The 57,671-nt window shown below is 69.4% G+C and carries 40 protein-coding genes and 1 tRNA gene (1 of these 41 only partly in view); 21 read left to right on the top strand and 20 right to left on the bottom strand.

Annotated elements, in window-relative coordinates:
* Window positions 1-160 precede the first annotated feature (160 nt).
* Window positions 161-1,612 carry an MFS transporter gene (locus tag ACIGXO_RS04580; RefSeq protein WP_399780153.1) on the bottom strand — a complete coding sequence of 484 codons (1,452 nt, stop codon included), beginning with the start codon at window positions 1,610-1,612 and terminating at the stop codon, window positions 161-163.
* A 203-nt stretch (window positions 1,613-1,815) separates the two neighbouring features.
* Between ACIGXO_RS04580 and ACIGXO_RS04585 the strand changes: the two genes are divergently transcribed.
* The gene (locus ACIGXO_RS04585) at window positions 1,816-2,475 is read left to right on the top strand and encodes an SCO family protein (protein ID WP_399780156.1); all 660 of its coding nucleotides are present in this window, start codon (window positions 1,816-1,818) and stop codon (window positions 2,473-2,475) included.
* Window positions 2,476-2,516: 41 nt separating this feature from the next.
* Here ACIGXO_RS04585 and ACIGXO_RS04590 read toward each other — a convergent pair whose 3' ends face one another.
* Window positions 2,517-2,942 carry a BlaI/MecI/CopY family transcriptional regulator gene (locus tag ACIGXO_RS04590; RefSeq protein ID WP_399780159.1) on the bottom strand — a complete coding sequence of 142 codons (426 nt, stop codon included), beginning with the start codon at window positions 2,940-2,942 and terminating at the stop codon, window positions 2,517-2,519.
* 933 nt (window positions 2,943-3,875) lie between these two features.
* On the opposite strand from ACIGXO_RS04590, the gene ACIGXO_RS04595 reads away from it, so the two are divergent.
* A complete protein-coding gene (locus tag ACIGXO_RS04595) occupies window positions 3,876-6,326 on the top strand; it encodes a Pls/PosA family non-ribosomal peptide synthetase (RefSeq protein ID WP_399780162.1) in 2,451 nt (816 codons plus the stop codon).
* Between the two features lie 93 nt (window positions 6,327-6,419).
* Here ACIGXO_RS04595 and ACIGXO_RS04600 read toward each other — a convergent pair whose 3' ends face one another.
* Complete coding sequence (locus tag ACIGXO_RS04600) at window positions 6,420-7,385, bottom strand: M56 family metallopeptidase (protein ID WP_399780165.1); 966 nt, start codon at window positions 7,383-7,385, stop codon at window positions 6,420-6,422.
* Between the two features lie 10 nt (window positions 7,386-7,395).
* On the bottom strand, window positions 7,396-7,773 hold the full coding sequence (locus ACIGXO_RS04605; RefSeq protein ID WP_399780168.1) for a BlaI/MecI/CopY family transcriptional regulator: 378 nt from the start codon (window positions 7,771-7,773) through the stop codon (window positions 7,396-7,398).
* 618 nt (window positions 7,774-8,391) lie between these two features.
* On the opposite strand from ACIGXO_RS04605, the gene ACIGXO_RS04610 reads away from it, so the two are divergent.
* The 4 genes from ACIGXO_RS04610 to ACIGXO_RS04625 all read left to right on the top strand — a co-directional run bounded on the left by ACIGXO_RS04610 (window position 8,392) and on the right by ACIGXO_RS04625 (window position 16,070).
* Window positions 8,392-8,976, top strand: coding sequence for a carbonic anhydrase (locus ACIGXO_RS04610; RefSeq protein ID WP_399780170.1), 585 nt, complete (start codon window positions 8,392-8,394; stop codon window positions 8,974-8,976).
* A gap of 315 nt (window positions 8,977-9,291) precedes the next feature.
* The gene (locus tag ACIGXO_RS04615) at window positions 9,292-10,509 is read left to right on the top strand and encodes a DUF418 domain-containing protein (protein ID WP_399780173.1); all 1,218 of its coding nucleotides are present in this window, start codon (window positions 9,292-9,294) and stop codon (window positions 10,507-10,509) included.
* Between the two features lie 577 nt (window positions 10,510-11,086).
* A complete protein-coding gene (locus ACIGXO_RS04620; RefSeq protein WP_399780176.1) occupies window positions 11,087-12,070 on the top strand; it encodes an EamA family transporter in 984 nt (327 codons plus the stop codon).
* A gap of 70 nt (window positions 12,071-12,140) precedes the next feature.
* Window positions 12,141-16,070, top strand: coding sequence for an amino acid adenylation domain-containing protein (locus ACIGXO_RS04625; RefSeq protein WP_399780179.1), 3,930 nt, complete (start codon window positions 12,141-12,143; stop codon window positions 16,068-16,070).
* 96 nt (window positions 16,071-16,166) lie between these two features.
* On the opposite strand, the gene ACIGXO_RS04630 is transcribed toward ACIGXO_RS04625, so the two are convergent.
* Window positions 16,167-16,502 carry a hypothetical protein gene (locus tag ACIGXO_RS04630; RefSeq protein ID WP_399780182.1) on the bottom strand — a complete coding sequence of 112 codons (336 nt, stop codon included), beginning with the start codon at window positions 16,500-16,502 and terminating at the stop codon, window positions 16,167-16,169.
* A gap of 509 nt (window positions 16,503-17,011) precedes the next feature.
* Here ACIGXO_RS04630 and ACIGXO_RS04635 point away from each other — a divergent pair.
* Window positions 17,012-18,355 (top strand): serine/threonine-protein kinase, encoded by a 1,344-nt coding sequence (locus tag ACIGXO_RS04635; RefSeq protein ID WP_399780185.1) that lies wholly within the window; start codon window positions 17,012-17,014, stop codon window positions 18,353-18,355.
* A 2-nt stretch (window positions 18,356-18,357) separates the two neighbouring features.
* Here ACIGXO_RS04635 and ACIGXO_RS04640 read toward each other — a convergent pair whose 3' ends face one another.
* Entirely contained in the window at window positions 18,358-19,500 is a 1,143-nt protein-coding gene (locus ACIGXO_RS04640; protein ID WP_399780188.1) for an LCP family protein, read from the bottom strand.
* A gap of 572 nt (window positions 19,501-20,072) precedes the next feature.
* Complete coding sequence (locus ACIGXO_RS04645) at window positions 20,073-21,950, bottom strand: ABC transporter ATP-binding protein (RefSeq protein ID WP_399781908.1); 1,878 nt, start codon at window positions 21,948-21,950, stop codon at window positions 20,073-20,075.
* Window positions 21,951-22,745: 795 nt separating this feature from the next.
* On the opposite strand from ACIGXO_RS04645, the gene ACIGXO_RS04650 reads away from it, so the two are divergent.
* Window positions 22,746-23,198: a flavodoxin family protein gene (locus ACIGXO_RS04650; RefSeq protein WP_399780190.1), complete on the top strand. Its 453-nt coding sequence runs from the start codon at window positions 22,746-22,748 to the stop codon at window positions 23,196-23,198.
* Window positions 23,199-23,283: 85 nt separating this feature from the next.
* Here ACIGXO_RS04650 and ACIGXO_RS04655 read toward each other — a convergent pair whose 3' ends face one another.
* Window positions 23,284-23,697, bottom strand: coding sequence for a BBE domain-containing protein (locus ACIGXO_RS04655; RefSeq protein ID WP_399780193.1), 414 nt, complete (start codon window positions 23,695-23,697; stop codon window positions 23,284-23,286).
* Between the two features lie 130 nt (window positions 23,698-23,827).
* On the opposite strand from ACIGXO_RS04655, the gene ACIGXO_RS04660 reads away from it, so the two are divergent.
* Entirely contained in the window at window positions 23,828-23,959 is a 132-nt protein-coding gene (locus ACIGXO_RS04660; protein WP_399780196.1) for a hypothetical protein, read from the top strand.
* 653 nt (window positions 23,960-24,612) lie between these two features.
* Entirely contained in the window at window positions 24,613-25,812 is a 1,200-nt protein-coding gene (locus ACIGXO_RS04665) for an acyl-CoA dehydrogenase family protein (protein WP_399780199.1), read from the top strand.
* Window positions 25,813-25,819: 7 nt separating this feature from the next.
* On the opposite strand, the gene ACIGXO_RS04670 is transcribed toward ACIGXO_RS04665, so the two are convergent.
* The 7 genes from ACIGXO_RS04670 to ACIGXO_RS04700 form a co-directional block, all read right to left on the bottom strand.
* Window positions 25,820-26,392, bottom strand: a complete 573-nt coding sequence (locus ACIGXO_RS04670) for a GAF domain-containing protein (RefSeq protein ID WP_399780202.1) — start codon at window positions 26,390-26,392, stop codon at window positions 25,820-25,822.
* The gene (locus ACIGXO_RS04675) at window positions 26,382-27,041 is read right to left on the bottom strand and encodes a GTP-binding protein (protein ID WP_399780204.1); all 660 of its coding nucleotides are present in this window, start codon (window positions 27,039-27,041) and stop codon (window positions 26,382-26,384) included. Before ACIGXO_RS04675 ends, ACIGXO_RS04670 begins: the two co-directional genes overlap by 11 nt.
* Window positions 27,019-27,396, bottom strand: a complete 378-nt coding sequence (locus tag ACIGXO_RS04680) for a DUF742 domain-containing protein (protein ID WP_399780206.1) — start codon at window positions 27,394-27,396, stop codon at window positions 27,019-27,021. Before ACIGXO_RS04680 ends, ACIGXO_RS04675 begins: the two co-directional genes overlap by 23 nt.
* A gap of 2 nt (window positions 27,397-27,398) precedes the next feature.
* The gene (locus tag ACIGXO_RS04685) at window positions 27,399-27,827 is read right to left on the bottom strand and encodes a roadblock/LC7 domain-containing protein (protein WP_399780209.1); all 429 of its coding nucleotides are present in this window, start codon (window positions 27,825-27,827) and stop codon (window positions 27,399-27,401) included.
* Complete coding sequence (locus ACIGXO_RS04690) at window positions 27,824-29,572, bottom strand: sensor histidine kinase (protein WP_399780212.1); 1,749 nt, start codon at window positions 29,570-29,572, stop codon at window positions 27,824-27,826. Before ACIGXO_RS04690 ends, ACIGXO_RS04685 begins: the two co-directional genes overlap by 4 nt.
* A gap of 384 nt (window positions 29,573-29,956) precedes the next feature.
* The gene (locus tag ACIGXO_RS04695) at window positions 29,957-31,438 is read right to left on the bottom strand and encodes a hypothetical protein (protein ID WP_399780215.1); all 1,482 of its coding nucleotides are present in this window, start codon (window positions 31,436-31,438) and stop codon (window positions 29,957-29,959) included.
* 1,255 nt (window positions 31,439-32,693) lie between these two features.
* On the bottom strand, window positions 32,694-33,392 hold the full coding sequence (locus tag ACIGXO_RS04700) for a DUF4232 domain-containing protein (RefSeq protein WP_399780218.1): 699 nt from the start codon (window positions 33,390-33,392) through the stop codon (window positions 32,694-32,696).
* 425 nt (window positions 33,393-33,817) lie between these two features.
* Here ACIGXO_RS04700 and ACIGXO_RS04705 point away from each other — a divergent pair, with 425 nt between their 5' ends.
* From ACIGXO_RS04705 to ACIGXO_RS04715, 3 genes are all read left to right on the top strand, one after another.
* Window positions 33,818-34,024: a hypothetical protein gene (locus tag ACIGXO_RS04705; RefSeq protein ID WP_399780221.1), complete on the top strand. Its 207-nt coding sequence runs from the start codon at window positions 33,818-33,820 to the stop codon at window positions 34,022-34,024.
* Between the two features lie 460 nt (window positions 34,025-34,484).
* Window positions 34,485-34,913: a hypothetical protein gene (locus ACIGXO_RS04710; protein ID WP_399780224.1), complete on the top strand. Its 429-nt coding sequence runs from the start codon at window positions 34,485-34,487 to the stop codon at window positions 34,911-34,913.
* Entirely contained in the window at window positions 34,906-37,296 is a 2,391-nt protein-coding gene (locus ACIGXO_RS04715) for a tetratricopeptide repeat protein (protein WP_399780227.1), read from the top strand. Before ACIGXO_RS04710 ends, ACIGXO_RS04715 begins: the two co-directional genes overlap by 8 nt.
* A 207-nt stretch (window positions 37,297-37,503) precedes the next feature.
* Here ACIGXO_RS04715 and ACIGXO_RS04720 read toward each other — a convergent pair whose 3' ends face one another.
* Complete coding sequence (locus ACIGXO_RS04720) at window positions 37,504-37,638, bottom strand: hypothetical protein (RefSeq protein ID WP_399780230.1); 135 nt, start codon at window positions 37,636-37,638, stop codon at window positions 37,504-37,506.
* A gap of 1,065 nt (window positions 37,639-38,703) precedes the next feature.
* On the opposite strand from ACIGXO_RS04720, the gene macS reads away from it, so the two are divergent.
* The 4 genes from macS (at window position 38,704) to ACIGXO_RS04740 (ending at window position 46,860) form a co-directional block, all read left to right on the top strand.
* Entirely contained in the window at window positions 38,704-40,092 is a 1,389-nt protein-coding gene (macS, locus tag ACIGXO_RS04725; RefSeq protein ID WP_399780232.1) for a MacS family sensor histidine kinase, read from the top strand.
* A gap of 1,261 nt (window positions 40,093-41,353) precedes the next feature.
* Window positions 41,354-45,889: an RHS repeat-associated core domain-containing protein gene (locus ACIGXO_RS04730; RefSeq protein WP_399780236.1), complete on the top strand. Its 4,536-nt coding sequence runs from the start codon at window positions 41,354-41,356 to the stop codon at window positions 45,887-45,889.
* A 9-nt stretch (window positions 45,890-45,898) separates the two neighbouring features.
* Complete coding sequence (locus ACIGXO_RS04735; RefSeq protein ID WP_399780239.1) at window positions 45,899-46,375, top strand: hypothetical protein; 477 nt, start codon at window positions 45,899-45,901, stop codon at window positions 46,373-46,375.
* 77 nt (window positions 46,376-46,452) lie between these two features.
* Window positions 46,453-46,860, top strand: a complete 408-nt coding sequence (locus tag ACIGXO_RS04740; RefSeq protein ID WP_399780242.1) for a LysR substrate-binding domain-containing protein — start codon at window positions 46,453-46,455, stop codon at window positions 46,858-46,860.
* Here the strand turns inward: ACIGXO_RS04740 and ACIGXO_RS04745 are convergent.
* The 4 genes from ACIGXO_RS04745 to ACIGXO_RS04760 all read right to left on the bottom strand — a co-directional run bounded on the left by ACIGXO_RS04745 (window position 46,825) and on the right by ACIGXO_RS04760 (window position 51,144).
* Window positions 46,825-46,909, bottom strand: a tRNA-Leu gene (locus ACIGXO_RS04745). The two genes, ACIGXO_RS04740 and ACIGXO_RS04745, sit on opposite strands and share 36 nt — an antisense overlap.
* Window positions 46,910-47,124: 215 nt before the next feature.
* Complete coding sequence (locus ACIGXO_RS04750) at window positions 47,125-48,765, bottom strand: aldehyde dehydrogenase family protein (protein WP_399780245.1); 1,641 nt, start codon at window positions 48,763-48,765, stop codon at window positions 47,125-47,127.
* 164 nt (window positions 48,766-48,929) lie between these two features.
* A complete protein-coding gene (sucD, locus tag ACIGXO_RS04755) occupies window positions 48,930-49,817 on the bottom strand; it encodes a succinate--CoA ligase subunit alpha (protein ID WP_399780248.1) in 888 nt (295 codons plus the stop codon).
* Window positions 49,818-49,923: 106 nt separating this feature from the next.
* The gene (locus ACIGXO_RS04760) at window positions 49,924-51,144 is read right to left on the bottom strand and encodes an ATP-grasp domain-containing protein (RefSeq protein ID WP_399780251.1); all 1,221 of its coding nucleotides are present in this window, start codon (window positions 51,142-51,144) and stop codon (window positions 49,924-49,926) included.
* 199 nt (window positions 51,145-51,343) lie between these two features.
* Between ACIGXO_RS04760 and ACIGXO_RS04765 the strand changes: the two genes are divergently transcribed.
* From ACIGXO_RS04765 to ACIGXO_RS04780, 4 genes are all read left to right on the top strand, one after another.
* Window positions 51,344-53,044 carry a thiamine pyrophosphate-binding protein gene (locus tag ACIGXO_RS04765; RefSeq protein WP_399781911.1) on the top strand — a complete coding sequence of 567 codons (1,701 nt, stop codon included), beginning with the start codon at window positions 51,344-51,346 and terminating at the stop codon, window positions 53,042-53,044.
* A gap of 31 nt (window positions 53,045-53,075) precedes the next feature.
* A complete protein-coding gene (gene frc / locus ACIGXO_RS04770; protein WP_399780254.1) occupies window positions 53,076-54,320 on the top strand; it encodes a formyl-CoA transferase in 1,245 nt (414 codons plus the stop codon).
* A gap of 3 nt (window positions 54,321-54,323) precedes the next feature.
* A complete protein-coding gene (locus ACIGXO_RS04775) occupies window positions 54,324-56,531 on the top strand; it encodes an acetate--CoA ligase family protein (RefSeq protein ID WP_399780257.1) in 2,208 nt (735 codons plus the stop codon).
* Between the two features lie 84 nt (window positions 56,532-56,615).
* Window positions 56,616-57,671, top strand: partial view of an OFA family MFS transporter gene (locus tag ACIGXO_RS04780; RefSeq protein WP_399780260.1) — the 5' portion only. Its footprint extends 333 nt past the window's final position; the window shows 1,056 of its 1,389 coding nt (coding positions 1-1,056); the start codon lies at window positions 56,616-56,618; its stop codon lies beyond the right edge, outside the window.

Consider the following 57,671-nt stretch of genomic DNA (forward strand, 5'->3'; position numbering starts at 1 on the left):
TCACGAGTGAACTCCCTGTCTCCTGCGGCGCGAACGCGGCCGCGCGGTCGCGTACATGGCGAAGGCCGCCCGATGCCTGGTGCGAGACATCGAGCGGCCCTTGGTGCGGTGGCTGCCATCGGAGCGGTGGCGGCGGTACGGCTGCTGGGCAGCCCATCGGCTACACGCCGACCTGCTCACCCCGAGACGCCGGGGTGGCCTGCGACTGCCGGGCAGCGGCGGCGGCCGCGGCCTTCTCGCTGCGCATCACGAGCAGCGTGATCAGACCGCCGACGGCGGCAACGGCCGCGGCACCGAGGAAGGCGGCACTGAAGCCGTCGGTCAGCGCGGGCAGATTGCCCAGCTCACCGGCGCCCTGCGAGGTGGCGAGCGCGGTCAGCGCGGCCAGCCCGAGCGCCGAACCGACCTGGTACGTGGTGTTGACGATGCCGGACGCCAGACCCGCCTGCTCCTGCGGAGCGCCGGACATGGCGGCCATCATCGCCGGGATGTACGCCAGCGACATGCCCAGCGCGGACACCAGCGAGGCCGGCAGTACGTCGACCACGAAGCTGCCGGTCGGCTCGACGGCCGACAGCCACACCAGACCGAGCGCGAGGACCAGCAGACCGCCGCCGATGAGGGCCTTGGCGCCGACCTTGGCCAGCAGCTTCGCCGTGATGACGGTCATGAAGAGCATCAGCAGCACGGTCATCGGCAGCAGCGCCGCACCGGAGGCGAACGCGCCGTAACCCAGGACCTGCTGGAGGTAGAGGTTGAGGAAGTACCACATCGGGATCCAGGCGGCACCGAGCAGCGTCATGCCGAGGTTCGCCGAGCCCAGGCGCGGCACACGCCAGATGCCGAGCGGCATCAGCGGCTGCCGGATGGCCTTCTGGATCACGAAGAACAGCACGAGCAGCACAGCGGCACCGGCCAGCTCCAGCACGGTCTCCGTGGCTCCCCAGCCGACCTCGGGCGCCCGGACCACCGCGTACACGGCGAGCGCGAGACCGGCCGTGACCGACACGGCACCCAGCACGTCCACCGAACCGCGGCGCCCCTCGACGGCCGGGAGCAGCTTCGTCGCTGCGAGGGTGGCGAGACCGATCGGCACGTAGATGATGAACACCCAGGGCCAGCTCATCCACTCGGTGAAGACACCGCCGAGGAACACACCGGCCGTACCGCCCGCGGGGGCCGCGGCGCCGTACAGCGCCATGGCCTTGCCGAGCTCCTTCGGGTTGTGCCCGAACAGCATCATCAGCAGCGTCATGGCGGCGGGGGCGATCAGCGCACCGCCGACACCCTGCACGGCCCGGCCGACGACCTCGACCCAGGCGGTCGACGCGGCGGCCGCGAGCACCGAACCGGCGATCAGGACGACCCAGCCGGCGGTGAAGACCTTACGGGCGCCCAGCAGGTCGGACAGCCGGCCGCCGAGGAGCAGCAGTCCGCCGAAGGCGATGACGTACGCGTTGAAGACCCACTGCAACTCGCCCTGCGAGAAGCCCAGATCCTTCTGCATCTCGGGGAGCGCGACCCCGATGATCGACGTGTCCATGATGACCATGAACTGTGCGGCGGCGAGCACGGCAAGTGCCCACCAACGCCGCGGATTGACGGTTGACATTCCACTGTCCCCTTCCGTTACATACCCCTAGGGGGTACCTGCGGAGCGGACAGTAACATACCCCCGGGGGGTACATGAGGGAAAGGGGTTCATCCGGGATTCCGCGGCGCGACTCAGCGGCGGGGGCGAGCAGGGGCCCGCCCGCCCCCTGCCGTAGGCTCGGCTTCCCGCGTTCCACCACCGCTCCACGGGACGGCACCGACATGCGTAAGACCACTGCGATCGCCGCCGCACTGACCGCGACGGCAGCCCTGACGCTCTCCGCCTGCGGCGAAGGAAAGAGCAAGGACGAGCCGTTCGCCGTATCGACGAGCGCCCGGCACCATCCGGCGGCCACCGTGCTCGACACTCCGTTCAACAAGCCGGAGCTGACCCTCACCGACACGCACGGCAAGAAGTACGACCTGGCCAAGGAGACCAAGGGCCACCCGACCCTGGTCTACTTCGGATACACCAACTGCCCGGACGTGTGTCCGCTGGCGATGAGCAACATCGCTCTCGCCTACAAGAAGCTGTCCCCCTCACAGCAGGAGAAGCTCCGGGTCGTCTTCCTCACCTCCGACCCGGAGCGCGACACCCCGAAGCGCCTGGGCGCCTGGCTGCGCGGCGCCGGCGACCCGGACTTCGTCGGGCTGAGCGGCGACTTCAAGGCCACCCAGGCCGCCGCCCGCAGCGTCGGAGTAGGCATCCAGGCCCCGGAGAAGGACGAGCACGGAAAGATCGTCTCCACGCACGGGAAGTCAGTGCTCGCCTTCTCCCCGAAGGACGACAAGGCGCATGTGATCTACGGCGAGGAAGCAACCGCCGACGACTACGCCAAGGACCTCCCGAAGCTGCTCAAGGGCGAGATCCCCAGCCCCTGAGTGCGCGAGCAGAGTGATGACGACCAGCGCGGTGCGGCGCCTCAGCTCTCCGAGTCCGGATCAGCGGGCATGCCCTCCAACGCCCTGCGCAGCACCGCAGCCTCGGACGCCTCGAGCCGGCCGGCGAAGCGCAGCAGGACGCTCGTGCGGTCGGTGGAGGAGTCCAGTGCCTGTTCCATGAGTCCGGCCGAGTAGTCATCGGCAGTACGCAACGGCCTGTAGCGGAAGGACCGGCCGTGCTTGTCGCGCTCCAGCCAGCCCTTGGTGCGGAGGCGTTCGGTCACCGTCATGACGGTGGTGTACGCCAACTGCCGCTCCTCGCCGTTCAGGGCATCGACAATGCCGTGGATATTGAGCGGCTCGTCGCTCGCCCACATGATCCGCATGACATCGGCTTCCAGTTCGCCGAATGGCCGCATGGCCTCCGCTCCCGCCTGTCCGTTCCACGGCCGCCGCGCGCGTGCCATGGATTCCGACCGTACCGGCCGGTCACCGAGCCCTCGCGACCAACTTTCTACGCCGCGTAGAACTTTACCTCGGGCCACGCCTCGGAACAGAGCCACGTGCCAATCGCCGCCCGCGGTCACCGCGCCGCCGAGGAGTCCGGCGCGCTGGACGGGTGCCGGGCGGGCGCCGGGAGGCCGTTGGACAGGTCGGCCCGCAGCTCGGCCCAGCCACCCTCCGGTACCGAAACGCACCCGGGCGTCGAGCAGTTGAGACCGACGAGGACAACATCCACCAGTGGGGCGGACCGGGGGCACCTCAGTTGCGCGCCCGGCCGGCCGAGGCGATGCCCCGGCATCGCCCTCGTGCGGTCCAGGGGGCGTTTCTGGCTGACGGTGTCGACGATGCGATGGATGTCGACGGTCTCTTCGTCCGCCGACCGCCTTCGCAACATGTCCGATTTCAGTTGCCTGGCCGGCTGCGAGGTCTCTACCTGCCTCTTCTGCTCTTCCTCACTTCGCCGGGCTGTCGTCGCAGGGTGAACCACTCGGTTGAGGCAGCCACGTTTTCTACGACGTGTAGTAGTTTAAGCGCGTGGACGTCGACCGACACGCCGCGGCGGCTGCACATTCCATACCGCCTCGCGCACACACCTCAGCGCGCTCGTCCGAAACACTCGCGCGCTGTCGACAGACGTAACGCCCTTCCCGGCCGAGCACGTTGGCCGGCAGCGCCTGACCGAGGCCCCGCACTGGAACAGCTCGCCTGACACACGGAGGACGGCCTGACGCCGGCCCGGGCCCGGCAAGGCGAGCGTGCGCCGCACCAGCCCACCTGGCCACTAGCCTCAAGGAGCTCACGTGGTGGGAAAGCCCAACGAAACATCGACCGTTCAGCTGGATGCCCCCTCTTCCTCGGATACCGCTCACGAGGAGCCGGAGGCCCCAACGATCCCCGTGGAAGAAGCGCTCGCCGAGGTGCTGGCGGGCGTCCTGAAGAGCGAACGGGTGCCGGTCGACAGCCACTTCTTCGACGACCTCGCCGCCGACTCCCTCCTCATGGCCCAGTTCTGCGCCCGCGTCAGGAAACAGGACCACCTGCCCTCGGTATCGATGAAGGACATCTACCGGTACCCGACCATCCGCAGCCTGGCGACAGCGCTCGGAGGCACATCGGGCCGCCCCGCCAGTGCCCCGTCCGCCCCGGTCGCGTCGTCGTCACCGGTACCGGTACCGGTAGATTCCCCCACGCCGGTTACCAGCAGCACAGCGCAGTACGTCCTGTGCGGGGCAGTGCAATTCCTCTTCTTCCTGGGTTACGCGTATCTCACCGCGCTCGTCCTCTCCCTCGGTTACGACTGGATCGCCGCGGGCACCGGCCTGCTCGACAGCTATCTGCGGGCGGTGCTGTTCGGCGGTGCCGTCTTCCTCGGCGTGTGCATCCTGCCGATTCTCGCCAAGTGGGCACTGATAGGCCGCTGGAAGCCCCAGCAGATCCGCATCTGGAGTCCGGCCTACCTCCGCTTCTGGGTGGTCAAGACGCTGGTTCAGATCAGTCCGCTGATGCTGTTCGCCGGTTCGCCGGTGTTCGTGCTCTACCTCAAAGCCCTGGGCGCGCACATCGGGCGCGGCGTAGCGATCTTCTCCAAGCAGGTGCCCGTGTGCACCGACCTGCTCACCGTGGGCGACAACACGGTGATCTCCAAGGACTCCTACTTCACCTGTTACCGGGCCGAGGCCGGCTGGATCCGCACCGACACGGTCACCCTGGGGAAGAACGTGTACATCAGTGAGGCCACGGTCCTCGACATCGACTGCTCGCTCGGTGATGAGACGCAGCTCGGCCATGCCTCATCGCTCCACTCCGGGCAGCACATACCGGACGGCGAGCGCTGGCACGGCTCCCCGGCACAGCCGGCCGAGACGGACTACCGGCCGACGGGTTCGGCCCGGTGCTCCGCCCTGACCAAGGTCACGTACAGCCTCCTACAGCTGCTGACCGCCGTGGCCGTGTACGTGCCGCTGATGATCGGTGGTGCGAGCCTCCTGCTCGACGAGATCTCGCAGCTCAGCGCGCTGGGGGTCACGAAGACCACGTCCCTGACGAGCTGGGCGTTCTACCGTGATGCCCTGGTGGTGTCCTTCGTGCTCTTCTTCGGCTCGCTGCTCGCCGGCTTCGTCTTCATCACCACCGTTCCCCGGCTTCTCCGTCTCCTCGTCAAGCCGGACAAGAACTACCGCCTTTACGGATTCCACTACTCGCTCCATCGGGCGGTCGCGCGCTTCACCAACAACAGGTTCTTGTTGCGACTCGCCGGCGACAGCTCCTACGTCGTCCCCTACCTGCGCGCCATCGGGTACCACCTGCCCGATGTCGAACAGACGGGTTCCAACTTCGGCACGGAGGTCAAGCACGAGAACCCGTACCTGAGCACCGTAGGAACCGGCACGATGGTCGCCGACGGCCTGTCGCTCATGAACGCCTCGTACACCGCCACGTCCTTCCGTGTCGAGCGGGTGGTGATCGGTCCCCACAACTTCCTCGGCAACCAGGTCTTCTATCCCCCGCGGGGGAAGACGGGCGACAACTGCCTGCTGGGCACGAAGGTCATGGTTCCGATCGACGGACCCGTACGGGAGGGCATCGGGCTCCTGGGCTCGCCCAGCTTCGAGATTCCGCGGACGGTGGAGCGCGATGCCTCGCACCTCAAGTCCGCGGAGGAAATGCGCAGCCAGCTCCGCGCGAAGAACAAGCACAACACGATGACCCTGCTCTCGTTCCTGCTCGCGCGCTGGATCTACACGTTCGGCGTCCTGCTGCTCGCGTGGGGAGCGGCAACCTTCTACGGCTCACTGGGTGCGGCGGCCATCGCCCTGGCGACGGTACTCACCCTCCTGTTCAGCGCCGTGTACACCGCGCTCGCCGAGCGGGCCAGCACCGGCTTCCGGCAGCAGAAGCCGGTCTTCTGCTCGATCTACGACCGTGCCTTCTGGAGGCACGAGCTCTTCTGGAAGCATCAGGCGATCGACATGCGGCTGCTGAACGGGACCCCCTTCAAGGGCCTGTTCTGGCGGCTGCTGGGCGTCCGTCTCGGACGTCGGCTCTTCGACGACGGGTGCAAGATGCCGGAGCGCACCCTCATCACGATCGGCGACGACTGCACACTCAATGGGGGAGCCGTCATCCAGTGCCACTCCCAGGAGGACGGCAGCTTCAAGTCCGACCGCACCTCGCTCGGCAACGGCTGCACCGTCGGGATCAACACCCTGGTCCACTACGGCGTGACGGTGGGGGACGGCGTCCTGCTCGCCGCCGATTCCTTCCTGATGAAGGGCGAGGAAGTGCCTCCGAACTCGCGCTGGGGAGGCAACCCCGCCAGGGAGATCACCGGCCATCCGTCGCGATGAGTCCAGGTGCCTCGGCGGACGATGCCCTTCGCTCTGCGACGCCGTGTGCGTCGCGGAGCGAAGGGCAGTCATCCGGTCCGCGAGGCACCAACGTCAGCAACCTGAATGCGCGGTGCCGGCAAGGAGGGCGCCGGGGGCCAGGGCGAGCGCTACGGGCAGCGCGAGCACGACAGCGGCCACGGCCAGGTTCAGGGCGGGCACCAGGGCTTTGGCCTGTGTCGGCGCGGCCTTGATCAGGCGGCGGATGCGCTCGGCGGGATCGGTACCGGTCATCGCCGGCAGACCGGACACGGTGGCCACAGGACCTGCGGTGCACATCTCCAGCAGCGCCGACGCCACCGCGCGCCGACCGTGCTTCTGCGCAGCCTGGTCGTCCGCCGCCATCTCGGCCAGGCGCCGCACCTGCTGTGCGTACCTGCGTGACAGGCCGCTCCAGGCGAGGGCCGAGGTGAGGACGTCGGCGGCGAGGAACGCACGGTGGTGGTGGAACTTCAGGTGTGCCCGTTCGTGTTCGAGGGCGGCCGCGAGCTCGGTCTCGGACAGCATGTCGAGGGCCGCGCTGGTCACGACGATGCGGGAACCACCGCGCGTTCCGGGAATGCAGAAGACCACCGGGGCCTGATGCGTCAGCACGCGTACGTCGAGGTCCTGGATCCGGTCGTGTGTTCCGAGGGTGTCGGCGGTCAGCCGGTGGCGGTCGCGTTCCCGGTGGAGCTTCCACAGGCCCCGCGCGGTGAGACCCAGCAGGGTCACGGCCCCCAGGTACAGGACCAGCATCGCGGCACTGGGGATGTCGGCAACCAGCCAGGAGCCGCCGTACGCGTCATGAACGAGTGGCTCGTCGGCGTCGAAGAGCCAGACCATGCCGTGTTCCCACAGATCATGGGCGACCACGAGCAGGAATGCCACCAGCGAGGCGAGCAGGCTCAGCGCGCAGGCGTGCCAGCTCCGCAGGGCGACCTGCGGGAAGCGGGTGACCCAGCGGGCACGGGCCAGCAGGCGGGCGACCGGCCCGCCGAGCACGATGGCGTAGACGAATAACGCAGCGATGACGATCACAATGACGGCCTCAGCTGTCGATGTCGGGGACGGTGTCGGGAGTGGTGTCCAGCGCCCGGCGCAGCGCCGCGGCCTCCGCCGCGTCGAGACGGCCGGCGAAGTGCAGCAGCGCGGTGGCGCGGTCGGTGGAGGACTCCAGGGCCTGCTCCATGAGTTCGGCCGTGTAGTCGTCCGCCGAGCGCAGCGCCCAGTAGCGGTAGGACCGGCCCTGTTTGGTCCGCCCCAACCAGCCCTTGGTACGCAGACGTTCGGTGACGGTCATGACCGTCGTGTACGCCAGTGAGCGCTCCTCGTTGAGGGCGTCGGTGATGCGCTGGATGCTGAGGGGCTCCTCGCTCGCCCACACCACACGCATGATGTCCGATTCCAGTTCGCCGAATGGTCTCAACGCCTCCGACCTGCCCTTCGTGTTCCTCGCGGGGCGGACTGGCCCAGGTGATGGGCAGCACACTCCTGGGCGACGCAACCCAAACTTCTACGATGCGTAGTATTTTGGTGGATGTGAATGCCGATCGATGCGCCGCGGTAGCACCTCACCGCCTGCCGCCCATCGCCGCCACATCTCCTGCACGGGGTTGCCGCCCCTGCGCGCATCACCCCCACTGCACCCTGACGACGACAGGCATCAAGTACCACGCGCTCTTCCCCGACGGCCGTTTCCCCCCGGCGGGCTTCCCCACCGCCGGCATCGGCGCTCATGCCACGCTCCCCCGCGTTCGCGCACTCGCCGGTCAGGCCGGCACCTCATCCGTCGGCCTCATCGTCGGCGTCGTCACCCCGACCGCACAATGCGATGACCCAGCAGGTAAGCACGGCGAGGGACCGGCCGCGGCCACGCCTGCCGTACGTTCCGTACGCCTCAGAACCGCGGCGCCGCTGCTGCGGGCCGACAGGACATCGGGGCCGACGACCTGCCAGCGACCGAACCGTGCCCTGTCAGTCGGGCGCGCCCGCGCACACTCCGCACACCGCAGCCACCCATTACCGACCGCACGGGGCAGCCACCATGCAATCACTCATCGAAAACGCACGGGCGTTCTCGTCGAGCGTCGCGGAGCGCCGCGGTGACTTCGCCGCACTCACCGAGGGGCAACGCCCCCAAGTCCTGTTCATCTCCTGCTCGGACGCGCGCATCGTCCCTTCGCTGATCACCGGCGCCCGGCCGGGCGAGATCTTCGAACTGCGTACCGCCGGCAACATCGTTCCCCGGCACCGCACAGAGGCCAACTGCGCCGTCGGCGCCACCCTCGAATACGCCGTCATCGCGCTGGGGGTGCCCGACATCGTGGTGTGCGGACATTCCTGCTGTGACGCGGTGCAGGACCTGGTGGCGGGCAAACCGCTGCCCGGCATGGCGCTGTTCAGCCGCTGGCTGCAGCGAGCCGAATACGGCTCCCGGCCTTCCTCGGCGCGAAGGGGCGTAGCCACCCAGCGTCACCTGGAGACCCAGCTGGAACACGTACGCTCCTACCCCTGCGTCGCACGACGCCTGCGACAGCGGCGATTGCGGCTGCACGGCTGGTTCTACGACATCGCCTCCGGCGAGGTGCTCGACTACGACACCCGAGGACGCACTTTCCGGCCGCTCTGAAGGCGATCGGTGATTCGCCCCCCCGGCAGCCGTTCGCGCCGCGGCAGTGCTTCACCACGCACAGCTTGCCCTCATCAACCGGTCGTCGCCGCCGGGCTCCAGTGCATCGGATAGCTCCGGCAGCACATCGGTGGAATGCCGGGCCGGCCCATACACGCTCGCCGATTTCCAGCCAGTCGAAAGCAGAGAGACCTGCGGGTTCACAAACGTCTTCCCCAGCAACGAGCAACGCAGGACTGCGTGCGGGAGGCACCCCATGCCGCCGTATTCCACTCAGTCATTTCATACTTCAACCGCACAGGTCATGTTGGGCCAATGGCACCCAATTCGTCCCGAGCCGTTGCGGCCGTCACCGCACCGGCCCCCACCACTCGACCGACCAACACTCCGACCACCCGCAGGCTGATAGGCATCGATCTCGCCCGCGGCCTGGCCGTGCTGGGCATGTACGTCGCCCATGTCGGCCCCGACCCGATGAACGGCGGAACGCTGGGCTTCCTGGCGGAGACCGCCTACGGCAGGGCCTCCGCCCTCTTCGCGCTGCTCGCCGGCTTCTCCCTGGTCCTGCTCACCGGCCGGCCGACGCCCCGGACCGGCCGTGCGGGCCGGCAGGTGGTGGTCAGGGTGATGATCCGGGCCGCCGTCCTGTTCGCCATGGGCATCGCCCTCATCGCGCTGGACACCCAGATCGACGTGATCCTCGCCTGCTATGCGCTGCTCTTCCTCCTCGCCCTCCCGCTGTACCGGCTGCGCGCCGGGACGCTGGCGGTGATCGCCGCCGCAAGCGCACTGGTACTCCCCCAGGACCTGTACCTGATCAAGGTCTCCATCGAGGAGGGGAACTGGGCCGACAGCATCATCGCCCTGGACCCGATCGCCAAGATCGCCGACTCGGACGGCTTCATCGAAATCCTCTTCACCGGCGCCTATCCGGTCCTCACCTGGATACCGTTCGTGATCGCCGGCATGGCGGTGGCCAAGCTCGACCTCGTCCGCACGCGCGGCCGCCTTGCCGTTTCAGGCATCGCCCTGGCCGTACTCGGTTACGGCGGATCCTGGCTCGCCCTGCACCTGGTCCCCCACGCGTACGCCACCATCGCCGCCCGCACGGACGGCAACTCCGCCGGCTCGGCGTGGTGGTCGGACACGGTCGGCGAACCCGATGGGGCGTTCCGCGAATGGCTGCTCGTGGCGGCGCCGCACAGCCAGACCACCTTCTCGATCGTGGGCAACACCGGCGTCGCGCTCGCGGTACTGGCAGGCTGCCTCATCGTCGTGGACCGCTTGCCGCGCGTACAACGTCCGGCCGCGCCGGTCATCGCGATGGGCACCATGTCCCTGACCGTCTACGTCCTGCACATCGTGGGCATCTGGGCCCTGTGGAACGACGAGCTGCCCAGCAGTCTGCTGGTACTGGCCGCGTTCAGCCTGGCCGCCATGCTGCTGGCCGTCCTCTGGAACCGGCACTTCCGGCGCGGACCTCTGGAGTACCTGGTGCACAGCGCCACCACACTCGCGAATCGCATGAAGTGAGACGCACGTCAGCCGCAGGGGTCACATCCGGAGAAGCAGCTACCGCTTGCTCCCTTCCGCAACGCTCCCCCCACGCCGCCACGCCGCCACACCGCCACCCGGCGCCGCGACGGCTGCGCGGGCAGTCAGGGCGGAGGGGTGACATCGGTCACCGCCCCAGTGGGCCGCCGCGTCGCGGCCGAGCGGGCGAGCGAGCCCAACTGGCGGCCTGCGGCGCGAGGGAGGCGCGTCGCCCGTGAAGGCGTCCGACTTCCCTGCCGCGGGGTACTCGGTCCACAGAGCGGCCGGTCTTGTTAGGTAAGCCTTACCTCGCCTATGGTCTGGCTCGGCCGGACCCGGGAGCGCCGGACGACGTGCGACCGGGCCCGGTTTTCCGCTCTTTTCTGCCCAATTCGGAGTTCATCGTGACCGAATCCGCGCCGTCGGCGCAGTGCGTCATGGCTGCCGCCGCCCGACCACCAATCGGCGATCGTCCGCGTCTGGGCGATCGCCTGTCCTTCCGCCCCCTCCTCCGCCTCGCCCCCGTCCCCAGGGCCGAGGCGGTCCTCGTTTCCGTCCCCAGGACCGAGGTGGCCAAGTGAAGGGCAACCGGCTCGCACTCGACTCGCTCCTGACCGCGCTGGCTCCGGCGGTCTGGGGCAGTACCTATCTGGTGACGACGGAGCTGCTGCCGCCCGAGCGGCCGCTGCTGGCCTCCACCGTGCGGGCACTGCCCGCGGGGCTGGTGCTGCTCGCCCTCGGCCGCGTGCTGCCGCGCGGCGTGTGGTGGTGGCGCGCCCTGGTGCTCGGGGTACTGAACATCGGCGCCTTCTTCTACCTGCTGTTCGTCGCGGCCTACCACCTCCCCGGCGGCGTGGCTGCCCTGGTGGTCGCGGTCCAGCCGATGCTGGTGCTGCTGCTCGCGGCGACGCTGCTCAAAGACCGGATCCGGCCGCCGCAGGTGGCGGCCTGCGTGCTCGGCCTGCTGGGCGTGGCCCTGCTGGTCCTGCAGCCGCAGGCGGGCGTGGACGCGGTCGGTGTCCTGGCCGGGCTCGGCGGTGCGGTCTGCATGGCCTCCGGCATCGTGCTCACCAAGCGGTGGGGCCGGCCGGCGGGCGTGAGCGTCCTGACGTTCACCGGCTGGCAGCTTGCCGTCGGCGGTCTCGTACTCGCCCCGGCCACGCTGCTCGCCGAGGGCCTGCCCGACCGCATCACCGGTACCAACCTCGCCGGATTCGCGTACCTGAGCGTCATCGGGGCGCTGGTGGCGTACGCCGTGTGGTTCCGCGGCATCGAGCGGCTCCCCGCGCTCGCGGTGTCGATCCTCGGATTCGCCAGCCCGCTGGCCGCGACCGTGCTCGGCTACGTCTTCCTCGGACAGTCGCTGTCGCTGCTGCAAGGGGCAGGAGCGCTGGCCGTGGTCACCGCCGTCTTCCTGGCCCAGCCCAGGCGGCGACGGACAGGCGCCCCGGCGCGGTCCGCGGAACCCGTCGCCGACGGTCGCGTCACCGACGGTCGCGTCACCGACGGTCGCGTCACCGATGGACCCGTCACCGAGGAGTCGACTGCCCATGCGTCGTAATCACGTGACGGACCACGCCCACGCCCACACTCACGCTCACCCTCACGCACCAGCCACCGATCGGGAAACCGTGAACGCCGCACCGACCACCCCGCCCGCCCCGCGCATACGTGACACCCGCCTCGCTCCCTGTCTGCCCGATCTGCTGCGGGAGCAGGCGGAGGCGCGCCCCCAGGCCGTGGCGGTCATCGGCGAGGACCAGAGCCTGACGTACCGGGAACTCGCGGGGGCCGGCGACCGGCTCGCCTCCCACCTGCGTCAACTGGGCGTGGCTACGGGTGACACCGTCGGCCTGTTCGTCGAGCCTTCCCTGGACCTGATGGCCGGCGCCTGGGGAATCCTCTTCGCCGGTGCCGCCTATCTGCCGCTGTCCCCGGAGTACCCCGAGGACCGGCTGCGCTACATGCTCGAGGACAGCCGCACCCGCATCGTCGTCGCCCAGGACCACCTGGCCGCCCGTCTGGCCGAACTCGCCCCGCAGGGCACCCGGATCGTCACCCTCACCGACGCGGCGGAGCACGCGGGCCCCGGGAGCGACGGCGTGCGCCCGATGGAGCCCCGCCCCGACGACCTCGCGTACGTCATCTACACCTCGGGCAGCACCGGCCGTCCGAAGGGCGTGCTGATCGAGCACCGCAGCATCGCGTCCCAGATGCGGTGGATGCACGCCTGCGGCCACCTCGGCAAGGACACCACGGTGCTGCAGAAGACACCGATGAGCTTCGACGCGGCGCAGTGGGAGATCCTGGCCCCCGCCGTGGGCAGCCGGGTCGTCATGGGCGCGCCGGGCATCTACCGGGACCCCCAGGCGCTGATCCATACCGTCGTCAAGCACGAGGTGACCACGCTCCAGTGCGTACCGACCCTGCTCCAGGCGCTGGTGGACGACGAGGAGTTCTCGCTGTGCACCTCGCTCAGGCGGGTCTTCTCCGGCGGTGAGGCGCTCTCCAACCGGCTCGCCCGCGCCCTCGCCGACGAGCTTCCGTGGGTGTCGCTGGTGAATCTGTACGGGCCGACCGAGTGCACGATCAACGCGACCGCGCATCTGGTCGACCCGGACGAGATCGGTGACGGTGCGGGCACGGTCCCGATCGGTGTGCCCGTCGACAACACCCAGTGCTTCATCCTCGATGCGAACCGCGCCCCGGTGGACATCGGGGAGACCGGCGAGCTGTACATCGGCGGTGCTCAGCTGGCGCGCGGCTATCTGCACAGGCCCGAGCAGACGGCGGAGCGGTTCGTCCCCTCGCCGTTCGTGCCCACCGAGCGGCTGTACCGCACCGGCGACCTGGCGTACTGGAATCCGGACGGCACCGTCCAGTTCGCCGGCCGGGTGGACAACCAGATCAAGCTGCGCGGCTACCGCGTCGAGCTGGACGAGATCGCGGTCGCCATCGAGGAGCACACCTGGGTCAAGCGGGCAGCGACGATCGTCACCGACGACGCGCGGACCGGCTTCCAGAACCTGGTCGCCTGTGTCGAGCTGAACCCCAAGGAAGCCGCCCTGATGGACCAGGGCAACCACGGCGGTCACCACCAGTCCAAGGCGAGCAAGCTCCAGGTCAAGGCGCAGCTGTCCAACCCGGGACTGCGCGACCCCGAGGAGCTTGCAGGCAGGCCGGCGCTGGACCTGCCCGGCAGGCAGGAGACCGAGCGCCAGCGACGGGAGACCTTCGCCCGCAAGACCTACCGCTTCTACGAGGGCGGCGACCCGGTCACCCGGGCGGACCTCCTGGAACTCCTCGCCCCGCGGCCGGCCGGCGGCTGCTTCCGCGGCCTCGACGAGCTGACGTACGCCGAACTCGGGAAAATCCTGCGGTGGTTCGGGCAGTACCGGAGCGAGGAGCGGCTGCTGCCGAAGTACGCCTACGCCTCGCCCGGCGCGCTGTACGCCACGCAGCTGTACCTGGAGACGGGCGGCGGCGTGGCCGGTCTCGACGCGGGCGTGTACTACTACCACCCCGTCGACCACACCCTCGTCCGCATCTGCGACGCCACGGTCGGCTCCTCCCCCGCCGCCGGCCCGTACCTCTCCCTCCACTTCCTCGGCAAGAAGCGCGCGATCGAGCCGGTCTACAAGAACAACATCCAGGAAGTGCTGGAGTTCGAGACCGGGCACATGGTCGGGCTGTTCGAGGAGGTGCTGCCCGAGTACGGGCTGAACATCAGCCCCCTGGACCGTCTGCCCTCCGTCAAGGACGGCCTGGACGTCGCCGAGGAGGACTACTACCTGGGCACGTTCGCGGTCCACGCCAACGACGGGACGCCGCGGCAGGACCCGACCGAGATCCATGTGCAAGCCCACCCCGGCGGGGTCGTGGACCTGACGCCCGGCCAGTACTGTCATGAGCATGGCAGGCTGAGACGCATGTCGGACGATCTCGTGGAGTCCCGGCACGTCATCGCCATCAACCAGCAGGTCTACGAGCGGGCGGGCTTCGGCATCAGCGCCATCAGCCGCGCGGACCAGCCGTGGCTCGAGTACATCGCTCTCGGCGCCAAGCTCCACCACCTCCAGCGCAACGGCCTCGCCCTCAACCTCGGCTTCATGTCCTCGGGTTACAGCTCGAAGACCGGCCATCCGCTGCCGGCCGCGCGCCGCATCGACGACATCCTGTCCGCCCGCGGCATCGCGCCGGGCCCCTCGTACTTCTTCCTCGGTGGCCGGGTGAGCGAGGAGCAGATCCGCAGCGAGGGCATGCGCGAGGACACGGTCCACATGAAGGGCCCGGCCGAAATGATCAAGGATGAGCTGGGCCGGCTCCTGCCCGACTACATGGTTCCGAACCGGGTCCTGGTCCTCGACGCGCTGCCGCTCACCGCGAACGGCAAGGTCGACGCCCAGGCACTGGCCGCCTCCGACGCGGTGCGCTCGACGGATACGGGCAGCCCGTACGTGGAGCCTTCGACGCGGACCGAACGGTGGCTCGCCGAGACATGGGGCACCGCGCTCAGGTACGAGAACGTGTCCGTGGAGGACGAGTTCTTCGGCTCCGGCGGGAACTCGCTGACCGCCGTCGCGCTCGTCAACAAGATCAACAAGGAGTTCGGCACGGAGCTGCCGCTCCAGGTCGTCTTCGAGTGCCCCAAGCTGGGCGATCTCGCGGCCCGCATCGACAGCGACGCCGACACCGATACCGCCGGGCCCGCCTCCCGGCTGGTGCCGCTGGCGGACCACGGAACGGCCGCGGACAGCCCGGTGTTCTGCTGGCCGGGCCTCGGCGGCTACCCGATGAACCTCCGCCTCCTCGGCCGGGAAGCGGGCCTCGGCAGGCCCTTCTACGGCATCCAGGCCCACGGCATCAACGCCGGGGAGACGCCGTACGCCACGATCCGGGAGATGGCCGCCGCCGACGTGGCCGAGATCCGCCGCGTACAGCCCGAAGGCCCGTACACCCTGTGGGGCTACTCCTTCGGCGCGCGGGTCGCGTTCGAGGCGGCCTGGCAGCTGGAACAGTCCGGTGAGCGGGTCGCGAACCTGCTGCTGATCTGCCCCGGGAACCCCAAGGTCCGCGAGGCCGACGGCGACCGCCACGGACGCACCGCCTCGTACCGCAATCCGGCCTACCTCACGATCCTCTTCTCCGTCTTCGCGGGCGCGGTCAGCGGTCCCGACCTGGAGCGGTGTCGTGCGACGGTCCGGTCCGAAGCCGACTTCGTGTCCTTCGTCCACGGCCTGTACCCCGCCCTGGACGAGCAGTTGATCCGCCGGATCACCCGGATCGTGGGCCGGACGTACGCGTTCGAGTACACCTTCCGCGAGCTGGCCGAACGCCAACTGAACGCCCCGGTGACCCTCTTCAAGGCCACCGGCGACGACTACTCCTTCATCGAGGGCCACTCCGGCTACTCCGCCGAACCCCCGACGGTGGTCGACCTGGAGGGCGACCACTACGCCGTGCTGAGGGAGCACGGCATCGCCGAACTGGTGTCGGCGATCCGCGACCGCCTCGGCGACCGCCGGCACCTGCTGATCAAAGCGCCGGACTACGGCAACTGATCACGGACGCATGTCCTTCGGCGGACTCGGTCCGGTCCGCAACGCCGTCATGCTGTGGACCACGCGGTACATCGACGCCGCCGTCGCCCGGGGCGGTCAGAGGTCGCGGACGCGCCCGGCGATCAGGTGCCCGACGAGCAGGTAGATCACGGCGGGCAGGCCGTAATTGAGGGCGACCCGCAGCCCTTCGGTGTCCATGGTGAAGATGTCCCGCGCCCACCAGGAGAGCGAGTCCGCCACGCCTTCGACGAACTGGACGAAGACGTTCGCCTCGTTCGCTCCGAGCAGGTAGAGCAGGATCCACAGCCCGAGGAAGGCGGCGGCGATGTCGGCGACCGTGTGGATGATCAGCGCGGTCCGCTTGGCGGCGGAGCCGCTCCGGCCTCCGGCGTGCTGATCATCTGCGGGTATGGATTCGGGGACGTAGTCCACTGGAGTCGCAATCCGGCGCAGGAGGCGCCTCGACGGCAGGGAAGAGCGATCACAGCCAGGGCAGCCACCCCCCACAGGAGTCACCCTGGCCGTGATCGCGTACGGGCCGAAGGTCGCGCCCGTACCCAGCTCTGCGTCGCACGGGTGCTGCCGCGTTACTCGGCCGAGCGATCCGTCCGGCATGCAGGGCGAAATTCCTCATTTCGGGCGCCCGGATTCCTCATTCCCGGCCCCCTGCATTCCTGGCCCGCCCCGGTCGCGCGGTGTGACAAATGTTCGCCTGGTGGCGCAGGTGGAGGAGAGCGCCGACTGGTCATCGGCGTGTGCGGATCCGACGGTCGCCCCCCGTGCCTGCGGATCCGCCCCCGGCGCGGGCGGGGTGGAATCCCCCCGATGGCTCCGCCCGCGCCGGTCTCACTGTTTCCGATGCCCGGGTCGATGTTGTGATCATGCTGGGTACCCTGGCCCCCCTGCACGGTGTCGGATCCGACGGAGGGTGGTGTGGGTACGTGCTCACCGCAGACCGGTATCGGCTGCTGGAGGTGCTGGGCCGCGGCGGAATGGGCGAGGTGTGGCGGGCCGAGGACACCACGCTCGGCCGCGAGGTCGCGGTCAAGCTGCTGCTGGAGCGGACCGCGGTACCCCAGGCGGTGGAACGGTTCCGCCAGGAGGCGCGCACCGCGGCCGCCCTGAACCACCCGCACGTCCTGGCGGTCTACGACTTCGGCGAGGACGAGTACGAAGACCGCTGCTACCTCGTCATGGAGCTGGTGGAAGGCCACAGCCTCCGCGACGCTCTGGCCGAGCGCGACGGGCCGCTGGAGATCGACGAGGCGTGCCGGATCGCAGGACAGGCCGCGGCCGGGCTGGCCGCCGCGCACCGCGCCGGGGTGGTGCACCGCGACATCAAGCCCGGAAATCTGCTGCTCTCGGGTGACGGTGTGAAGGTGGCGGACTTCGGGATCGCCCGCGCCACCGGCGCCGCCGCCTCCGCGCTCACCACCACCGGGCAGGTGCTGGGCACCCTCGCGTACCTGGCACCCGAGCGCGGCATGGGCCGCTCGGCAGGCCCGGAGGCGGATGTGTACGCGCTGGGCTGTGTGCTGTACGAAATGCTCTGCGGACGGCCGCCGTACGCCACGGACGACGTGCCGGCCGTTGTGATGTACCAACACGTCGGCGCCGCGCCCGTACCGCCCCGGCAGCATCGCGCGGAGGTACCGGCCGCGGTCGAGGAACTGGTGCTGCGGATGCTGGCCAAGGACCCCGCCGCGCGCCCGACCGCCGCGGAGGCCGCCCGGTCTCTCGGCGCCCCGGGCGTGGACGCCGACCCGCCGCGCCACGGCGTGCGAACGCCCGCCGAGCCGACGGCAGTACATGCCGCACATGCCACGCAAACGCTGACGAGCGGGACCGGCCGCGCGCGGCGCAGGGCCGCACTCACCGGCCTCGCGGCGGCCGCACTGATCGCGGCAACGACCGCAACGGGCTACGCCCTCCTCCCCCGCAGCGGCGCCACGGCGGGCGCTCCGCCCCGCACCACCGAATCCACCACGCCCGCGTCCGCGCCCTCGCCATCCGCATCTGCATCCGCATCCGCATCCGGGCAGCGCCGCAGCGCCGGACCACAGCCGGTCGGGCCCGTGGACCAGCCGCGCACGCGGCCTGCCGCACCGGGGTCCGCACTCCCGCACGGCAAGGCAGCCCGGCAGGCGGCAAAAGAGCGGAAGCGGGCCGAGAAGGAAGCGCGCAAGGCGAGCGGCGAGACGCGCGGGCAGCACACGGGAGGGCAGGGCAAGGCCGCGGAGGGGGCGGGGAAGCACCGCGACGGCGTGACGGGGCCCGGCCAGTAGGCTCACTGGTCGCTGGTGACCGTGACCTTCTCGTCGTTCTTGAGCTCGTTCACGAGCTGCTTGACCTTGGCCTGGTCCCACTGGAGGTTGCCGCCGACGCTGCCGGACACCGGCATGTTCATCGACTTGCCCGCGCCGCTGTTGACGTCCTTCATGGCGAGGAACATCTTGCCGAGCAGGTAGGGGTTCATGTCCTTGTCGACGATCAGGGTGTCCAGGCCCGCGCCCATGACGGGGTAGAGCTCGAACGGGTTGAGCAGGGTGCCGGGCGCGGCCGCCTGGTTCGCGAGCGCGGCGAGGAACTTCTGCTGGTTCTTGGTGCGGTCCAGGTCGCTGCCGGTGAAGGCGTAGCGGGAGCGGACGAACGCCAGGGACTGCTGACCGTTCAGGGTCTGCCGGCCGGCCTCGAAGTCGGCGCCGGACTTGTCGTCCTTGAAGCCCTTTTCGATGTTCATCTCGACGCCGCCCATGGCGTCCACGATGCCGGCGAAGCCGGTGAAGCCGATCTCGGCGTAGTGATCGATGTGCAGTCCGGTGTTGTACTCGACCGTGCGGGTCAACAGCTGGGGGCCGTCGTAGGCGTACGCGGCGTTGAGCTTGTTGGGGCCCATCGCGGGCCGCATCTTGCCGGACTCGGAGCCCTGGAACTCCGGGATGGTGACGTTCGAGTCGCGGGGCAGAGAGATCAGCGTCGGGCCGTTGGAGCCGACGTGCAGGATCATCATCGAGTCGGTTCGCTTGCCGGCCTCGGCGCTGCCGCCGGTGTGCAGGTCCTTGCGCTGCTGCGCGGACATCCCCTCGCGGCTGTCGGAGCCGACGATCAGGTAGTTGGTGCCGTCGCCCTCCTCGGGGCGGTCGATGACCGTACTGAGGTCGGCCTCCTTGCGCAGCTTGGAGTCGGCCCAGAAGTACGTGCCGACCGACACGACGAGCAGGATCACAAGGACGGATATCAGAATCCGCTTGAACTTGCCGCCCCGGCGGGGAGGTGGCCCGGCGTAGTACGGACCGCCGCCCCGTGGCTGCGGCGGCACCACCGGCCGCTGCGGCGCCATGCCACGCGCCGCGTCCGGACGAGGCGGGGCGTACGCGCGCTCATACCGGTGCTGAAAATCGACGTTCCTGCCGTCGGGCCTCTGATTCATGCCCGGCAGTCTGCATTCTTCGGTACCCCTGAACGCAAATCGAGGACCGCGGCGCCGCTGAAGTGTTTCCGATTCGATGCACGCTTCACCAAAAGGACTCCCAGCGATGTCCTGCCATTTGTCCGGCGAAGCACCTGAACCGACACTCGTGGTCGATCACGAGAATTCGGACAAGGGCGGCAATGCAATTCCCGTGAGGTACGCCCACGCGCCCTGCATCTCCCTCAGCGCCGCGGGAGCTGATCGTGTTACCGCTGCGTGCCGCCGGCCACCGGTACGGGGCGGGTGCGCGCGCAGCGGCTGCACTCAGGGTGTCCTGCGACCAGCCGGCGAGCCAGTCGGCCATGCCGTGCACGAAGTCGACGAAGGGGTTCGCCTGATTCGCGTCGAGCAGGTACAGCAGGATCCGTGATTTGCACTGGTATCGAATGGGGCATTTTGCGGCATGCCGTCATTGGGGTAACGCACGGCCCGGCGCTTTACCCTTCCAGCTCATTACCTTCATTACCTTCATCGCCTTCATCGCCTTCATCGCCATTTCACCTTCGACACCGGACCGGATGATGGGCGGCTCAGGTGTGCGCCGGGTCCTGAGTGCCTTCGCTCCGGGCGGTGTCGGAGGTGACCTGGTAGGACAGCAACTGCTGGAAGTGGCCCGGCCGGCAGGCGAGTTCCTGGTAGGTGCCTTCTTGCACGATGCGTCCCTCGTCGAGGACCACGATCCGGTCGGCGACAGCGACGTTGGTGATGCGGTGGGTCACCAGCAACACCACGCGGTCCTGCGCCAGATCCCGCAGCCGCTGGAAGATCTGGTACTCGGTCGGTGGGTCGAGGTTGGCGGTCGGCTCGTCGAGGACCAGAAGCCCGGCTTCGCGGAAGAAGGCCCTTGCCAGAGCGATGCGCTGCCACTGCCCGCCGCTCAGTTCCTCCCCGCTGAGCCACTCCCGGGCGAGCAGGGTGTCCAGGCCGGCGCCGAGCGTGGCGATGACCGCGTCCGCGCCGGCGGCCTCGCAGGCTGCGTGGACCGCCGAATCCCCGCGCGGCGAGGGCTGTCCGAGCGTGACGTTCTCCCGCGCTGTCAGGGGCCACCGGGCGTACTCCTGGGGCACCAGCGCTACTTGCTTCCACAGCGCTTGCGGGTCGGCGTCCCGGGTGCTGACGCCGTCCCACAGCACCTCCCCCTCGGTCGGCAGATACAGGCCGCTGACCAGCTTGGACAGCGTTGACTTGCCCGATCCGTTGAGGCCCACCAGCGCGGTCACCTCGCCACGGTGCAGCGTGAGCGAGAGGCCGGACAGCGCGTTGCGGCCCTTGCCCGCGTAGCGGTGGGAGAGCGACTTGATCTCGATCTTCTCCGGCGGTTCGGGGCGGTGGTTGCCGCGTTGCATACGGAACCCACCGGCCCGGTCCAGGAAGCCGGTCCAGTCGTCCATGTACAGCCCGGTGCGCACCGCCCGGGACCCGATGGCCACGAGCCCGCGCACGGACTGGCCCGCCGTCTGCAGGGCGAACACGGCCGCGCCGGCCCGGCCCACACTGATGCGGCCGGTGGCCAGCAGCCATACCACCGCTGCCCACACGATCGCCGAGCCCAGCCCGCCGCAGACCGCGCCCACCAGGGAGTACCGGGCTCCCTGGTCGGCGGCGGCGCGGTCCTCGTGGTTGATGCGGGAGACCGTGCGCCGGTATCGGCCGGACAGGAAGGAGGCCATGGTCCCGGCGCGGATCTGGTCGGCGGCATCGCGGGTGTAGATGTGCCAGCGCAGTACGGACAGCATCCGGTTGTCACCGTTGCTGCGCAGGTTGGCCAGGTAGCGCACCCTGGCGGCGCTGATCTGGGAGACGGCCTGCGGCAGGCTGGCGGCCACCAGGAGCGGCAGCAGCACCGGGTGAACGCCGGCCAGGACGACTGCTCCGGCGAGGAAGGAGGCGGAGGAGGCGATCAGATCCTGCCCCTCGTTGATCAGGTCCCCGGTGACCTGGGCGCCCCGGTCGGCGGCCTCGCGGTCGCGGTTGAAGTCCGGTTCGTCGTAGGCGCTCAGTTCCACTTCGGTGCAGCCGTCGAGCAGCATCTGCTCGGCCTCGCGCGTCATCAGCGGAGACAGCCGGGAGGAGAGCCAGTTCACGATGATCCCCATGACCGCGCGCGCACCGGCGGCCCCGGCGAGGAGCGCCACGGACGGCCACGCCTCCAGCAACCGCTGATAGACATCGCCATCTCCACCGGACAGCAGCGCGGTCAGGGTGCCGCTGATCGCGACCAGTCCCATCGCCTGCATGATGCCCGAGAGGGCCTGGCAGACCAGGAGCCCTACGGTCGCCGGCCGGTCCACCCGCCAGGCCAGTGCCAGGGAGCGTCGGACGAGCCGGGGCAGACGCCGGGCCATGTCCATCAGCCGGATCGACCTGCCGGCGGCCTCACGGCTCCCGGTCAGATCCACGTACCGCATCTCCGCGCCGCCGGCACCGTTCTCTGCTTCTGCGGTGTCGTGCGTGGTCTGCCGGGGCACCTTCGCCCCGTCTTCCGGCGAAGCGCCGAGGCCGCTGGTTCTTTCCGCGGACCGGTCTTGGCCGGACCCGGACGGCTCGGCCGGCGGGGCGTGGCCGTTGCGCGAGCTGCGTGCGGTGCCCGTTCGGGGTTCCTGCGGCGGCTTGTTCATGCCGACCACGCCCCGCCGGCCGCAGGGTTCACTCCGGCGTCAAGGCGGCGCCACCTCCTGGGCGCCGGCGGCACGCCACCACGGAGCCGTTCGATTCCGGCCGGTCCGGACATATGAACAGGGGCAAGCGCCAAGGCGTCCTCCGTAGGGATGGGCGAGGGGTACAGGTGCTCCAGAAACGGCCTTGGGAAGGGCCGGGTAACGGGTATACAGCGAACACGTGTTCTGATGTGCGCTTCTGGCCCGATGTACGGCCGTTGCTGACTCTGCGGGTCATTCGAACGGTGTCGGGTCACCCTGGCGGGGGATTGCCCGCCGCCGCTCCCGGGCAGCCGTCCCCGACGAAAACATCTGACGACCGGGCGCGGAGCGGGGCCCGACCCCGCCGTGGTGACCACGTGGATCAATCAAGCCCAGGCCGATCGGCACACCGCTCAGCAGGAGCTCCATCGCCGTTCCACGCAGCACGCCGCTGCGCGAGGCGTTCGGGCTGCAGGGCGGGCCCTTGGGTTGATGACCGGACGGAGGGCGGCTCGCGGGCGGACGGGAGTTGCGCCGGGGCCATCGTCCCGGCAGCCTCGTCCCGTGCGAAAACTCCTGATCGTTCACCACACGCCCTCGCCCAACGTGCAGGCCATGTTCGAAGCCGTCGTCGCGGGTGCCACCACGGAGGAGATCGAGGGTGTCGAGGTCGTGCGCAGGCCCGCGCTCGGTGCCACGATCTCCGACGCGCTGGAGGCGGACGCGTACATCCTCGGGACTCCGGCCAACCTCGGCATGATGAGCGGCGCGCTCAAGGTCTTCTTCGACACGGTCTACTACCCGTGCCTCGACGCCACCCGGGGCCGCCCGTACGGCCTCTACGTGCACGGCAACAACGACACCACGGGCGCCGTCCGCGGCGTGGAGTCCATCACCACGGGGCTGGGCTGGACCAAGGCCGCCGAGAACGTGCTGGTCACCGGGGAGCCGGACAAGGCCGACAGCGAAGCCTGCTGGAACCTCGGCGCCACGATCGCGGCCGGTCTCATGCCCTAGCTGTACGCCTGACGGGCCCGTTGTCCTTCCGCCACGGTCGCGGGTGCCACGTGGGTGCGGGGGCCGAAGACGGCCACGAAGCTCGTTATCGGCTCTCGGGTCCCCCAATGGCCTGTGCGTAGCGGAACAGGCCGGCCGGGTCGTACCGGCGCTTGACCTGGACCAGGCGCTCGTAGTTGGCGCCGTAGTAGGCGTGTTGCCAGCCTCGCAGGTCCGGGTCGGGGAAGTTCACATAGGCCGCGTCGGTGTGCAGATGGTCGCGGAGCGTGCGGTGCATGGTGCGGGTCTGTGCCAGCAGGGCGGCCACGTCGGCGGGGGCGGTGCCGGGCTTCCATTGGGTGCCGACGTCGATCACGAAGGTGGCGCCGCGGTGGGGGTAGGCGGTCTCGTGGGGGCGGGGCGCATTGCCGGAGCCGCCCATGGCGAAGAGCGTCACATAGCCGCCGGCCCGGGCCGGGCCGGGCCGCCAGGTGCGGGCCCACTCGGTGATGGCGCTCACCGTGTCCGCGCTCAACCACCGGTCGGGAACAAGGGACTTGGAGGCATGGCACTCCAGCGGAAGGGTCCCGCAGTTGGGCGACGTTGTCGTTGTCCATGGTGGTGGGGCCGATGGGTTCCAGGGCTCCCCGGTGCGGTCGAAGAACTACTGGTACCTGACCAACCGCCAGGTCGTCATCGACGTCGGCACCCGACTCGTCATCGACGCCGGCACCCGACTCGTCTTCGCCGTCGCCCCTCCGGTCACGGGCCACCACAAATGAGGTCAAGGCGTAGGACCTTTCCGGTACGAAGGCCACCTTCGGCCGGACCGGGCCAGCGCGGACGGCGGCTGCCGGAGGAGTACCGGCCTGCGCAGGTCGCGGGCTCGGCTGTCGAGAACGACCCTGAAACGACCCCGGACATGTAGTGAAAACCGGCCGACAGATCGTCACCGTAGAGACAGGTCCTTCTCCGGGGTGCAAAGAAGCGCTCAGGGGCAGGGCCATCCAACTGTTCCGGCAGTGGTCACACCCTGTGGCCATCGAATGTGCCAACCCGACCACGGGAGCGAGTGTGGGGCGATACGCGATCCGCGTGCGCGTCGTCGGCGCGCAGGTCCGCGCCGAGCGTACCGGCGCGCCCCGCCCTCATCCGCCCGGCGCCTCCTGTCGGGGAGGTCCTGCCGGATGACGGATCGGCGCCGAGCAGCAGCGCTACGCCGCCCTGGGTGAACGCGTCTGCCTCCTTCTGTCCGACGAGCCCTCGGATGGCCGTGCCGCCCACGCCACCGCGCGTGGTGGGCGGACCGCGATCGACTGTGCGCCATCGTCACGGGTTCCTGATTTTCGTATGTCCACCGGAAGGCCGACCGGGTCCCGCGCCGTCCGGCGCGGGGGCGGGGTCCAAGCGGCCTGCATGTAGGGAAGGGTTGCAGATGGACAGCTATTTCATGACGGAGCGTCACGAAACGTTGCGGGCGGAGATCCGTTCCTTCGCCGAGGCGAAGGTGGCGCCCCGGATAGCGGACATGGAGGCATCCCGGTCCGTGGAGCACGAGCTGTCCCGTCTCATCGCCAAGGAGGGCTGGCTCGGCGTCACCATCGACCCGGCATACGGCGGGATGGGGCTGGGCCACTTGGCGAAGACCGTCATCATCGAGGAGCTGTCCCGGGTCAGCGGGGCCATGGGCGCCATGGTGCAGGCATCGCAACTGGGCGTGGCCAAGATCATTCACTTCGGTGACGAGCGGCAGAAGCGGAAGTGGCTGCCCGCGGTCGCGGCCGGCGACTGCCTGCCGACGATCGCGGTGACCGAGCCCCAGTCCGGTGGGCACGTGCTCGGCATGGAGTCGACGGCCCGGCGGGAGGGCGACGAGTACGTCCTCAATGGCCGCAAGGTGTTCGTCGGCAACAGTCACGTCGGCGATCTGCACGGCGTGGTCGTACGGACCGGGGAGGGGTCGAGCGGCCTCTCGGCGTTCCTCGTGGAATCCGACAGACCCGGCTTCTCGCTGGCCCCGCACCAGCCCGCGATGGGCCTGCACGGGTTCAGCTTCGGCGAGATCCGCTACGACGAGTGCCGGGTCCCCGCCGAGAATCTGCTCGGCGGCGAGGGCCGCGGACTCGATGTGGCGTACTCCTCCAGCGTGCTGTACGGCAGGCCGAATCTGACCGCCGTTTCGCTCGGCATTCATCAGGCGCTGGTGGAGGAGACGACCCGGTACGCGGCCGGGCAGCAGCGCTACGGCAAACCGCTCAGCGCGGTGCCCACGGTCAAGCAGAAGCTCGGACTCATGCAGCACCGGCTGATGACCGCGCGCCTGGCCGCCTACCACGCCGTGCATCTGCTGGACTCCGGCCTCCCGTGCGACGCGGAACTGATGAACGCCAAGTACCTCAATGTGGAGTCCGCCATCGACTCGGCACGGTCGGCGATGGAGATCCATGCCGCGTGCGGCCTGTTCCCCGACCGGCCCGTCGAGCGGTTCGCCCGGGACGCCTCGCACATCTACGCCCCCGCCGGCACGTCCGACGTCCAGCTGTACCGCCTCGCCGAGGTCGCGCTCGGCACCTCGCGCAGCGACTGGTCCAGCCGGCTCGCCGCTCCGTTCGTCACCGAAGCGGCGGCCGTGTAGGACGGCATCACGGGCGGGAACGCGCGGCTTCGTAGATGCGGTCCATGGCCTGGTCGCGGAAGCTCTTGATCAGGCCGAGGGAGCCGCGCGCGGTGGCCAGCGGGCGCGGCTCGGTGCCGACCGCGCACACGGTGCCCAGGGCGATGCCGGTCTCCTCATCGATGAGCGGCGCCCCCAGGTACACGCGGATGCCCAGTTCGTCGACCACGGGGTTGCCCGCGAAGCGGGGCGCCGCGTACACGTCCGGCAGGACGAGCGGGATGCGGCGGCTGATGACCTCGGGGCAGTAGCCGTGGTCGCGCGCCATCACCCGGCCGACCTCGGGCCCGCTCATCGCGTCGTACGGGCCCAGGGTGTTGGGCACGCCCTGCGGTGTGTGCAGGCCCGCGAAGAACTGCTGGTCGGTGATGAGGTTGACCATCGCGTACGGGGTGCCTGCCGCCTCGGCGAGCTCGGCGGCGAGGGCGTCGAGGTCGCTGTCCGCCTCGCCCAGCCCGAGTTCGGCGAGCCGTGCGGCGCGGGCGGCGAGTTCGGTGTCGGGGGCGGGCACGTGCAGGCCCGTTTCTGTGTCAAAGGGCACGGTGAAGGTTCCCGTCGAAGGATTCGGTGGGGGTGACATGCGAAGTGTGGGGGTCATCGGCCTGCCGCGAGGAGCGGAGGGAGACGGTGAGCGCGTACTCCACGAGGCGGATCAGGACCTGTCGGGCGGAGAACGGGGCGCGCGCGTCGAACATGATGACCGGAACCTCGGGACTCAGCTCCAGCGCGCCCTGTACTTCCTCGGGCGTGTAGCGGTGCGCGGTGTCGAACTCGTTGACCGCCACGACGAAGGGCACACCGCGGTCCTCGAAGAACTCCACGGCGTTGAAACAGGAGTCCAGACGCCGGGTGTCGGCGAGCACCACCGCGCCGATGGAGCCGTGGGCGAGGTCGTCCCACATGAACCAGAAGCGGTCCTGCCCTGGCGTACCGAACAGCAGGAGTTGCAGTTGCTGGCGCCACAGCGTGATGCGTCCGAAGTCCATGCTCACCGTGGTGGTGGTCTTGTTCTCCACGCCCACCAGGCTGTCGGTGTCCGCGCTGGCCGTGGTGAGCGTCTCCTCCGTGGTCAACGGCGCGATCTCGCTGACCGTGGCGACCATGGTGGTCTTGCCCACCCCGAACCCTCCTGCGATGAGGATCTTCAGCGCAGTCAGGGGGATGTCGTCAGAGGCTTCGAAGCCCTTCAAGTGCCGCCTCCAGGAGGAGTGGGTCGCTGCCGTCCGCTTCTCGCGGGGGAAGCGCGGGGACGAGTACGTGCGAGTCGAGCAGATCGGACAGAAGGATCTTGGTGGCGTTCACGGGGATACCCAGCCGGGCGGCGATCTCCGCGACCGAACGCGGTTCCCGGCCGCACACTTCGACCACCTGGACACTCTCGGGTCCGAGAGTGTCCAGCGTCGCGGGGGCGAGTCCGGGGGCGGCCCGTACCCGCGATACCAGGCCCAGGGCGCGGGCCGGTCGGGTGCGGCCGCCGGTCAGTGCGTAAAGCCGCAGGTGCGCCGTGTCCTCGGCCAGCCAGGGCTCGTCGGCGAAATCCGGCACGGTTATTCGACCGGAGCGCCGGCGGGCCCCTGGGCGATGCGCGAGGGCGTGCCCAGGTGTCCCCTGACGCTCTTGACGAGCATGGCGATCTCGTAGCCGACCATGCCGACGTCCGCGCTCTTGTCCGTGAGCACGCCGAGTACGCCGTTGACCCCGGCTCGGGACACGAACAGATAGCCGCCCTCACCCTGCACGATGACCTGCTCCACCCCGCCGAAGTTCTGCTGGATGGTGGCGAGACCGCCGCCGAGCGAACACATGCCGGTGGTGATCGCGCTGAGCCGGTCCGCGTCGTCGTGCCCCAGCCCGTGGCGGTGGCGCATCACACCGTCGCTGGAGGCCAGGACGGCGCCGGTCACGGCGGGTACCCGGGCCGTGAGGTCCGCCAGCAGCCAGTCCAGGTCCTGCTCGAATGAGGGCTGGGTCGTCATCGGTACTCCTGGGAATCAGTGCGCTGAGTGGGTGCCACAGGGGGGTCGGGGGTGGCCCGGTCGGCTTCTTCGGCCCTCTGCAGTCCCTCGGTGAAGCGGGCGAGCAGCCCTGCGTCGATCGAGTCGCCGTGGCCGTAGCCTGCGGTCGACGGCTGCTCGCGAAGTTCAGGGGTGAGATGGGAACGGCGTTCCTTGTTCCGCCGGGCGAGGCGCGGGCGCCCGGTGGCGTCCTCGGCGGCCGCGGGGGGCGTGGGGGGCGTGGCCCGCACCGGCCGCTCAGGAAGGGGCGGCGTGGACGCGCCCCGGGCCTCCCGGTCCGTGCGGGCCTCCCGGTCCTCGTGGGCCCCCCGGTCCTCGTGGGCCCGCGCGTGGTCCACGGCGGGGGGCAAGGGCTGCGCCTGCCGGTTCGGAGCGGGCGCGGGAGCGGGAGCGGGAGCGGCAGCGGGAGCGGCAGCGGGAGCGGCAGCGGGAGCGCGGGGTACCTCCGGCTCGGGAGGCGGCTCCGGGGCGGTGTGCTGCATCGGCGGCTGCGGGGCGCGGGATTCGCTGAGCACCGAGTGCGAAAGGACCACGACGGCCTGGGTGCCGCCGTAGAGGTTCTGCTGGAGCTGCACCACGAGCCCTCGCCGCCTGGCTATCTTCGCCACGACGAACAGACCGGTACGCCCGTCCTGCAGCTGCCGGTCGACGTCGAACATTTCGGGCTGGGCGAGGAGTCGGTTCATCTCGTCCCGCACCTCGGCGGACATGCCGAGACCGCGGTCCTCGATCTCCACGACCATGCCGGAGGTCGCCACCTGAGCACGGATCATCACCTGGGTGCGGGGCGGCGAGAACTTGGTGGCGTTCTCGGCGAGTTCGGCGATGAGGTGGATGATCTCGACGGCGGAGTGGCCGAGTACCTCGTAGCCGGACGGCGGCGGCAGCACCCGCACCCGGGGGTAATGCTCGATCTCCGCGACGGCCTGACGCAGCACCGTGGCCAGCGGGACCGGTGAGGTGAAATGCCGGGGCACCGCGCCACCGAGGACCGCCAGGCTCTCCACCGCCCGGTGGACACGGGTGACGAGGTGGTCGATGGCGTAGAGCCGGTCGAGGTGCTCAGGGTCCTCGACGACCCGCTCGGCGTCGTCGAGCTGCTTCAGCGCGCGTGTCACCAGGATCTGCAGCCGCCGGGAGATGTTGACGAAGGCGTCCACCTGCTGGCGGGTACCCGCATGGATCACCGCGGTCTGCGCTGTGTGCTGGAGCTGCTGCAAGTGGTGTTCCAGTACGGCGAAGGCATGCGGCGAGCCGGCCGCTTCGGGCAGCGGCGGGGGCTCCTCGGGGCGCTCGCCGCTGCGCAGTTGGTCCACTGTCCGGGTGACGCTCTTGTGTCCCTCGGCGGCAAGGTGCCTCAGGTGGCTGATCCACTTTCCGACCGCGGCGTCGGTCTCGGCACGCTGCCGGTGGATGGCGTCCGCGGTGCCGTGCGCGGCACGCCGCGCGGCGACCAGGACGGCCGCGCAGCACACTCCGGCCGAAACTCCCGCACCCCACACCAGCGGCCCGGTCGCGCCCGCCGCGGAGACAGCGAACGCTCCGCCGGCGAGTGCGGCGACCGCTCCGGCCGGCGCGACCGAGAGCATCGTGGTGCGCTCTCGCAGACCGCGCTCGGTGCTCAGGTCGGCCCGAGCGGCCTTGCCGCGCCTGCGGCCGCTGCGCGGGGCGCCAGGTGCGGTGGCGTCCGGCGTGTAGTGAGACATAGTCGTCCTCAGATACGAGCGGAGGGACAGGCGACGCGTCGACGTGCTCGTGCTGCCGATTGCGCCCGCAGTCGTCCGAACCCCCGGCGGCGGAGGCTCGTTCGGACTCGCGAGCATCTTGTCCACGGTGACAGTCGCGTGGCAAAGCGGCTTCTGGAGCAACCATCAACTCCTCAGCTCCGACCAGGGCGGAGCTACGGGCGCCCAGGGTCGTTCCGGGGTCGTTTCCCGCTCCTCCGGACGATCACCCACGTCCGGAGGCGCAACTCCGCGCCGCGTGGGCGGCGGGACACCCGCCCGCCCCCGCCGGCGGCCCCCGCAACGACCCGCAAACGACCCTGCCATCGTTCCGGGGACGACGGCCGCCCCGTCGTCCCCGGTAACTCAGTCGGCGTCGAATTCGCCCGCGAAACAAAGGACTTGCCCGAGTTCCTCGACACCGATGAGGCGGCTGCGCGGGCGCAGCATCCCCGCGATGCCGTATGCGCCCAGTTCGCGGCAGCGCCGCACCAGCCAGCCCCAGTCGAGATCGAGATGGTCGGCGAGTGAACGAAGGCGCTTCTCAGAGGTGTCACCACTGGTGACGCTCCGCCTGCGAGCATGGTCGAGCACTTGGGCGTAGGCGCTGACATCGGTCAAGCTGTCCGTGGTGTCGACATGCCAAATTCCCCTGGAGTCCGACCAACTGGCGGATATCACTCGGCGCCCGGGAACCAGCACGAAGCCGTCGATCCGCTCGTACTGCGGCTCGACGCACACCCAGGTGGTCTGACCGTCCCGCTCCATCATGGCCACCGTCAGCCAGATCAGGATCCGCTCGTAGGGCTGACTTGCCCGGGAATCACCTTCGGGGATGCAGAACACCCGCTCGGGGGCGGGCTCCCCGTCGGCGAGACGTTCCCGGAGGGCCAGGCGGAATTGCGGCCAGGAGGCGAAGAACAGCCAGACCGCAGCCTCCTCACCCGTACGTACCGGGGTCCAGAAGACCGGTGCGCGGGTGCCCTCGTCCAGTCGCCGGATGATGTGCTCGGCACAGAAGTACGTACCGAGCCACACGCTGCCGACATTCGTGAGCTCCGGTATGGCAGCGCGGGCAATCGCCGAGCGCCGCTGCGCCCACAAGGGTTCCAGCATCTGCTGTTCGACGTACAGCGCATGGTCGTCGGCCGACAGGCTGTCGTCGAGGTTCAGCATCGCCCACAGCAGTCCGTACGTGAGGTCGTCCATCTCGTACGGCGTCGAAATGGGCAGCGTCTCGACCGTGACCGCCAGTTGCCGCCGAGCGTGCGCGGCGTCCAAGGCGTAGAGGCCGTCGTCGCCGAGGGTGCCGAGAACCAGCGCCCGGCGGGTGGCCCGGGTGAAGGCATGTATGTGAGCGTGGTGATGGGGTCCGATGACGGCTCGGCCGTCCTGCTCCGTGGCCTCGTATATCTGGACAGCGACGGACGTGCCGTCGAAGAACCGTCGGCCCTCCAGGTGCCAGACGCCCTCCATTCCCGGAACCCGGCCCATCGGGTTCAGATGGGACGTGTCGAACCTGGCATTCAGGAGCCGCGCCGCATCCCGCGCGGTACTGGGTGCGATCTCCGGTAGCACGACACCGCGCTCCGCCGCGGTCCTCAGCAGCGTCTCTACGTCGACCCCGAGCATGAATTCGAGGACGGCGGCGGCGTCACTTCGCGGGGTCTGGTCACCGGAGAGCCAGCGCTTCCACGTGGCCTGCGAGGCGGTCACCGTCGCCAGGTCCGGCCTGTTCAGCTTCACGGCGGCCTGCCGGGCGGACCGGGTGAACTCTTCTTCGAACGTGGCGAAATGGCCGCAGCCCCGCTCCGTGAGCAAGACCCGCAACAGCGTCTGGGGGCGCATCGATTCCCACTCTCCACTCTGCAAGAGGCGCGAGTCCCCCACGGCTCACTGATGGAACATTCCAGGTCCGTCGTCGCCCTTGGTCACGGGTCCGCTGCGGCCATGTCGGAGCAGGCACGACCCGAGCAGCGGAGATCAACTTCGGCATGCCGAGCATTATGCATACACGCCGTCAAATCCTGGCCACAGGTTCGGGGATTGATACGCTCGGCATCCCACCTCGCCCCAGCACGACGCAGGACAGGCCGCGGCACCCGAGCCGGCAGCGCGTCACCGACGCAACCCTTCACTTCACCGAAGTAGGAGCCGCTCGTCCCCCGCGAACTCCAGAAGACGACAAGTCCGGCAAAGGGAGTGACGAGGCCCGGCAGGTCCGGCCTCGTGGCATTGAGGCATGCCATCCCGATGCCTGTCACTCGACCGTGCAGCAGACCCCTCCAGGCCACCGAGTCGCCCTTGCCGTCGAACGGCGTGTGCTGCGGGCCCTGAATCGGGACGGGCGCGAGGCGTGCGGGGCGCCGGCCCCTTTGGATGAGCGCGGCCGGTGCGCATGGCAGGGCGGCGACCCGGTCGCCCTGTGGACGGCCATTGATGCGGACCGTATGCGGGCCGAGCGCGGACCGCGGCATAAGTACGCAGCAGGGCGCCGCAACTTGTACGGCGCCCACGGCGCGCTGGGCCTGTTTGCACCCTCAGTCGATCAGGTGCCGCACTGCTTCCCACAGCGCCCGTGCACCGAGTGCTGCGAACAGTCGGGCCGACAGGTCCCGCAACCAGCTTGGCTCATTCGGTTTGTGCCGACTCGCCATTACTGCACCTCTCCTTCGGCTGCCCGTGGTGGCAGCTCCCCCAGCGGCTGCGCTCCACGACCACCCGCGAAGGAAAGGCGCGTCAAGTATGCCTGAAATTCCGTGGCCTGTCGGGTAATTGACTTACCGCTTCCATGCCCCCTCTCGCCTTCTCGGAACAGTCCCCAGTACAGCGCGAGCGAGCCGAGGCAGCACTCGAACGGCCTCGCGGCGCGTGGTGATCATGTACTAGAGCTGGAGGCGCTTCCGGCATGCCCGAAAAAAGGCCCGGCGCCTTCGACTTCACACAGCGAGCGCCCGTCACGATCCCCCTCGTGACGGGCGCTCGCCTTGAGACGGTCCCCTTGGTTGACCAGTTGAGGGTGTGGGCAGGGGCATGCGCAGGGCAGCGCCGGCGTCGGGAAGCCCGGCGCTCCCGAGCGGACGCGTCACCGGCCGACGAGCCGTCAGAAGTTGTACGGCTTCTCGGTGCTCCAGTTCAGCACGTCGGCCTCGTTCCAGCTGAACTGCGGCTTCTCACCCTTGGTGTCGACGGAGTAGAAGGGGCCGACGTGACCGTCCGCGCCGCGCAGCGCGAGGGCGAAGCCCTGCGCCGTGTGGTGCCCCGAGCCGTAGTCGAAGAGGTTCACCGCGCTGTACACCTTGCCGCCGGGCCGGAGCGTGAGGTGCTTGGTCCCGCCCGGCTTGTCCTTCTTCGAGTGCGGCAATGCGGCCACGTCGACGTCGCCGCCGAGCTTCACGGCCGGGTACGAGGTCACCCAGCACGGCTTGGCGCCCTCGTTCGACGCGGTGACCAGCAGATGGTCGCCCTGCTCCCCGGCGAACCGGTGCACCGCGGTGACCAGCATCTCATCCCCGCGGCACTGCCGGGCGCCGGCCGCCTGGTCCTTGCCCGCGACCTCCTCCGTGCCGCCCGAGGCGGCCGCCGAGCGCACGCCCTCCTTGGCGTCACCGCCGCTGCCGACCTGCTGGTCGCCGCCCGCGCCCTCCCCGCTGGACGCGGACCGGCTCTGCGCAGTACCGGCAGTGTCATCGCCGCCCGCCGCCTTCGAGCCGCCGTCGGAACCGCCGCAGGCGGTCAGGCCCAGCGCCAGCGCGGCGGTGACGGCGGCCAGGGTGGCGGTACGAATCCGGGAAGTACGCATGATCAGGTTCCCCCTGCTTTCCGTGCGGGAGCCTGCTACCTGGTTCCCGCGGTGTGGACACCACTCTTCCCGCGGCCACTGACGTCCCGGAAACGTCTCACTCACGTCCCACAAACACACCGCGCGCGGCCGGGTGCGGCCGGGTGCGGACGCGTGCGACCGGGGGCGGCCGAGTGCGGCCGGGTGCGGCCCAGCCGCGGGCAGCCTGACGTTCCTCACCGTGAATCTGGCGCCCGCACGCGGCCCCGACCGGTCTCACCTGCCCCCATGGCCACCACCGACCGGCAGCACCGTTCGCGCTCCACCGGCCGACTGAAACGTTCGGTCACAAGATCACCCAAGCGGCCCTGGCGGCCAGCTTGCCCTGGAATTCGAACATACGATCTACTCTGGCTATGGATCCCCGCGACATTCCCTCGGACCTCTTGGCAGCCCAAACGGACTGGTACGTCACGTACGGTCGGCTCGCCACCGCCCCATCGACCGGGGTGGCCCCGTACCGCCGCCGGCTGCTGGAACTGTCCCGGAGCATCGCCGCCCATCCCTACTGGCAGACCCCGGCGGGCACGCCCGCGGCACGGACGGCGCTGAAGGAATTGGCCCGCGCGGCCGCGGAGGCGCGACCGCGCTGACCCTCGCCGAAGGTCAGCGGCGCGCCACCCACAGCGCCCCGTGAGTGCGCCACCTCGCACGACGTGGAGACCGGCGACTCCCTCGCCAGACGAGCTCGCCGATCCGACTGTTCCCGCCTCTCCCCTGATTCACGACTCCCGGGAAATCTTCGACGGTCGATCTCGCAGATGGCTGAGAGGCGGCCGGAGGCTTCCTCGACGGCCGGACCGGTGCCCGGCCATCGGCTTCCACGGCACATCCAGATGGGCGGCGGCGATCATGAAGCCGCGTCACAGCAGGACCGTCGTTTGGCGCCGGTCGGCCAGTTGCCCGCCACCGTCTCGATCGTGTTGGCGCAGCCGCGACGAGGCTGGGCCCCTGCCTGGCTCTAAGAACCGTTCAACAGCCGCCATATGAAGTAACTCGGCTCTACTGTAGTGACGTTGGACGAATGTGATCCATGGGCAACGGGGGTCTGGAATGGCCAAGGCTGAGGCCGAGCGAGTGCGCGTGGGCGTGTTTGCTCCTAGTGATCCGGAGTCACGTGCCGCCGCGCAGGCGGCATTCGCGACGGCCGGGAGTTCCGGGGAGGAACTCGATGCGCGCGGGGCGGTCCCTCTGGGCGACGTGCTGCTGATCGGGTCGGTGGCCACGCACGCCCTGGCCTACCTGATCAACACGCTGCGCAAGGCATGGAGCAAGGGTGTGGTGGTCGACGCGATCGGGCAGCAGCTGAACATCCGCAGGGATACGGCGCTGCCCCGCGGCGTGGTGGTCGTGCGCTCCCGGTCCGGTGAGGTGACCGTCCGCGACGGGGCGGGGCTGGCGGACATCATCACGGAGGCCATCCCGTCACGCGGCGGGGACACCACGGGCACCGGAAGCCCGGAGGGCTCCGCCCATGCGTGACCCGGGGCGCAGCTTTCTGTTCGCCCGGTACCAGAATCCCGTGCTCGCGGCCGAGGCACGGGAGATGAGCAAGACGTTCGCCGACTCCTCGTACCTGCGCCGGCTCACCGGCGAGGAGAACCCGGAGAGCGCGTGGGAGGCGTACTTCGCCCACAGCCAGCCGCAGGTCCGTGGAGCCCTCGACGGGCTGCTTGCCACCATTCCGCCCGAAGAACGCGAGCGGGCCGTCGAGCTGGCGGGATCCGTGGAGGTCTTCTGCCTTCCGTCGAACGCGGTGGAGTCACGCGTGTTCGTCAATCCCGGAGAAGCCACCGGCTACCTCATCGGCATCGCCCCGCTCACGGTCCAGTTGACCGCCGACATCGCCTGGGGGATGAACATGGTCCATCCCTCCGCGACAGATGCGCATCCGCGCAACTGGGATGCCGAGGCGGGGCGAGAGGCACTCGACGAGCACATCATGAGGTACGTGCGCGCGCTCCAAGCCGTCGGCGAGGCCCCGCTGCCTGTTTCTCTGATGGCGGTCGCACTGCGGGACCACCCGGAGTGGCCACACGGACAGGGCCCCAATGACTACCGCGATGCTGCGCTGACGTTCGTCATCTCGCACGAACTCGCCCACATCGAGCACGGGGACCTGCTCCCTGCGCAGCGGCCGAAAGCACAGCTGCTCCTTCCGGAGAGCACCGCCTCGCTGCTGGGGATCTCCGCGGAGGCGAACGAAGAACTCGCCGCTGACGCCTCCGCTTTCATGCCTTGCTACAACTACGTCGTCGGCACCTGGATGCTCAAGAACGAGCCTCCCTCCCGCAGCCGTATCTCCCTGAAACGACGAGAGCACAAGAAGGAGTACCAACGGGTGGCGCGGCAGAGCGCCCGACGCGCGGCCGAGGCGTGCGAGGCGTACTACAGCGCCGTCCTCGTCCTGGGAACGTTCGAGTGGCTGCGCGGCGACAACGACACGGCGAACCGGCTGCTGACCGCTGGAGCGCGGGCTCCCTTCATCCAGTTCTACATACAGAGGGACCGCCAGGAGGTGCTCGCCCCCCAGATCGGATCGTTCATGTGGTCCGCCCGGGACGTCGAGTACCGCAAGGCCCACCACAGTTGGCGTACCCACTTCACGACGCAGGTCATGCCGGAGATGTGGGCCGGTATGGGCCTGGACATCCCCGAGACGTACCCGGACGTGGTCACCCAGAAGCACCTCGCCGAGCGGCTGGAGGACGCCCTGGGAGACCCCGAGGTCGTCTCGAGAGTGGCGGACGACGCGCGGAAACGGCTGTCGGAGCAAGAACGCGTACGGGGGGCTCAGCACCCCACGACACTGCAGGCGCGCTTGGAGGCCGCCTTCTTGCAGAGCCAGGCGGGCGATACCGCTGGAGCGTTGGCGGCCATGGAAGAACTGCTCCCCGACCTGGTACGGGCGACGGGACGCGACAGCGCCCAGGTACTCGCCCTCCGGCACAACGTCGCCTTCCTGCTGGGAAAGACGGAGCGCACACGCGACGCGGCAGCCGCCTGGGCCGCACTCCGCGCCGACCAGGAACGCATCCTGGGGCCCGGCCATCCGGACGTCCTGGAGACGCGTTACAACCTCGCCTCCCTGCGGGGAAGAGCCGGTGATGCCGAGGGCGCGGCGGCCGACTTCGCCGAACTGGTCGCCGGTGAGGAAAGGGTGCGAGGGCACGACGACGACCACACCAGCGCGGCCCGGAACGCGCTCGCCTTCTGGCGGGCGAAGGCGGAGGACAAGGCCGGAACCGCCGCGCGGTTGGCCGAGGAGCGGGAGCGGACGCTGGGGCCCGGCCACCCCGACACCCTCGCCGCCCGTCGGGACCTCGCCGGCCTGCGGCGGGAGGCCGTGACCGCCGCCGAGCGGCTGCTCGCCGCACAGAAAGAAGTGCTGGGCCCCGAACACCCCGACACCCGCACCACCCTCGACAGCCTGGCCTGGTGGCGGGGGAAGGCAGGGGACGCCGCGGGCGCCGCGGCCACCTTCGCCGAACTGCTCGCCGTCCAGGAACGGGTGCTGGGACCGGACCACCGCAGCGCCCTCCTCACCCGATCGCTCATCATCCTGTGGCGAGGCCAGGCGGGCGATGCGGCCGGAGCAGCCTCCGTGGCCGAGCAGCTCCTCGCCGACCAGCTCCGCCTGCTGGAGCCCGACGCGACCGAAACCCTCATGACTCACGGGCAGCTCGGCTACTGGCGCGGAAAGGCAGGGGACGCGGCAGGGGCTGCCGCCGCCTACGCCGATCTGCTCGCCGTGCTGCGCCGGGTACAGGGCCCTGATGCCCCCGGCACCCTCAGCGTCCAGCGCATCCTGACCGAATGGCAGAGCAAGGCCGAGGGTTCTGCCGGAGGAAGCAACTGCTCATGACAGCCCACTCTCCACAGGTAGGAATGTCTGGAGCCACGGTCCGACGCACCATCTACTAGCGCAGGAGCAGCGGCCGACGGCACAGGCGGTCGGCAAGGCCGGCGAGACCGAGACCAGTGACATACACCCGCTGGTGACCAGGACGACGTCCAGGGCGAACCCGGCGATGGTCGGGGCGAGTCCCGCAGGCCACCGGTACGGGCATGGTCATGTGTAGGCGGCGACGGCGGCGACAGCGGCGACGGCGGCGAAGTAGATGCCCAGGCCGGTGGCCGCGGCGCTGGCGCCGGTGAGGATTGCCTTGGGGGCGCCCGCGCCGGAGCGGTGGGCCGCTTTGGGCAAGCTACACCCATCGCATATACGAGGTGTTTTCCTGACTTGCTGTATCGAGATCACGGGCTCGCCTGGCACTATGCCGTCATCCCATGTGGCGATCCTGGGGGGCCTTTTGAGCTGGTGGATGTTCTCACTGTTGGGAGCGGCGGGCGGGTTATTGCCTGGTTTCGTCGACTTTCACAGGCATGTCCAGCAGTGGCGTTTTGCTGCACGGAGATACCGGCAGCTGCCAAGCCCGTCAGGCGAAGCGCCGATACTCAGTTCATATGTCGTATGGCGCCCGGACTTGGCCGCAGTGGCCACTCAGGTGTGTCTGGGCGCGGTGGCGGGGGCCGTGTTCGGCGGCACGGGGCAAATCAAAGGCGCGTCCGGTGTTATCGCAGTGGGGGCCGCAGCACCGGTGATCTTCGCTCAGCTTGCCCAGCTCGGTCTGAACAGTGTTGTGGCGCCCGCGGACGGGGTCGCCGCAGAACATTCGGGCATCCCTGCTGAGCCTCCGCGGGAAGGAGGGTCCACCGCGGCGGCTGCACCAGCGACCCCTGCATCGTCTCCTCAGCTTGCCGAGCCGTCCAGGGACGGGGAGGCAGGGTGGACGTCCACGCCGGTAAATCCTGCATCCTCTCCGCAGGCGACAAACATGCCTGACCAGAGGAGAACCCCTCGAGAGCGGGAAGCCAGGGGTGATATCCGATGACCTCGCGCGGCTTCTTCAACCGATACTGGAAATCCTTGACGCGGACCACAACGGGGCCTGAGTGCCATGCGAGGGATGAGTCGAGTCCGGCCTTCGTACGGCGATACCTCGGCTCGTTGCTGCAGTGCCCTGACCACCGCGCTTCAGCCGTTATGACATATGCATCGGCACCTGAGCGCGAACGGCCGTGCGCGGCGGATGAGGGCGAAACCGCCAACCGCGGTCCCGGGCAGGAGCCGTTGAACTCATCGGAACCGGAAATGCCCCTTGCCGCCGAGGAAAGGCGGCCTCGCGAGCCCCGACGCCCGCGTCCTGCCGGCGGACACACCAGCACGACGGGCGAGGCCGCTGGACGCAGTCCGGGCCGCCGGCCGCGGATGCCGCGGATGCCGGTCGAGCGGATGCCGGTCGAGCTGCCTCTGTGGCGGGCGCTGACCGGGTACCGCATCCTCGCTCTGGTCTACGCGGTCGTGCTCTTCTCGCTCAACTGCCGGGAGTACGCGCATCCGCTGGGCGCCGCCGCGTACATGGGTGCGCTGACCGTATGGGTGGGGCTGACCTGGCGCTGCTCGACCTCCGCCGAGCGCTGCACCAAGCGCTTCCTGACCGGTGACCTGGCCTTCGCGGTCGCAGGCATCCTGCTCACCCCGTTCGTGGACACCCACGCGCGGGTGGTGGCCGGCGCGCCGACTCTGCCGTCCATCTGGACCGCGGGCGCGGCCCTGGGCTTTGCGATCAAGGGCGGCTGGCGCTGGGCTGCCGGTGCCTCGTGTGTGGTCTCCGCCGCGGCCCTTGTTGAACGCGGGGAGTTCGCGCGGGACACGGTCCACAACGTGCTGCTGGTGTGGGTCGCGAGCGTGGCGATCGGTTACGTCGTCGAGGTGGCCAGGGCCAGTGAGCGTACCCTCGCGCGCGCCCTGCAGATCGAGGCGGCCACCCGGGAGCGCGAGCGGCTGGCCCGCGACATCCACGACAGCGTGCTGCAGGTGCTGGCGATGGTGCAGCGGCGCGGCGCCGCGCTCGGCGGCGAGGCCGCGGAGCTGGGCAGGATGGCAGGCGAACAGGAGGTCGCGCTGCGCACGCTGGTCTCCAGCGGCTTGACGTCGACTCGGAGCGGCACGGATGACCTCGCCGCTGGGGCCGGTGGACGTGGTGCGGCCGGACAAGAGTGGGGCGGCGCGGCGGCCTTCGGGAGTGGACTCGCCTTCGGTGGGCCTGGGGAGACGGGAGCCGATCGCCCACCCCTCCACGCCCCTGGTGAAACCGGTCGCCATGCGGAGGCTGGTGAAACCGGTCGCCATACGGAGGATCGCCTTGGTGCCCCCGTCGATCTGCGGGCCTTGCTCGCCCCGTACGCGGGCGGTGGTGTCACGTTCTCCGAGCCTGGCGCGCCGGTCAGGCTGCCGGGCCACCAGGCCGTGGAGTTGGCGGCCGCTGTCAAAGCCGCCTTGGACAATGTCAGGGTGCACGCCGGTGCGGATGCGCGGGCCTGGATCTTGGTCGAGGACGGGCCGGCCGCGGTCACTGTGACGGTGCGGGACGACGGCCCGGGCATCCCCGAGGGACGGCTGGCCGACGCCGAGCGCGAGGGCCGCCTCGGGGTCGCAGTGTCCATCCGCGGACGGCTGCGCGACCTCGGCGGCAGCGCTGAGTGGATCTCTGCCCCCGGCCAGGGAACCGAAGTGGAGCTGACGGTTCCCAAGCGCACGGCGCCAGCGGAGGCACAACTGGGAAGGCACGCAGACAGCGAGCGCCGCATGAACTGAAGCACCTTCGGCTCCGCCGCCCCCCTCCCAGGGGCCAGCCCCTCAACGCCCCGAGAACGGACGATGCCCCACTCCTGCTCCTGGCCTCCCAGCCACTTCCGGGCAGCGTCGCTGACGTGCGCGTCCCGGCCGAGGATGGTCACTCCCCCCATCCCCGCAGCTGCGACAGGCCACCGCCGCCGTCACCCCGTGCACGCCGGTGCGGTGTCGAGGCCCCGGTGACCGGGCCTCAGGTCCAGCTCCTCCAGCAGCCAGAAGGTCAAGCCCACCGTCGTGGACATCGACGGGAACGCCTGGGGCATCAGCACTTCGCGGGGCAGTGCGAGCAGTGCCCGCGCACCGGTCCCGGGCCCAGATAGCTGTTCGCTTCCAGCCGGGGCCACCATGGCCCGCCGAGCACCCACTGCCTCACGCGTAGCACCCGCTTCCGCACCCACAGGGAGTGCGCTCTCGCGGGTACCCTCCCGGGCCGCCTCGCCGGTCGTCTCGGCGGACACGCCCATGCCCTCGAAGCGGGCGCCGACCCCACCCTCGTCACCCAATGGATCGCCGAAACCCAGGCCAAACGCGCCGCCGCCTAGGCCACCCTGCGCACCGCCACCGGCAGACCGGACACGCCGATGAGCCGGGACGAGATCGCCCGGCTCATGCGCGCGGGCCGAGATCACTCCCGATCCACACGAGGTCAGCCACGGGGCAAAGAGCCCAGACAACGACAAATCCCCACGATCTCAGAGAAACCGTGGGGAAATGGTCCGTGTCCGAGGGGGACACGACCCATACACACATGCCGCTGCTACACGGCAAGCTACAGCTGACACAGTGCACAATCACTGCGCCGCCCACGCGCAGGTCCTGTCCAGCTGCCCATCCCGGCTCGCCCAGGTTGCAATTGGCGCTCCCGCCTGCCTATCCACCGCGCAGAGCCACAGAACACCGCGGTCGGTCGGCTACCCGGCCTTGGACCGGGGAGAGGAAGTCGAAGGCAGCCTTTGTTGTGATTGGCAGGCCCATCGGCTCTGCAGTCGGTCGCTCAATGGGATCGCCGACGGCAGAAGCGGGCCACACCTGTGTGGGCGCGCGGGGAGCCTCTCCAAGTCGACGTGACGACTCCGCCGCACCGCCACCGTCTCACCCCCTCGCTGACCAGCGCTGTACTGCGGTCCCGTCAAGCTTCCCTTCACCCATGTGTGTGACGGGAGTTAGGGTTGTTGCGCGACATCGCACGGACTGCAGTTGATTGTGTTACGGGGGAGTTGACGTGGGCCACCGGCCGACGGACTGGCATGTACTGGACATGGAGGAGGACCCGACCCCCGGTGATCCGGACCGGGTACGCCAACTCGCCCGCGAGCTCCACGCGTTCGCCGAGGACGTCGGTACCGCGCTGCGGCAGATCACCAGCATGGCCTCCGAGGACGCGGTCCTGAAGTGGTCCGGCCGCTCCGCGAAGAAGTTCAAGGAGGAGTTCGACGGCGTCCCAGCGAACCTGCGCAAGCTGCGGACCTCCTACGACCTGGCGGGCGATGCCATCGCCGCGTACTGGCCCAAGCTCGAACGGGCCCAGTCCCTGGCCGACCGGGCCCTGAAAAAGGGCCGCGAAGCCCGCGCCGACCTCAACGCCGCCCAGGGACGGCTGGACTCCGCCACCGACTGGGTCAAGACCGCCACCTCCCAGACCAAGGCATACGACCACGCCAAGGGCCCCGAGGCGCCGGACGAGTCCAAGGTCCGCGCCGCCACCCGCAACGCCCAGCAGGCCAACTCCGCCCGCAGCGACGCCCAGGGTGCGGTCGACACGGCCCAGTCCGCCCTGGACGCCGCCAAGGCCATGGCCGCCGAGGCCAAGGAACTGCGCGAGGACGCCGCCCGGGAGTGCAAGGCCAAACTCGACGAAGCCTCCGACGCCGGCATCCAGAACCGCCACTGGTGGGAGGAGGCCACCCACTTCGTCACCGACAACTGGGACGCGATCGTCTCCGTCTGCAAGATTGTCGTCACCGTCGTCGGCGTCGTCGCGATGATCATCGGCGGTCCGATTCTCGGCGCCATCGTGCTCGTCGCGGCACTGGTCGTGCTCGCCGACACCCTCATGAAATACAAGGACGGCAAAGCCAGTCTCTTCGACGTCGGCATGGCCGCCCTGGACTGCATCCCGGGCATGAAGGGCCTGACCACGCTCGGTGGCGCCGCCAAGGGCATCAAGGCCGCGGCCAAGGGTCTGCGCGCCGGCGGGCTGCGCAACGCCCTGCGCTCCGGCAAGGACCTGCTCAAGAAAGCCAAGCCGGCTAAGGCCCGGTGCAAGAACGGCGACCCGATCGACATGGTCTCCGGCGAAATGCTCATGGAGGAAACCGACGTCGTACTGCCGGGCGTACTGCCGCTCGTCCTGCAGCGCACCCATCTGTCGACCTACCGCTGGGGCCACTACTTCGGCGAATCCTGGGCCTCCACTCTCGACCAGCGCCTGGAACTCGACGCCGAAGGGGTGGTCTTCGCCACCGAGGACGGGATGCTCCTGGCCTACCCCGCTCCCCAGCCCGGCCACCCTGTCATGCCCGTAGCAGGGCCGCGCTGGCCGCTGGAATGGGACGAGACGTCCACCGGCCTGTTCACGATCTCCGACCCGGGCTCCGGCCTCACCCGTCGCTTCGCTCCGCCCCCGGAGATTCCTGAACTGCTGAGCCGCGCCGATGTTCCAGAGCAGGTGACGCTGCTTCTTCAGTCGATCACCGACCGGAACGGCAATGAGATCACCATCGAATACGACTCCGTCGGCATACCGGCGGCGGTGCGGCACACCAGCGGTTACCACATCGCCGTCGACACCGCCGACCACCGAATAACCGGCTTCCGCCTGCTGAGCTCGGGCGAAGGCTCCGACGACACCCACATTCTGCGGTACGCCTACGACGGCGACGGCAATCTGACCGAGATCTACAACTCCTCCGGCCTGCCGTTCCAACTCACCTACGACGACGAAGCCCGCATCACCTCCTGGACCGACCGCAACGGCTGCTGGTACCGCTTCACCTACGACACCGACGATCGCGTCGTGCGGGGTGAGGGAGTGGGCTCCATCCTGAGCTGCGCGGTGATGTATGACACCGAGAACAACACCACGCGATACCGCAACTCGCTGAGCCAGGTGACCACATACGAGTACAACGATCGTCTGCAGCTTGTCGCAGAGACCGATCCACTCGGGAATGTCGTGCGGCAGGAATGGGACGAGTACGACCGGCTGCTGTCCCAGACCGACGCCCTCGGCAACACAACCAGCTACCTCTACAACGCGGCCGGCAACCTCACGCGCCTCACCCGCGCCGACGGCAGAGTAGCCGAGGCCACCTACAACGACCAGGGCCTGCCGATCGAAAGCGTCGACGCCGACGGTGCAATCTGGCATCGTGAATACGACTCCGGCGGCAACCTCACCACCCTGGTCGACCCGACCGGTGCGGTGACGCGTTATGCATACACCCTTACTGGCCATCTGGATACGATCACGGACGCGCTGGGCCACACCACCGACATCAGGTGCAACCCGAGCGGGCTCCCCATGGAGATCACCGACCCGCTGGGTGCCGTCACGCGCTACGAGCGCGATGCCTTCGGCCGCCCGGTATCGATCACAGGCCCAACCGGCCCTGCAACTCACCTGGAATGGACTGTCGAGGGCAGGCTGGCCCGGCGCGTCGATTCCACCGGCGCGGAGGAGAAGTGGACGTATGACGGCGAAGGTAACTGCACCAGCCATACACATCCCACTGGGAACATATCCCACTTCGGGTACACCCACTTCGACCTCCTAGCCTCTCGAACCGACCCCGACGGAGCGCGTTATGAGTTCGATTACGACACCGAGCTGCGCCTCACTCGCGTCACCAACCCGCAGGCTCTGAGCTGGGATTACACCCACGATGCGGCCGGGCGTCTGATAGCTGAGAGCGACTTCGACGATCGGCGCGCCACTTACGAGCGCAACGCCGCTGGCAGGCTCACCGCCCGCACAACCCCGCTGGGAGAGACCATCCGCTACGAGCGGGATGCCCTCGGCAATACTGTCCAGAAGGACTCCGCAGGCGCGATCACCGCGTACGCTTACGACCCGGCCGGACGACTTGTCTCGGCCATCGGCCCAGAAGCCGAGCTGCACGTCGAGCGTGACGCCCTGGGGCGCGTTCGCACAGAAACCCTCAACGGCCGCACCACGCGCCACGACTACGACCTCCTCGGACGTTCGATACGCCGTGTCACCCCGTCCGGGGCGATCTCGAAGTTCGCCTACGATGCGGCTGGTAACCGGACGTCCGTGACCGCCGCGGGCCGCAGGTTGAAATCCACTTTCGACGCCGCCGGACACGAGGTGCGACGGTCCGTCGGGGAGGTCGCGCTCGACCAGGTCTGGGATCCGGCAGGACGCCTCACGTCCTTGTCGGTGGCCGGCATTGAGCGGGCCCACTCCTACCGCGAGGACGGTCACCTCGTCAGCATCGACGACAACCTGAGCGGCTCGCGCCACTTCGACGTCGGCCCGACAGGGCGAGTGACGGAGGTACAGGCCGCCGACTGGACCGAGCAGTACGCCTACGACACCGCCGGCAACCAGATGTCTGCCGACCTTCCCTTGTCGGCGGACGAGGCAGGCGCACGCTCCTACACCGGTACGCGTCTGCTGAGTGCGGGCCGAAACCGCTATGAACACGACGCTGCTGGACGTCCCACCGTCCGCACCCGAACGACCCTCTCGGGCAAGCGCGAGACCTGGCGCTACACATGGGACGCCGAGAACCGTCTCACTGCAGTGACCACCCCGGACGGTGCCCGATGGCGCTACGTCTACGACCCTCTGGGTCGACGAATCGCCAAGCAGCGTCTCGACGACGCCGACCACACCGTCGAGCAGGTGGACTATGCCTGGGACGGCGGCACCCTCATTGAGGAGACCGCCACCGTCACCGACACCCCGCATGCAGTCACCCTCACGTGGGACCACAACGGCGTTCACCCCATAGCCCAAACCGAGCGCATCACAGACGCAACATCGCAGAGTGAGATCGACACCCGCTTCTTCGCCATCGTCACCGACTTGGTGGGCACGCCCACCGAACTGGTCGACGAAACGGGCGAGATCACCTGGCGCAGCCGCTCCACACTATGGGGCACCACCGCATGGAACCGCAGCGCCACCGCTTACACACCGCTACGCTTCCCGGGCCAGTACGCCGACCGCGAGACCGGTCTCCACTACAACGTCCACCGCTACTACGACCCTGCCACGGGCCGCTACCTCACTCCCGATCCCCTCGGCCTCGCCCCTGCCCCCAACCCGATCACCTACGTCGACAACCCGCACACCTGGGCCGATCCGCTGGGCCTGGCGCCTACCGGGTGCACCGACAAGGGCGGATGGTACGGCGGCATGACCCCGGCCCGCGAAGGCAACGAGATCAACCACATACCGGCCAAGGCCGCCTACAAGCACCTCTCCGATCCAAGACTCACGCCGCATATGGGACCCTCCATCCGCATGGAGAAACCAGATCACAGGGTGGTGAGCAGCACCGGTTCCACCGCTGAAGCCAAAGCATGGCGCCAGCAGCAACGCGATCTCATTGACGCGGGTCGCTTCGATGAGGCCATGAAGATGGACATCGACGATATCCGTGAGCTCTTCGGGGCAAAGTACGACCAGCACATCGCAGATATGGTTGATAGCCTTCCACAGAACAAGGCTCTCCAGGAAGTGCTCAGCAGCAACGGCTGGAGCATCAACTACGACCTGCTCAAGTGAGGGGCGATAATGCAGCTGGATCTCAACCCGCCCATCGGCGCCGGCCCTTTGCGCTTCGGCATGCCGATCGCCGAGGCCACAGAGCTTGCTTCCGTGTGGGGCGAGGCAAGGAAGGCTGGGCCTACCCGGGGACGTACGGCGTTCAAGGTATTGATTGTTCATCCCGAGTTCGAAATAGTCCTCGCGGCGGAAGACGGGAAGTCTCTAACCGCAATCGAAGCTTGGCGCTTTGAAAACGACGAGGCCGATGTGCGCGTGGAGTTCAACGGAATGGACATCTTCCGCACCCCGGCACGTGACCTCATCCAGCGCATCAGCGAAGCCGGACACGAGTCGGAAATCGGCGACAACGAGGAAACGATTTACCCGGATCTGGCGCTGGCGCTTTCTCGCGAAACGAGCCGCGAAGTGCCACTCGACCCCCACGACGGGCTTCCCCTGTATGTCCACTACGCTCTCGTGGCGCCCAGCGGCTATTTCGACTGACATCCGATTGCTTCGGTAAGCCCTGAACTTCGGCTACGGCGTTCAGCGGACACGCCCGGCTGGAGCGCGAGCTGGGCGTGCAGCTCTTCCACCGCAGCGCCCACCGAGTCACGGCAGGAGAGCTGACGCCGGCGATCCTATCCGTCTACCGCGAGCTGCGTCCGGACGTCCGGCTGGAGTTCATCGAGCTGACCATGGTCGACCAGCTCGACAAGCTGCTGGCGGACGAGGTGGACGTCGCGCTCGCCGCTGCGCCCTTCGAGGAGGACTGGGTCAGGCTGCGGCCGATCTTCTTGCCGGAACCGTCGCCGACGCGCTGCAGCGTGCCGAGCGCCCCGACAAGGTCCGGCTCCACGCCGAGCTCGGCCTACAGCTCGACTACCACCACGTACAACGCAAAGTGCTGGTCGGGATCGCTCCCGGCCAGCACTTGTGTGGTGAAAGATCTGTGTCCGAGGGGGGACTTGAACCCCCACGCCCGATAAAGGGCACTAGCACCTCAAGCTAGCGCGTCTGCCATTCCGCCACCCGGACTAGGTGTCGTCGGCGCGGGGCTTGCCCGCGGCGACATGGACAACAATACCAAGGTTTCGGGGTGGGTTTCACACCCGTATGCGGGGAGACATAAGCGGGGGTTATGGGTGGTCGATGCGGGGCTGGAGGGTGGGGGGTTAGGGGTTTGGGCTGGTCACGAGGGGTGTGGGGTGAGGTGCGGATTGTGATGGAAGGGTGTGGGGATGGAGGGAGGGCTAGGTGAGGGGGGTGGGGGGTTGTGGGGGTGTGAGGTGGTAGTGGGGGAAATTTCCTGGGAGGGGGGTTTCGGTGGGTGAGCCTTCGGTTACGGCGTGGATCAGGAGGGGGCCGCCTACGAAGGCGCCGCGCCAGGAGGTGCCGGTGCCGCCGAAGAGTTCCGCGCGGTCGCCTCGGGAGCGGGGGCGGTTGTGGCCGGTCTTGAAAGCGCGGATCTGAGGGGCCAGGCGGGCGTACGTCGCCGGGTCGTCGGTGGAGAGGGTGGCGACGAGGGCGCCGTTGGAGGCGTTCATCGCGGCCAGGAGTTCCGCCTCGGTGTCGACCAGGACGATCGTGTCGACGGGGCCGAAAGGCTCGGCGTGGTGGAGGGGTGAGGACGGGGGCGGGGCGAGGAGGGTCGTCGGGGGGAGGTAGGCGGCGGTGTCCTGGGACGGGAGGAAGCGGCCTTCGGCGAGAGAGCCCCGGTGGAGGGGTACGGCGCCGCGGGCGATCGCCTCGGTGGTGAGGTCGGCGAGCTCCTTGGCCTTGGCGGCGTTGATCAGTGGGCCGTAGTCGAGGGCGGGGAGCGGGTCGGTGGGGTCGGCGACCGCCAGGGGGTGGCCGAAGCGGACGTTCCGTACGGCCGGGAGGTACGCGGCCAGGAAGTCGGCGAAGGCGGAGCGCTGGACGACGAAGCGGGGGTAGGCGGTGCAGCGCTGCTTGGCGTACTCGAAGGTCTTGGAGAGGAGAGGGGTGAGGGCGGGCCAGTCGGTGTAGTTCCACAGGCCCCAGGTGTTGAGGCCCTCCTGCTCCAGGATGTGGCGTTTGCCGAGGTCGGCGACGGCCGTGGCGATGCGCGCGCCGGCGTCGCGGCCGCCCACGAAGGAGACGCAGCCGATCTCCGGCGAGCGGACGAGGGCAGGCGAGAGCTCGCTGCCGGACCCGCTGACGAGGGAGAGCGGCACACCCTCACGGCGGGCCAGTGCACAAGCCAGGGTGAGGCAGGCCACGCCGCCGTCGGTCGGGGTCTTGCCGATCACGGCATTGCCTGCCAGTGCTTGTACCAGCATCGCGTGAACGAGCACGCTCATCGGATAGTTCCAGCTGGCGATGTTGCTCACCGGGCCCGGCAGCGGCGAGCGGTCGGTGATCATGTGATCGACCTCGTCGACGTACCAGCGGACGCCGTCGATCGCCCGGTCCACGTCCGCCTGGGCGAGTTTCCAGGGCTTGCCGATCTCCCATACGAGGAGGAGCGCGAGCAGCTCCCGGTGGGCGGCGAGGGCGTCGAGGGTGGCGGCGATACGGGCCTTGCGTTCGGGCAGCGGTATGTGGCGCCAGGCGCGGTGCTGGTCGAGAGCCGCGCGTACGGCCCGGGCCGCGTTGTCCGCGGTCAGGCGGGGCGGTCCCGCGATGGGGGTGATGTTGTCGACGGGGCTGGTCGCGGGGAGTGGGGTGCCGTCCGCGTGCCAGGTGGCCGCCCAGAGGTTCAGTACGCGGTCGTCGTGGAACGCCTCGGGGGCCGCGGTCAGGCATCGCGCCCAGGCGTCGGGCCAGGCTGTGCCCGGTTTCAGGGAGAGGGGGGAGGGAGGGGAGGCAGTGGTGGGGGTTCGCTCCCCTTGCGATGGCTTCGATTGCGGTGGCTTCGATTGCGGTGGCATCGATTGCGGTGGCATCGGTTGCGGTGCCTGGGTTCCGGTCGGTTCTGGCGCCCGGGTTCCGGTCGGTTCCGGCGCCTGCGTTCCCGTCGGTTCCGGTGTCGGCGGCGGCGTCGGTCCCGGTGTCGGCGTCGGTTCCGGTCGCGGCGTCGGTTCCAGTGTCGGTGTCATCGCAGGTCCTCCCACTGTTCGCGTACCAGGCGTGCCGTTTCCGTGGGGGTGGTGCCGACGCGTACGCCCGCCGCTTCCAGTGCGCGGCGCTTGCCCGCTGCTGTACCGGAGGAGCCGGAGACGATCGCGCCCGCGTGGCCCATCGTCCGGCCTTCGGGGGCGGTGAAGCCCGCGATGTAGGCGACGACGGGCTTGGTGACGTGGGCGGCGATGAAGTCGGCCGCGCGTTCCTCCGCGTCGCCGCCGATCTCGCCGATGAGGACGATCAGCTCGGTGTCGGGGTCGGCCTCGAAGGCGGTGAGGCAGTCGATGTGGCTGGTGCCGATGACCGGGTCGCCGCCGATGCCTACGCAGGTCGAGAAGCCGGTGTCGCGGAGTTCGTGCATGAGCTGGTACGTGAGGGTGCCCGACTTGGACACCAGGCCGATGGGGCCGGGCTGCGGCGCGATGTCGGCGGGGATGATGCCCGCGTTCGACTGGCCGGGGGTGATCAGGCCGGGGCAGTTCGGGCCGATCACGCGGGTACCGCGGCGGCGGGCGTGATGCTGGAAGGCGACCGCGTCGTGTACGGGGATGCCCTCGGTGATGAGTACGGCCAGGCCGATGCCCGCGTCGGTGGCCTCGGTGACGGCTGCCCTGGCGAACGGCGGCGGTACGAAGATCACGGACACGTCCGCGCCGGTACGGTCTACCGCTTCGCGCACGGTCCCGAAGACGGGGACGGACCGGTCGTCGAGCTCGACCATGCGGCCGGCCTTGCGCGGGTTCACACCGCCGACGATCTCGGTGCCGGCGGCAGACATCCGGCGGGTGTGCTTCATGCCTTCGGCGCCGGTCATGCCCTGGACGATGACCTTGCTGTCCTTGGTGAGGAAGATTGCCATGAGTACGCGCCTCCTGGGGCGTCGGTACATGGGATGCGGTACGAGGACGGCTGTATACGAGATTCGGGATTCGGTATGCAGAGACCGGAGGCCCTGAGGACCGGGCTCAGGCCCCGACGCTCGCCGCCAGTTCCGCCGCCCGCTTCGCCGCGGCGTCCATCGTGTCCGCGCGGTGCAGGAGTGGTTGGGGGTACTCGTCCAGTACCGCGCGGCCGCGTTCGGCGTTGTTGCCGTCGAGGCGTACGACCAGGGGTTTGGTCAGGTGTACGCGCTCCAGGGCCGCGACGATGCCGTGCGCGACCGCGTCGCATGCGGTGATGCCGCCGAAGACGTTCACCAGGACCGAGCGCACGGCCGGGTCGGCCAGTACGACCGTCAGTGCGTCCGCCATGACCTGGGCCGACGCGCCGCCGCCGATGTCGAGGAAGTTCGCCGGGCGGGCGCCGCAGCCGGCGACCACGTCGAGTGTGGACATCACCAGTCCGGCGCCGTTGCCGATGACGCCGACCTCGCCGTCGAGCTTGACGTAGTTGAGGCCCTTGGCGGCCGCCGTGCGTTCGAGATCGTCCGCTGGAGACTCCCCGGCTCGCCCGACCCCGCCGGCTCCCTCAGCTACCCCGGCTACCCCGAGTGCCGCGTCTTCGGGGTACCCGTCCCCGTACTCCTCCCCCACTCCCCAACGCGTCTGCCGGTACCGCGCGTTGTCGTCCAGCGTCACCTTCCCGTCCAGCGCCACGATCGCCCCATCGGCCGTCCGCACGAGCGGATTGACCTCGACGAGCAGGGCGTCCTCGGCGGCCATGACCTGCCAGAGCGCGCGCAGGGTCGGGACGACGTCGGGCGGCAGGTGTGCCGCGTCCGCGATCCGGCGGGCGACCGCCTCCGTCACGCCCTCCCCCGGGTCAATGGGAACGCGGGCCACCGCGTCCGGACGCGCGGCGGCGACGTCCTCGATCTCCATGCCGCCCTCGGCGGACGCGATGGCCAGGAACGTTCCGCCGGCCCGGTCGAGGACGTATGAGACGTAGAACTCCTCGTCGACGTCGACCGGTTGGGCCAGCATCACCGCTCGCGCCACATGACCCTTGATGTCCATGCCGAGGACCTGGCGTGCCGTCAGCTCGGCCGCTGCTGGGTCCGCGGCCATTTTCACGCCGCCCGCCTTGCCCCTGCCGCCCGTCTTGACCTGGGCCTTGACGACCACCCGGCCGCCGAGGCGGGCCGCGGCCGCGCGGGCCTCGGGGGCGGTGCGGGCCAGCTCGGCCGGTGGCACCAATACGCCGTAGGAGTCGAAGAGTTCTCGTGCTTGATGTTCGAACAGGTCCATGCCCGCTCCTTGTGTCGATCGGAGGATCGATCTCTGCACGCCCCCTGGACATCGATCAGCCGATGCGGGATAACAAGGTTCATACAGTATTCGTCGACTGTATGCAATCGACCGGCCAACAGCCGAACCTGCCTCCCCCTACCTCGGCTTGAGCCAGTACGGCACGGTCGCCGACCCCTACGAAGGGACGCGTTTCACCATGCCCGACGACAACCAGGACCCCCAGGACACACAGGACCTCATCTCCGGCGGGCACTTGGTCGCCAAGGCGCTCAAGGCGGAGGGCGTCGACGTCATCTACACCCTCTGCGGCGGCCACATCATCGACATCTACGACGGCTGCGTGGACGAGGGCATCGACGTCGTCGACGTACGGCACGAGCAGGTCGCGGCGCACGCCGCCGACGGGTACGCGCGGATCACCGGCAAACCCGGATGCGCCGTGGTCACCGCAGGGCCCGGTACGACCGACGCGGTCACCGGCGTTGCGAACGCCTTCCGCGCCGAGTCGCCGATGCTCCTGATCGGCGGGCAGGGCGCCCATACGCAGCACAAGATGGGGTCGCTGCAGGACCTGCCGCACGTGGACATGATGACGCCGATCACCAAGTTCGCCGCCACCGTGCCGGACACGGCGCGCGCCGCCGACATGGTCTCGATGGCGTTCCGGGAGTGCTTCCACGGCGCGCCCGGGCCGTCCTTCCTGGAGATACCGCGCGATGTGCTGGACGCGAAGGTGCCGCGCGAGAAGGCCCGGGTGCCGAAGGCGGGGCAGTACCGCGCCTCGACGCGTACGGCGGGTGACCCGGAGGCCGTCGAGCGGCTGGCCGATCTGCTGGCGCACGCGGAGAAGCCGGCGATCCTGCTGGGCAGCCAGGTGTGGACGACCCGCGGGACCGCGGCCGCGGTGGAGCTCGTGCGGACGCTGAACGTACCGGCGTACATGAACGGCGCGGGGCGCGGCACGCTGCCGCCCGGCGATCCGCATCACTTCCAGCTCTCGCGGCGGTATGCGTTCGCCAACGCCGATCTGATCGTGATCGTCGGAACGCCTTTTGACTTCCGTATGGGGTATGGAAAACGCCTCTCCCCCGACGCCGCCGTGGTGCAGATCGATCTGGACTACCGGACGGTCGGGAAGAACCGCGACATCGATCTGGGCATCGTGGGCGACGCCGGGCTCGTACTGTCGGCCGTCACCCAGGCCGCGTCCGGGCGGCTGAACGGCGGGGCCGGCAAGCGCAAGGAGTGGATCGAGGAGCTGCGGACGGCGGAGCGTACGGCGCTGGCGAAGCGGCTGCCGCAGCTGCGCTCGGACGCCGACCCGATCCACCCGTACCGGCTGGTCAGCGAGATCAACGACTTCCTGACGGAGGATTCGATCTACATCGGGGACGGGGGCGACATCGTCACCTTCTCCGGACAGGTCGTGCAGCCCAAGTCGCCGGGGCACTGGATGGACCCGGGGCCGCTGGGGACGCTCGGCGTCGGCGTGCCGTTCGTCATGGCGGCGAAGAAGGCGCGGCCGGACAAGGAGGTCGTGGCGCTCTTCGGGGACGGCGCGTTCTCGCTGACCGGGTGGGACTTCGAGACGCTGGTCCGCTTCGACCTGCCGTTCGTCGGGATCGTCGGCAACAACTCCTCGATGAACCAGATCCGTTACGGGCAGCGCGCCAAGTACGGGGACGCGCGGGAGCGGGTCGGCAACACCCTCGGGGACGTGCCGTACGACCAGTTCGCGCGGATGCTCGGCGGTTACGGCGAGGAGGTGCGCGATCCGGCGGACATCGGGCCGGCGCTGCGGCGCGCCCGGGAGTCCGGCAAGCCGTCGCTGATCAACGTCTGGGTCGATCCCGACGCGTACGCCCCCGGAACCATGAACCAGACCATGTACAAGTGACCGGATCGTGTACAAGTGAGGTGACTGCGCTGTGACACGTCACGGTGGGACCAAGGCACTTGAGGGCATTCGTGTCCTCGACATGACACATGTCCAGTCCGGCCCGTCGGCCACGCAGCTGCTCGCCTGGCTGGGCGCGGACGTGGTCAAACTGGAGGCGCCGAGCGGTGACATCACCCGCCGGCAGCTGCGCGATCTTCCCGACGTCGACTCCCTGTACTTCACGATGCTCAACTGCAACAAGCGGAGCATCACGCTCAACACGAAGACGGAGCGCGGTAAGGAGATCCTGACCGAGCTGATCCGGCGCTCCGATGTGATGGTGGAGAACTTCGGGCCGGGCGCGGTCGACCGTATGGGGTTTACCTGGGACCGCATACAGGAGATCAATCCGCGGATCGTCTACGCCTCCATCAAGGGGTTCGGTGAGGGGCCGTACACCAACTTCAAGGCGTACGAGGTGGTCGCCCAGGCCATGGGCGGGTCGATGTCGACCACGGGCTTCGAGGACGGTCCGCCGCTCGCCACGGGCGCCCAGATTGGCGACTCCGGGACCGGGATCCACGCCGTCGCGGGCATTCTCGCCGCCCTCCTCCAGCGGGAGAACACCGGTCGCGGGCAGCGCGTGAACGTGGCGATGCAGCACGCCGTACTGAACCTGTGCCGGGTGAAGCTGCGGGACCAGCAGCGCCTCGCGCACGGGCCGCTCGCCGAGTACCCGAACGACGACTTCGGGGACGAGGTGCCGCGCTCCGGGAACGCGTCCGGCGGCGGACAGCCCGGATGGGCCGTCAAGTGCGCGCCGGGCGGGCCGAACGACTACGTGTACGTCATCGTGCAGCCCGTCGGCTGGCAGCCGATCACCGAGCTGATCGGCCGCCCGGAACTCGCGGACGATCCCGACTGGGCGACGCCCGAGGTACGCCTCCCCAAGCTCGGGAAGATGTTCCAGCTGATCGAGGAGTGGTCCTCGACGCTGCCCAAGTGGGACGTGCTGGAGCGGCTGAACGCCCACAACATCCCGTGCGGCCCGATCCTCTCCACCAAGGAGATCATCGAGGACGCGTCGCTGGTCGCCAACGAGATGGTCGTCGAGGTCCCGCACCCCCAGCGCGGCACCTTCACCACCGTCGGCTCGCCCCTGAAGCTGTCCGACTCCCCCGTCGACGTCGAGCGCTCACCGCTGCTCGGCGAGCACAACGAAGCGGTGTACGTCGGCGAGCTGGGGCTGGGCGACGAGGAAGTGGCACTGCTCAAGGCGAACGGAGTGATCTGACCGATGGCGCAGGACACGACGACGGAAGCGGCGGCCACGGGCGGTGCGTCGCCACGTACTTCAGCGCCCGCGTACGACAAGGACGCGGTGCGGGCCGTACTGCGGGCCGCGCGCTCCGAGGGGCGGACCGCGCTCACCGCTCCCGAAGGCAAGCTGCTCACGGACGCGTACGGGATTCCGACGCCGGCCGAGGGACTGGCGGAGTGCGCGGACGACGCGGTCGCGCTGGCGGACCGGATCGGCTTCCCCGTGGCGCTGAAGATCGTCTCGCCGGACATCCTGCACAAGACGGATGCGGGCGGGGTGCGGGTGGGCCTGAACTCCGCGGCGGAGGTGCGCGGCGCCTTCACGGCGATCGTGAGCAACGCCCGGGCGTACGACCCGGCGGCCCGGATCAGCGGCGTGCAGGTACAGCAGATGGTGCCCGAAGGCGGTCAGGAGGTGATCGTCGGGGCGGTCACCGACCCGACGTTCGGGAAGGTCGTGGCCTTCGGGCTGGGCGGGGTGCTCGTGGAGGTGCTGAAGGACGTCACCTTCCGGCTGGCGCCCGCCTCGCACGAGGACGCGGAGTCGATGCTGGACGGCATCCGGGCGGCGGAGGTGCTGCGCGGCGTACGGGGCCGCCCGCCCGTGGACCGCGCGGCGCTGGCCGATCTGATCGTACGAGCTTCCCAACTGGCGGCGGACTTCCCGGAGATCGCGGAGGTCGACCTCAATCCGGTGTTCGCCTCGGCGGACGGGGTGCTCGCCGCCGACGTGCGCGTACTGCTCAGCGACGGCCCCGCCAAGGAGCGCCGGCGCTACTCGCGCGAGGAGATCCTGGGCGCGATGCGGCGGCTGATGCGGCCGCGGTCCGTCGCGGTCATCGGCGCGTCCGGCGAGCCGGGAAAGATCGGCAATTCGGTGATGCGCAACCTCATCGACGGCGGTTTTCCCGGGGACATCCATCCGGTGAACCCCAAGGCCGATGACATTCTCGGCCGCAAGGCGTACAAGACAGTGATGGATGTGCCGGGGGAGGTGGATGTGGCGGTCTTCGCCATCCCCGCGAAATTCGTGCCCGCGGCCCTGGAGGAGGTGGGCCGCAAAGGGGTGCCGAACGCCGTGCTGATCCCGTCGGGCTTCGCGGAGACCGGCGAGCACGCGCTGCAGGAGCGGATCGTGGCGATCGCCGAGGAGCACGGTGTACGCCTGCTGGGGCCGAACATCTACGGCTACTACTCCACCTGGCAGGACCTCTGCGCCACCTTCTGCACGCCCTACGACGTGAAGGGGTCCGTCGCGCTGACCTCGCAGTCCGGTGGCATCGGCATGGCCATCCTCGGGTTCGCCCGGTCCACGAAGACCGGGGTCTCGGCGATCGTCGGGCTCGGCAACAAGTCGGACGTGGACGAGGACGACCTGCTGACCTACTTCGGCGAGGACGAGAACACGCAGTGCATCGCGATGCACCTGGAGGACCTCAAGGACGGGCGCGCCTTCGTGGCGGCGGCGCGGGAGACCGTGCGCAAGAAGCCGATCGTGGTGCTCAAGGCGGGACGGACGAGCGCGGGGGCCCGGGCCGCGGGCTCGCACACCGGCGCGCTGGCGGGCGATGACGCGGTGTACGAGGACATCCTGCGGCAGGCGGGCGTCATCCGGGCCCCGGGCCTGAACGACATGCTCGAGTACGCGCGGGCGCTGCCCGTGCTGCCCACGCCGCAGGGAGACAACGTCGTCATCATCACCGGCGCCGGCGGCTCCGGGGTGCTGCTCTCCGACGCGATCGTGGACAACGGGCTGTCTCTGATGACGATCCCGGACGACCTGGACGCGGCCTTCCGGCGCTTCATCCCGCCCTTCGGCGCGGCGGGCAACCCCGTGGACATCACCGGCGGCGAGCCGCCGTCGACCTATGAGGCGACGATCCGGCTGGGCATGGAGGACCCGCGCATCCACGCGCTGGTGCTGGGTTACTGGCATACGATCGTCACCCCTCCCATGGTCTTCGCCGAGCTAACGGCCCGCGTCGTCGCGGAGTTCCGCGACCGGGGCATCGAAAAGCCGGTGGTGGCGTCGCTCGCCGGAGACACCGAGGTCGAGGAAGCCTGCGCGTACCTCTTCGAGCGCGGGGTGGTCGCCTACCCGTACACGACGGAGCGCCCGGTCGCGGTGCTCGGCGCGAAGTACCGCTGGGCGCGGGCGGCGGGGCTGCTGGGAGGCGCGTCATGACCTAACGCGGCGTGCGAGTCCCGCGAACACGAAGAGAACGGACAGGGGGCGCTGGCCAGGCTTCTTCGACGCAAGGGGTTCGACATGACAACAACCGATGCCCCAGCGGGTGCCCCGTACCGGGAGGTGCGGGACCGCAACGGACGGGTGTACCGGATCGGCGAGCGCGACCGGGACATCCTGGGCCGGCCCCGCTGGACGATGGTGCTCCTCCCGTGGGTCGGCATGATGGGCATCAGCTCGTCGGAATACGCCTTCACCTCGGCCGAGGACACTCTGCACGACGCGCATCTGTGGAGCGGCGGGCACATCTTCTGGCTGCTGGGTGTGTGGGTGTTCTTCCAGGCGGCGGTGGCGTTCCCGGCGGGGAAGCTGCGCGAGAGCGGCCGGCTGCCGGCCCGTAACGCCATGATGCTGGGCGCGTTGGGGACGTTCCTGGGCTACCTGTCCCTGGCGTACGCGCCGCACGTCGTCGTCGCGTACATCGGCTTCGGCGCCTTCAGCGGGATGGGCGCCGGGCTGGTCTACGCGACCTGCGTGAACATGGTCGGCAAGTGGTATCCGGAGCGCAAGGGCGGCAAGACGGGTTTCGTCAACGGCGGCTTCGCATACGGTTCCGTGCCGTTCGTCTTCCTCTTCACCGCCTATCTGGACCTGAGCAACTACCAGGTGGTGCTGGTGTCCGTCGGCGCGGTGCTCCTGCTGGTCGTGGCGGGCGCCGGGTGGTTCTTCAAGGACCCGCCGAAGAACTGGTGGCCGGAACACGTCGACCCGCTGTCGGTCTCCGACGACCCGCGGATCCGGCGGGCGCTCGCGAAGAACCCGCCGGCGGTCAAGCAGTACACGCCCGCCGAGGCGGCCCGCACTCCCGTCCTGTGGATGATGTGGTTCTGCCTGCTCTGTACGGCCGGCATCAACATCTTCGGCATCGCCTTCCAGGTGCCCTTCGGTAAGGACATGGGCTTCGCGGGCGGCATCGTGGCGACCGCGATGTCCCTGAAGGCGATGGTCAACGGCACCGGGCGCGGCGTCATCGGCTGGATCTCCGACCGGTACGGGCGCCGCAACACGCTCATCTTCGTGTGCCTCGTACTGGGCAGCGCGCAGATCGGTGTGCTCGTCTCGGGGACGCTGCACAGC

Source organism: Streptomyces sp. NPDC053542, assembly GCF_044544685.1.
In the GTDB taxonomy this organism is placed as follows: domain Bacteria; phylum Actinomycetota; class Actinomycetes; order Streptomycetales; family Streptomycetaceae; genus Streptomyces.

Coding starts and splice junctions, on each gene's coding strand:
- ACIGXO_RS04685 (WP_399780209.1), bottom strand. CDS start 27,827: ATGACGACCCAGCCCTCATTCGAGCAGGACCTGGACTGGCTGCTGGCG.
- ACIGXO_RS04760 (WP_399780251.1), bottom strand. CDS start 51,144: ATGGACCTGTTCGAACATCAAGCACGAGAACTCTTCGACTCCTACGGC.
- ACIGXO_RS04775 (WP_399780257.1), top strand. CDS start 54,324: ATGGCGCAGGACACGACGACGGAAGCGGCGGCCACGGGCGGTGCGTCG.
- ACIGXO_RS04715 (WP_399780227.1), top strand. CDS start 34,906: ATGCGTGACCCGGGGCGCAGCTTTCTGTTCGCCCGGTACCAGAATCCC.
- ACIGXO_RS04580 (WP_399780153.1), bottom strand. CDS start 1,612: ATGTCAACCGTCAATCCGCGGCGTTGGTGGGCACTTGCCGTGCTCGCC.
- ACIGXO_RS04590 (WP_399780159.1), bottom strand. CDS start 2,942: ATGGCACGCGCGCGGCGGCCGTGGAACGGACAGGCGGGAGCGGAGGCC.
- ACIGXO_RS04710 (WP_399780224.1), top strand. CDS start 34,485: ATGGCCAAGGCTGAGGCCGAGCGAGTGCGCGTGGGCGTGTTTGCTCCT.
- ACIGXO_RS04665 (WP_399780199.1), top strand. CDS start 24,613: ATGGACAGCTATTTCATGACGGAGCGTCACGAAACGTTGCGGGCGGAG.
- ACIGXO_RS04750 (WP_399780245.1), bottom strand. CDS start 48,765: ATGCCACCGCAATCGAAGCCACCGCAATCGAAGCCATCGCAAGGGGAG.
- ACIGXO_RS04610 (WP_399780170.1), top strand. CDS start 8,392: ATGCAATCACTCATCGAAAACGCACGGGCGTTCTCGTCGAGCGTCGCG.
- ACIGXO_RS04645 (WP_399781908.1), bottom strand. CDS start 21,950: ATGCGGTACGTGGATCTGACCGGGAGCCGTGAGGCCGCCGGCAGGTCG.
- ACIGXO_RS04615 (WP_399780173.1), top strand. CDS start 9,292: ATGGCACCCAATTCGTCCCGAGCCGTTGCGGCCGTCACCGCACCGGCC.
- ACIGXO_RS04765 (WP_399781911.1), top strand. CDS start 51,344: ATGCCCGACGACAACCAGGACCCCCAGGACACACAGGACCTCATCTCC.
- ACIGXO_RS04735 (WP_399780239.1), top strand. CDS start 45,899: ATGCAGCTGGATCTCAACCCGCCCATCGGCGCCGGCCCTTTGCGCTTC.
- ACIGXO_RS04690 (WP_399780212.1), bottom strand. CDS start 29,572: ATGTCTCACTACACGCCGGACGCCACCGCACCTGGCGCCCCGCGCAGC.
- ACIGXO_RS04695 (WP_399780215.1), bottom strand. CDS start 31,438: ATGCGCCCCCAGACGCTGTTGCGGGTCTTGCTCACGGAGCGGGGCTGC.
- ACIGXO_RS04640 (WP_399780188.1), bottom strand. CDS start 19,500: ATGAATCAGAGGCCCGACGGCAGGAACGTCGATTTTCAGCACCGGTAT.
- macS (WP_399780232.1), top strand. CDS start 38,704: ATGCCGCGGATGCCGGTCGAGCGGATGCCGGTCGAGCTGCCTCTGTGG.
- ACIGXO_RS04585 (WP_399780156.1), top strand. CDS start 1,816: ATGCGTAAGACCACTGCGATCGCCGCCGCACTGACCGCGACGGCAGCC.
- sucD (WP_399780248.1), bottom strand. CDS start 49,817: ATGGCAATCTTCCTCACCAAGGACAGCAAGGTCATCGTCCAGGGCATG.
- ACIGXO_RS04700 (WP_399780218.1), bottom strand. CDS start 33,392: ATGCGTACTTCCCGGATTCGTACCGCCACCCTGGCCGCCGTCACCGCC.